57 protein-coding genes (2 of these 57 running past the window's edge) are annotated in these 55,483 nt (G+C 57.9%); 33 read left to right on the top strand and 24 right to left on the bottom strand.

Going from position 1 to position 55,483, the window contains the following annotated elements; translation table 11 throughout:
• Together ACR0DU_RS15665 and ACR0DU_RS15660 are read left to right on the top strand one after the other, a co-directional pair.
• A protein-coding gene (locus ACR0DU_RS15665; RefSeq protein ID WP_480875806.1) for an SMP-30/gluconolactonase/LRE family protein crosses the window boundary here: on the top strand, positions 1-125 show its final stretch. 946 nt of this gene lie to the left of the window's left edge; 125 of the gene's 1,071 nt are visible here — the last part of the coding sequence; the start codon falls outside the window, past its left edge; the stop codon is at positions 123-125.
• 67 nt (positions 126-192) lie between these two features.
• Positions 193-975 carry a crotonase/enoyl-CoA hydratase family protein gene (locus tag ACR0DU_RS15660; RefSeq protein ID WP_170772721.1) on the top strand — a complete coding sequence of 261 codons (783 nt, stop codon included), beginning with the start codon at positions 193-195 and terminating at the stop codon, positions 973-975.
• Here ACR0DU_RS15660 and ACR0DU_RS15655 read toward each other — a convergent pair whose 3' ends face one another.
• The 4 genes from ACR0DU_RS15655 to ACR0DU_RS15640 all read right to left on the bottom strand — a co-directional run bounded on the left by ACR0DU_RS15655 (position 976) and on the right by ACR0DU_RS15640 (position 6,805).
• Entirely contained in the window at positions 976-1,308 is a 333-nt protein-coding gene (locus ACR0DU_RS15655) for a DnaJ family domain-containing protein (RefSeq protein ID WP_170772719.1), read from the bottom strand.
• A gap of 39 nt (positions 1,309-1,347) precedes the next feature.
• A complete protein-coding gene (locus tag ACR0DU_RS15650; protein ID WP_480875803.1) occupies positions 1,348-2,511 on the bottom strand; it encodes a benzoate/H(+) symporter BenE family transporter in 1,164 nt (387 codons plus the stop codon).
• Between the two features lie 139 nt (positions 2,512-2,650).
• Entirely contained in the window at positions 2,651-5,812 is a 3,162-nt protein-coding gene (locus ACR0DU_RS15645) for a valine--tRNA ligase (RefSeq protein ID WP_480875801.1), read from the bottom strand.
• Between the two features lie 93 nt (positions 5,813-5,905).
• Complete coding sequence (locus tag ACR0DU_RS15640; protein WP_480457849.1) at positions 5,906-6,805, bottom strand: phytanoyl-CoA dioxygenase family protein; 900 nt, start codon at positions 6,803-6,805, stop codon at positions 5,906-5,908.
• A 177-nt stretch (positions 6,806-6,982) separates the two neighbouring features.
• Here ACR0DU_RS15640 and ACR0DU_RS15635 point away from each other — a divergent pair, with 177 nt between their 5' ends.
• The 3 genes from ACR0DU_RS15635 to ACR0DU_RS15625 all read left to right on the top strand — a co-directional run bounded on the left by ACR0DU_RS15635 (position 6,983) and on the right by ACR0DU_RS15625 (position 10,874).
• Positions 6,983-9,274: a xanthine dehydrogenase family protein molybdopterin-binding subunit gene (locus ACR0DU_RS15635; RefSeq protein ID WP_480875798.1), complete on the top strand. Its 2,292-nt coding sequence runs from the start codon at positions 6,983-6,985 to the stop codon at positions 9,272-9,274.
• A complete protein-coding gene (locus ACR0DU_RS15630; RefSeq protein WP_480875796.1) occupies positions 9,252-10,328 on the top strand; it encodes a DUF2235 domain-containing protein in 1,077 nt (358 codons plus the stop codon). The genes ACR0DU_RS15635 and ACR0DU_RS15630 overlap by 23 nt, the downstream gene beginning before the upstream one ends.
• 141 nt (positions 10,329-10,469) lie before the next feature.
• The gene (locus ACR0DU_RS15625) at positions 10,470-10,874 is read left to right on the top strand and encodes a hypothetical protein (RefSeq protein ID WP_480875794.1); all 405 of its coding nucleotides are present in this window, start codon (positions 10,470-10,472) and stop codon (positions 10,872-10,874) included.
• A 243-nt stretch (positions 10,875-11,117) separates the two neighbouring features.
• On the opposite strand, the gene ACR0DU_RS15620 is transcribed toward ACR0DU_RS15625, so the two are convergent.
• The gene (locus ACR0DU_RS15620) at positions 11,118-11,687 is read right to left on the bottom strand and encodes a GcrA family cell cycle regulator (RefSeq protein WP_170635441.1); all 570 of its coding nucleotides are present in this window, start codon (positions 11,685-11,687) and stop codon (positions 11,118-11,120) included.
• A gap of 125 nt (positions 11,688-11,812) precedes the next feature.
• Here ACR0DU_RS15620 and ACR0DU_RS15615 point away from each other — a divergent pair, with 125 nt between their 5' ends.
• Positions 11,813-12,616 (top strand): ABC transporter permease, encoded by an 804-nt coding sequence (locus ACR0DU_RS15615; protein ID WP_480875791.1) that lies wholly within the window; start codon positions 11,813-11,815, stop codon positions 12,614-12,616.
• Here ACR0DU_RS15615 and ACR0DU_RS15610 read toward each other — a convergent pair.
• On the bottom strand, positions 12,598-13,488 hold the full coding sequence (locus ACR0DU_RS15610; RefSeq protein WP_480875788.1) for a DMT family transporter: 891 nt from the start codon (positions 13,486-13,488) through the stop codon (positions 12,598-12,600). The two genes, ACR0DU_RS15615 and ACR0DU_RS15610, sit on opposite strands and share 19 nt — an antisense overlap.
• A gap of 294 nt (positions 13,489-13,782) precedes the next feature.
• Between ACR0DU_RS15610 and ACR0DU_RS15605 the strand changes: the two genes are divergently transcribed.
• The 3 genes from ACR0DU_RS15605 to ACR0DU_RS15595 are packed head-to-tail and all read left to right on the top strand — an operon-like array spanning position 13,783 to position 16,326.
• Positions 13,783-14,970 (top strand): acetylornithine transaminase, encoded by a 1,188-nt coding sequence (locus ACR0DU_RS15605; protein WP_480875888.1) that lies wholly within the window; start codon positions 13,783-13,785, stop codon positions 14,968-14,970.
• Positions 14,971-14,997: 27 nt separating this feature from the next.
• Positions 14,998-15,924 (top strand): ornithine carbamoyltransferase, encoded by a 927-nt coding sequence (argF, locus tag ACR0DU_RS15600; protein ID WP_480875785.1) that lies wholly within the window; start codon positions 14,998-15,000, stop codon positions 15,922-15,924.
• A gap of 57 nt (positions 15,925-15,981) precedes the next feature.
• The gene (locus ACR0DU_RS15595) at positions 15,982-16,326 is read left to right on the top strand and encodes a 5-carboxymethyl-2-hydroxymuconate Delta-isomerase (protein WP_480875783.1); all 345 of its coding nucleotides are present in this window, start codon (positions 15,982-15,984) and stop codon (positions 16,324-16,326) included.
• 27 nt (positions 16,327-16,353) lie between these two features.
• Here ACR0DU_RS15595 and ACR0DU_RS15590 read toward each other — a convergent pair whose 3' ends face one another.
• A complete protein-coding gene (locus tag ACR0DU_RS15590) occupies positions 16,354-16,953 on the bottom strand; it encodes a ferric reductase-like transmembrane domain-containing protein (RefSeq protein WP_480875781.1) in 600 nt (199 codons plus the stop codon).
• 3 nt (positions 16,954-16,956) lie between these two features.
• Positions 16,957-17,445, bottom strand: coding sequence for a peptidase associated/transthyretin-like domain-containing protein (locus tag ACR0DU_RS15585; protein WP_010441717.1), 489 nt, complete (start codon positions 17,443-17,445; stop codon positions 16,957-16,959).
• A 275-nt stretch (positions 17,446-17,720) separates the two neighbouring features.
• Between ACR0DU_RS15585 and ACR0DU_RS15580 the strand changes: the two genes are divergently transcribed.
• Positions 17,721-18,686 carry a pirin family protein gene (locus tag ACR0DU_RS15580; protein ID WP_480875779.1) on the top strand — a complete coding sequence of 322 codons (966 nt, stop codon included), beginning with the start codon at positions 17,721-17,723 and terminating at the stop codon, positions 18,684-18,686.
• Between the two features lie 64 nt (positions 18,687-18,750).
• Positions 18,751-19,758 carry a 2-dehydropantoate 2-reductase gene (locus ACR0DU_RS15575; protein WP_480875777.1) on the top strand — a complete coding sequence of 336 codons (1,008 nt, stop codon included), beginning with the start codon at positions 18,751-18,753 and terminating at the stop codon, positions 19,756-19,758.
• On the opposite strand, the gene ACR0DU_RS15570 is transcribed toward ACR0DU_RS15575, so the two are convergent.
• The 3 genes from ACR0DU_RS15570 to hrpB form a co-directional block, all read right to left on the bottom strand.
• Positions 19,727-21,205 carry an inorganic phosphate transporter gene (locus ACR0DU_RS15570; protein WP_480875775.1) on the bottom strand — a complete coding sequence of 493 codons (1,479 nt, stop codon included), beginning with the start codon at positions 21,203-21,205 and terminating at the stop codon, positions 19,727-19,729. The two genes, ACR0DU_RS15575 and ACR0DU_RS15570, sit on opposite strands and share 32 nt — an antisense overlap.
• An 89-nt stretch (positions 21,206-21,294) precedes the next feature.
• Positions 21,295-21,753 carry an NUDIX hydrolase gene (locus ACR0DU_RS15565; protein ID WP_480875774.1) on the bottom strand — a complete coding sequence of 153 codons (459 nt, stop codon included), beginning with the start codon at positions 21,751-21,753 and terminating at the stop codon, positions 21,295-21,297.
• A gap of 203 nt (positions 21,754-21,956) precedes the next feature.
• Entirely contained in the window at positions 21,957-24,395 is a 2,439-nt protein-coding gene (gene hrpB / locus ACR0DU_RS15560) for an ATP-dependent helicase HrpB (RefSeq protein ID WP_480875773.1), read from the bottom strand.
• Positions 24,396-24,515: 120 nt separating this feature from the next.
• Between hrpB and meaB the strand changes: the two genes are divergently transcribed.
• The 5 genes from meaB (at position 24,516) to ACR0DU_RS15535 (ending at position 28,508) form a co-directional block, all read left to right on the top strand.
• On the top strand, positions 24,516-25,493 hold the full coding sequence (gene meaB / locus ACR0DU_RS15555; protein WP_480875770.1) for a methylmalonyl Co-A mutase-associated GTPase MeaB: 978 nt from the start codon (positions 24,516-24,518) through the stop codon (positions 25,491-25,493).
• 170 nt (positions 25,494-25,663) lie between these two features.
• The gene (locus tag ACR0DU_RS15550; RefSeq protein ID WP_480875768.1) at positions 25,664-26,857 is read left to right on the top strand and encodes a Hint domain-containing protein; all 1,194 of its coding nucleotides are present in this window, start codon (positions 25,664-25,666) and stop codon (positions 26,855-26,857) included.
• A gap of 119 nt (positions 26,858-26,976) precedes the next feature.
• Positions 26,977-27,264: a 50S ribosomal protein L28 gene (gene rpmB, locus ACR0DU_RS15545; RefSeq protein WP_008756960.1), complete on the top strand. Its 288-nt coding sequence runs from the start codon at positions 26,977-26,979 to the stop codon at positions 27,262-27,264.
• Positions 27,265-27,671: 407 nt separating this feature from the next.
• Positions 27,672-28,022 (top strand): hypothetical protein, encoded by a 351-nt coding sequence (locus tag ACR0DU_RS15540; protein ID WP_170779438.1) that lies wholly within the window; start codon positions 27,672-27,674, stop codon positions 28,020-28,022.
• 45 nt (positions 28,023-28,067) lie between these two features.
• The gene (locus ACR0DU_RS15535) at positions 28,068-28,508 is read left to right on the top strand and encodes a copper chaperone PCu(A)C (protein ID WP_170779440.1); all 441 of its coding nucleotides are present in this window, start codon (positions 28,068-28,070) and stop codon (positions 28,506-28,508) included.
• A gap of 104 nt (positions 28,509-28,612) precedes the next feature.
• Here the strand turns inward: ACR0DU_RS15535 and ACR0DU_RS15530 are convergent, their stop codons facing one another.
• Together ACR0DU_RS15530 and ACR0DU_RS15525 are read right to left on the bottom strand one after the other, a co-directional pair.
• Entirely contained in the window at positions 28,613-29,221 is a 609-nt protein-coding gene (locus ACR0DU_RS15530) for an HdeD family acid-resistance protein (RefSeq protein ID WP_050806461.1), read from the bottom strand.
• Positions 29,222-29,282: 61 nt separating this feature from the next.
• A complete protein-coding gene (locus ACR0DU_RS15525) occupies positions 29,283-29,987 on the bottom strand; it encodes an NAD-dependent deacylase (protein ID WP_480875885.1) in 705 nt (234 codons plus the stop codon).
• Between the two features lie 28 nt (positions 29,988-30,015).
• Here ACR0DU_RS15525 and ACR0DU_RS15520 point away from each other — a divergent pair, with 28 nt between their 5' ends.
• Entirely contained in the window at positions 30,016-30,465 is a 450-nt protein-coding gene (locus tag ACR0DU_RS15520) for a low molecular weight protein-tyrosine-phosphatase (RefSeq protein ID WP_170779972.1), read from the top strand.
• A 337-nt stretch (positions 30,466-30,802) separates the two neighbouring features.
• On the opposite strand, the gene ACR0DU_RS15515 is transcribed toward ACR0DU_RS15520, so the two are convergent.
• Genes ACR0DU_RS15515 through ACR0DU_RS15500 form a run of 4 tightly spaced genes read right to left on the bottom strand, consistent with a single transcriptional unit; the run spans position 30,803 to position 34,084 of the window.
• Positions 30,803-31,183 (bottom strand): carboxymuconolactone decarboxylase family protein, encoded by a 381-nt coding sequence (locus tag ACR0DU_RS15515; RefSeq protein WP_010441730.1) that lies wholly within the window; start codon positions 31,181-31,183, stop codon positions 30,803-30,805.
• Positions 31,170-32,096 (bottom strand): aldehyde dehydrogenase family protein, encoded by a 927-nt coding sequence (locus tag ACR0DU_RS15510; protein ID WP_480875762.1) that lies wholly within the window; start codon positions 32,094-32,096, stop codon positions 31,170-31,172. The genes ACR0DU_RS15515 and ACR0DU_RS15510 overlap by 14 nt, the downstream gene beginning before the upstream one ends.
• A gap of 6 nt (positions 32,097-32,102) precedes the next feature.
• On the bottom strand, positions 32,103-33,200 hold the full coding sequence (locus tag ACR0DU_RS15505; protein WP_480875760.1) for an aromatic ring-hydroxylating oxygenase subunit alpha: 1,098 nt from the start codon (positions 33,198-33,200) through the stop codon (positions 32,103-32,105).
• Complete coding sequence (locus ACR0DU_RS15500; protein WP_010441733.1) at positions 33,197-34,084, bottom strand: MurR/RpiR family transcriptional regulator; 888 nt, start codon at positions 34,082-34,084, stop codon at positions 33,197-33,199. Before ACR0DU_RS15500 ends, ACR0DU_RS15505 begins: the two co-directional genes overlap by 4 nt.
• Before the next feature lie 66 nt (positions 34,085-34,150).
• On the opposite strand from ACR0DU_RS15500, the gene ACR0DU_RS15495 reads away from it, so the two are divergent.
• Genes ACR0DU_RS15495 through ACR0DU_RS15480 form a run of 4 tightly spaced genes read left to right on the top strand, consistent with a single transcriptional unit; the run spans position 34,151 to position 39,572 of the window.
• Complete coding sequence (locus ACR0DU_RS15495) at positions 34,151-36,595, top strand: FAD-dependent oxidoreductase (RefSeq protein WP_480875757.1); 2,445 nt, start codon at positions 34,151-34,153, stop codon at positions 36,593-36,595.
• Positions 36,592-37,194, top strand: a complete 603-nt coding sequence (locus tag ACR0DU_RS15490) for a dimethylsulfonioproprionate lyase family protein (RefSeq protein ID WP_480875756.1) — start codon at positions 36,592-36,594, stop codon at positions 37,192-37,194. Before ACR0DU_RS15495 ends, ACR0DU_RS15490 begins: the two co-directional genes overlap by 4 nt.
• Positions 37,191-38,294 (top strand): mandelate racemase/muconate lactonizing enzyme family protein, encoded by a 1,104-nt coding sequence (locus ACR0DU_RS15485; RefSeq protein WP_480875753.1) that lies wholly within the window; start codon positions 37,191-37,193, stop codon positions 38,292-38,294. Before ACR0DU_RS15490 ends, ACR0DU_RS15485 begins: the two co-directional genes overlap by 4 nt.
• A 3-nt stretch (positions 38,295-38,297) precedes the next feature.
• Entirely contained in the window at positions 38,298-39,572 is a 1,275-nt protein-coding gene (locus tag ACR0DU_RS15480) for an aspartate aminotransferase family protein (protein ID WP_480875750.1), read from the top strand.
• On the opposite strand, the gene ACR0DU_RS15475 is transcribed toward ACR0DU_RS15480, so the two are convergent.
• On the bottom strand, positions 39,573-40,514 hold the full coding sequence (locus tag ACR0DU_RS15475) for a LysR family transcriptional regulator (protein WP_170772641.1): 942 nt from the start codon (positions 40,512-40,514) through the stop codon (positions 39,573-39,575). It abuts the gene before it with no gap.
• Between the two features lie 66 nt (positions 40,515-40,580).
• Positions 40,581-40,889 (bottom strand): hypothetical protein, encoded by a 309-nt coding sequence (locus ACR0DU_RS15470; protein WP_170473067.1) that lies wholly within the window; start codon positions 40,887-40,889, stop codon positions 40,581-40,583.
• A 175-nt stretch (positions 40,890-41,064) separates the two neighbouring features.
• Between ACR0DU_RS15470 and ACR0DU_RS15465 the strand changes: the two genes are divergently transcribed.
• The gene (locus ACR0DU_RS15465; RefSeq protein ID WP_480875747.1) at positions 41,065-41,688 is read left to right on the top strand and encodes an RNA ligase family protein; all 624 of its coding nucleotides are present in this window, start codon (positions 41,065-41,067) and stop codon (positions 41,686-41,688) included.
• A gap of 87 nt (positions 41,689-41,775) precedes the next feature.
• Complete coding sequence (gene lepA, locus ACR0DU_RS15460) at positions 41,776-43,575, top strand: translation elongation factor 4 (protein ID WP_170397199.1); 1,800 nt, start codon at positions 41,776-41,778, stop codon at positions 43,573-43,575.
• Between the two features lie 54 nt (positions 43,576-43,629).
• Here lepA and ACR0DU_RS15455 read toward each other — a convergent pair whose 3' ends face one another.
• On the bottom strand, positions 43,630-44,727 hold the full coding sequence (locus ACR0DU_RS15455; RefSeq protein WP_480875744.1) for a manganese-dependent inorganic pyrophosphatase: 1,098 nt from the start codon (positions 44,725-44,727) through the stop codon (positions 43,630-43,632).
• A 280-nt stretch (positions 44,728-45,007) separates the two neighbouring features.
• Between ACR0DU_RS15455 and ACR0DU_RS15450 the strand changes: the two genes are divergently transcribed.
• Together ACR0DU_RS15450 and ACR0DU_RS15445 are read left to right on the top strand one after the other, a co-directional pair.
• Positions 45,008-45,328 carry a hypothetical protein gene (locus tag ACR0DU_RS15450; protein WP_480875741.1) on the top strand — a complete coding sequence of 107 codons (321 nt, stop codon included), beginning with the start codon at positions 45,008-45,010 and terminating at the stop codon, positions 45,326-45,328.
• A 130-nt stretch (positions 45,329-45,458) separates the two neighbouring features.
• Positions 45,459-45,908 (top strand): hypothetical protein, encoded by a 450-nt coding sequence (locus tag ACR0DU_RS15445; protein ID WP_319545092.1) that lies wholly within the window; start codon positions 45,459-45,461, stop codon positions 45,906-45,908.
• 495 nt (positions 45,909-46,403) lie between these two features.
• Here the strand turns inward: ACR0DU_RS15445 and ACR0DU_RS15440 are convergent, their stop codons facing one another.
• The 3 genes from ACR0DU_RS15440 to ACR0DU_RS15430 all read right to left on the bottom strand — a co-directional run bounded on the left by ACR0DU_RS15440 (position 46,404) and on the right by ACR0DU_RS15430 (position 47,271).
• Positions 46,404-46,592 carry a hypothetical protein gene (locus ACR0DU_RS15440; RefSeq protein WP_480875739.1) on the bottom strand — a complete coding sequence of 63 codons (189 nt, stop codon included), beginning with the start codon at positions 46,590-46,592 and terminating at the stop codon, positions 46,404-46,406.
• A gap of 113 nt (positions 46,593-46,705) precedes the next feature.
• On the bottom strand, positions 46,706-46,969 hold the full coding sequence (locus tag ACR0DU_RS15435) for a hypothetical protein (RefSeq protein ID WP_480875736.1): 264 nt from the start codon (positions 46,967-46,969) through the stop codon (positions 46,706-46,708).
• A 167-nt stretch (positions 46,970-47,136) separates the two neighbouring features.
• Positions 47,137-47,271 carry a hypothetical protein gene (locus tag ACR0DU_RS15430; RefSeq protein ID WP_480875733.1) on the bottom strand — a complete coding sequence of 45 codons (135 nt, stop codon included), beginning with the start codon at positions 47,269-47,271 and terminating at the stop codon, positions 47,137-47,139.
• Between the two features lie 976 nt (positions 47,272-48,247).
• On the opposite strand from ACR0DU_RS15430, the gene ACR0DU_RS15425 reads away from it, so the two are divergent.
• The 5 genes from ACR0DU_RS15425 to ACR0DU_RS15405 all read left to right on the top strand — a co-directional run bounded on the left by ACR0DU_RS15425 (position 48,248) and on the right by ACR0DU_RS15405 (position 52,574).
• The gene (locus ACR0DU_RS15425) at positions 48,248-48,625 is read left to right on the top strand and encodes a hypothetical protein (RefSeq protein WP_480875732.1); all 378 of its coding nucleotides are present in this window, start codon (positions 48,248-48,250) and stop codon (positions 48,623-48,625) included.
• Between the two features lie 212 nt (positions 48,626-48,837).
• Entirely contained in the window at positions 48,838-49,458 is a 621-nt protein-coding gene (gene rpsD, locus ACR0DU_RS15420) for a 30S ribosomal protein S4 (protein WP_170473046.1), read from the top strand.
• A gap of 295 nt (positions 49,459-49,753) precedes the next feature.
• Positions 49,754-50,839, top strand: a complete 1,086-nt coding sequence (gene hisC / locus ACR0DU_RS15415) for a histidinol-phosphate transaminase (protein ID WP_480875729.1) — start codon at positions 49,754-49,756, stop codon at positions 50,837-50,839.
• Positions 50,836-51,756: a prephenate/arogenate dehydrogenase family protein gene (locus ACR0DU_RS15410; RefSeq protein ID WP_480875727.1), complete on the top strand. Its 921-nt coding sequence runs from the start codon at positions 50,836-50,838 to the stop codon at positions 51,754-51,756. Before hisC ends, ACR0DU_RS15410 begins: the two co-directional genes overlap by 4 nt.
• Positions 51,753-52,574, top strand: coding sequence for an extensin-like domain-containing protein (locus ACR0DU_RS15405; RefSeq protein ID WP_480875724.1), 822 nt, complete (start codon positions 51,753-51,755; stop codon positions 52,572-52,574). Before ACR0DU_RS15410 ends, ACR0DU_RS15405 begins: the two co-directional genes overlap by 4 nt.
• On the opposite strand, the gene ACR0DU_RS15400 is transcribed toward ACR0DU_RS15405, so the two are convergent.
• Positions 52,571-53,572: a DUF2125 domain-containing protein gene (locus ACR0DU_RS15400; RefSeq protein WP_480875722.1), complete on the bottom strand. Its 1,002-nt coding sequence runs from the start codon at positions 53,570-53,572 to the stop codon at positions 52,571-52,573. The genes ACR0DU_RS15405 and ACR0DU_RS15400 overlap by 4 nt on opposite strands.
• 67 nt (positions 53,573-53,639) lie before the next feature.
• Here ACR0DU_RS15400 and ACR0DU_RS15395 point away from each other — a divergent pair, with 67 nt between their 5' ends.
• The 3 genes from ACR0DU_RS15395 to ACR0DU_RS15385 form a co-directional block, all read left to right on the top strand.
• Complete coding sequence (locus tag ACR0DU_RS15395) at positions 53,640-54,170, top strand: gamma-glutamylcyclotransferase (RefSeq protein WP_480875719.1); 531 nt, start codon at positions 53,640-53,642, stop codon at positions 54,168-54,170.
• A 68-nt stretch (positions 54,171-54,238) separates the two neighbouring features.
• Positions 54,239-55,417, top strand: a complete 1,179-nt coding sequence (locus ACR0DU_RS15390) for a biopolymer transporter ExbB (RefSeq protein ID WP_170473032.1) — start codon at positions 54,239-54,241, stop codon at positions 55,415-55,417.
• A gap of 3 nt (positions 55,418-55,420) precedes the next feature.
• Positions 55,421-55,483, top strand: partial view of a peptidoglycan -binding protein gene (locus ACR0DU_RS15385; RefSeq protein ID WP_480875717.1) — the beginning only. 1,617 nt of this gene lie beyond the right edge of the window; only the first 63 of its 1,680 coding nucleotides appear in the window; it begins with the start codon at positions 55,421-55,423; the stop codon falls past the right edge of the window.

The raw sequence follows: 55,483 nt of genomic DNA, 5'->3' as shown, positions 1-55,483 counted from the left end.
CGCTGCAAGACCCCCAAGGGCGGCTGGGCATCACCACTGCGGGCCAGGCGGCTGGCGACCAGTTCTATGTAATGACTCTGGACTCTCCCTGGTTTGGTCGGATGCCGATCGCCGATTTGCCCTGACGTCGTTGTAGCACTGCTTGCCTCTTACTGGCATGCTTGACGCAACAAAGAACGCACCGGAGGTCCCATGTCCCGCGTATCCGTCGAATACAAAGATCACATCGCCCATGTCACGTTGACTCGCGGCGACAAGATGAACGCTTTGGACGATGCGATGATCAAGGCTATCCTCTCGGCGGGGCAAGAGGTCGCCGCCGCCGATATCCGGGCGGTGGTGCTGTCGGGAGAGGGCAAAAGCTTCTGCGCCGGGCTCGATATGGCTAGCTTTGCCAGCATGGCCCAAACAGACCCGACCGAATGGCTGATGACCCGCAGCCACGAAGATGCCAATGAGTTGCAGGAGATTGCCCTGATCTGGCGGCGTGTCCCGGTCCCGGTAATCTGCGCCATTCAGGGCGTGGCCTATGGCGGTGGCCTGCAGATCGCATTGGGTGCGGATATCCGCATCGCGCACCCCGAGGCCAAGCTGTCGGTGATGGAGATGAAATGGGGCCTCATTCCCGACATGGGCGGGATGGTGTTGCTGCCTGAGCTTGTTCGTTCGGACGTTCTGCGCCTTCTGACCTATACCGCCCGTCCGATCGGTGCGCCGCAGGCCGCAGATTGGGGGCTGGTGACGAAACTCTCGGATGACCCGCTGACCGAGGCACTTGCGCTGGCCGAGGATATCACGGGCAAAAGCCCCTCGGCCATCCGTGCCGCCAAGCGTCTGATCGATGTGGCCGAAACCCGAGACCGCGCACATGTGTTGATGGCCGAATCCTCAGAGCAGGTCGACCTGATTGGAAAGCCAGATCAGATGGAGGTTGTCATGGCGCAGATGCAGGGCCGCAAGCCCGAGTTCAAGTAGTCACCGCATAAAACTGCGCCGCGCATCGCGGGCCATATTGTATCGCATCTCCAGATCGGCGATGCGGGACATCGCCGACTTGCGCTCTTCGGGATCCGTCAGAACAGCGTAATCCTTGCGTGCCGCGTCGAGCTGTTTCTTGATGTTGAACTCTTCTGGCAGAACCCCGGCCTGCGCCATGATCCGGTGACCAGCGGCAATGGCAGGATCACCTTGCGCCTCACTTGAACGGTCAGGAAGCGGCGCACCTTCGCCTTCAAGCCCCTGTAACTGGCCCTCGGCCTGTGCCTTCTTAATCTGGCGTTCCACCAGTTTTCCAAGCGATCCGAACATGTCTGTATTCTACTGCCTGTGACGGTCGGGCGAAAGGGATTACCGCACTTTGTTTGTCACGACATACGCAATTCCGCCGGCCAAAAGCCCCCAGACCGCCGCACCCAATCCAAAGACCGTGATACCAGAGGCGGTGATGACCAAGGTCAGAATGGCCGCCTCGCGCTCGGCAGGGATATCCAACGCTGCATGCATGGCGTTGGCCATGACCCCGATTAGTGCAACCCCTGCCAGCGTACCCATCAGCAATGGGTCGGCATGGGCAGCAAAGCTTGTGATTGCCACCGCAAAGATGCCAAACAAGCAGTAAAACACACCACCCATTACAGCAGACCAGTACCGCTGCGCCGGGTCGGGATGGCTGTCCTCATTGGAACACATCGCGGCGGTGATTGCTGCCAGACAGGTCGCCGGCGCTCCAAAGGGGGCCGAGAGCATGCTTGCGCCACCGACGGATGAAAACAACCGGCCGGGAACTGGATCGAAGCCAAAGCTGCGCATCACAGCGACGCCGGGAATGTTCTGTGTCGCCATCGTGACGATAAACAGCGGTACGCCGATTCCGATGGCAGACGCGACCGAGAACGTGGGCATGGTCCAGACCGGAGCAGCGATCAGTCGGTCCGGCATTAATTGTGCATCTCCGGCGTTCAGCGACACAATGATAGCCGCCGCGACCACAGCTGCCGGAACCGCGATCAACCGATTGAAACGGCCCGCAATAAACCATGTTAGGATCACCGGCAACGCCTGCCATGGGATCTCGACCGCCGCTTTGAATGGTACAAGGCAAAGCGGCAAGAGCACGCCTGCCAGCATCGCTTGCGCCAGCGTAATTGGGATTGCTGCAGCCAACCGACCAAGCGGTTTCCACAGCCCTGCCAGAACGGTCAGGGCTCCGGCGCAAAGGAATGCGCCGATTGCGCCTGAAAACCCTTCGGTCGGTGTAGCAGACACAGCCAGCAGCGCGACACCTGGCGTGGACCAGGCAACGCTGATTGGTAGCTTGTGAAACAGGCTCAACACAATGGCGGCCAGCCCCATAGCGATGGCTGCACTCATCAGGCCCGAGGCGGCTTCGTGCGAAGAGGCTCCCATCGCGTTCAGCCCCTGCAACACAATTGGGAATGAGCTGAAGAACCCGACGATGGCCACGACCAGCCCGGTCGAAACGGTCTGCATTGGGGGAAATGCGCGTGTCATCCTGTCCTCGGCTATAACCACCCGCACTTGCTAACAATCTCAAGCTGCCGCGAACAAGGTGAAATACGTCATTGCACAGTAAAAACCCGCCGGGAGAACGGCGGGCTTTTGAACTTTGAGTGCTTATGAAAGTAGAGGATCAGGCGATCTCGGCCAAACGTGCAAGCGCCTCGTTCAGCTTGGCTTCTTCTTCCTCACGAGCTGCAAGATTCGCTTTGGCTTCAGCAACAACCTCTTCCGGGGCCGAAGCCACGAATTTGGGGTTGTTCAGTCGCCCGCGCAGACCACCAAGCTCTTTTGCGAGCTTGCCCATGGCTTTCTCCAGCCGTTCCTTTTCAGCGCCGATATCGATGATGTCTGCCAGCGGCAGGCCAAAACTCGCACCTGGGGCGGCAATCGAGATGGTCCCCTTGGGCAATTCATCGGCCTTGGTCAGGCTGTCGATCCGCGCAAGACGCTTGATCAGCGCTTCATTGCGGTCCCATGCAGCCTGCCCGTGGGCGTCGATCTCGGTCACCAGCATAGGGACATAAAGGCCGGCAGGAACACGCATCTGCGCGCGGGCTGAGCGGGTGTTTTCGATCACCGAGATCACCCAGTTCATCTCACGATCCGCATCGGCATCCACCAAGTCAGCGGCGGAATAGCTCGGCCAGTCGGCGTGAACGACCATCTTGGCGCGGCTGCCTGTCAGGCCCCACAGCTCTTCGGTGATGAAGGGCATGATCGGATGGAGCAGGACCATGCACTGATCCAGAACCCAACGCATGGTGGCGCGGGTTTCGGCCTGCGCTTCTGCATCGTCGCCTTGCAGCAGCGGCTTGGACAACTCCACATACCAGTCGCAGACCTTACCCCAGACAAAGGCATAAAGCGCGTTCGCCGCGTCGTTGAAGCGATAGCTTTCCAGCGCCGCGTCGACCTCTTCCCGTACGCGTGCGGTTTCGCCAATGATCCAGCGGTTTACGGCGGCTTTGGGTTTCAGATCAGCCACATCCAGTTGCGGGACGCTGTCGGAGAAGACCTCGTTCATCTCGGCAAAGCGGACGGCATTCCAAAGCTTGGTGCCGAAGTTGCGATAGCCGGTGATGCGCTCTTTGGAGAGTTTCAGCACTCCGCCGATGGCCGCCATCGAGGCATTGGTAAAGCGCAGCGCGTCGGCGCCAAATTCGTCCACGATCTCCAGCGGGTCGATGACGTTGCCGGTGGTCTTGGACATCTTCTTGCCCTTCTCGTCGCGGACGAGTTGGTGCAGGTAAACGGTGTGGAACGGGATTTGGTCGACCACGGCCAGTTGCATCATCATCATCCGGGCGACCCAGAAGAACAGGATGTCGAAGCCGGTGATCAGAACATCCGTGGGGAAGTAGCGCTCCAGCTCTTCGGTCTTCTCGGGCCAGCCCAGCGTGCCGATGGGCCAGAGGCCGGAGGAGAACCAGGTGTCAAGGACATCGGGATCGCGCCAGACCGGATACACCAGCTTGGTCGGGTCCTGTTCGACTGCGTACTGAGCAAGGCTTTCAGCGAATTGATGGATGGCCGCATGCTTGTCGGCGACCTCAATAACGGTCGCATGGCTCAGCGGGCTGGGGATATTGGCATTGTCGTCCAGGAATTTATCGACAACAGCATCAAAGTTGGGCGCACATTCCATGACGTTGCCACGGTGGAGCATGCCGCCTTCGTTCAGCAGACGTCCCAATTCGACTAGATCAAGGTCGCCGTCGTTTTCGTCGTCCTTGAAGTTCTCAGCCGATAGATCAAGGCCATACCAAACCGGAATCTGGTGCCCCCACCAGAGCTGGCGAGAGATGCACCACGGTTCGATATTTTCCAACCAATGGTAATACGTCTTTTCACCGGACTCGGGGATGATCTTGACGGTGCCGTCCTTGACCGCATCCAGTGCAGGGCCAACGACCTTTTCAGCATCGACGAACCACTGATCGGTCAGCATCGGCTCGATCACGACTTTTGAGCGGTCGCCGAATGGCTGCATGATTGGTTTGGATTCGACCAGCGGAACGGTTTTGTCCGCGCCTTCGTGGTCCGGCTTTAGCGCGGTCGATCCCAGACGCGGGTCATCAGCACGGGTCATGACAGCCAGACCTTCGCTGGTGATCTCGTCGATCACTTTGGCGCGCGCCTCGAACCGGTCCAATCCGCGCAGGTGGTCGGGAACTAGGTTGATCGCGTCGATCTCACCTTCGGTAAAGGACTGACCGCGTGCGTATTGACCGGCTTTGTACGCCTCGTTCGCGTAAGGTGCGCCATCGGCCCGCATGTGTCCGCTTGTATCCATCAGGCGATACAGCGGTATGCCACCACGTTTGGCGACCTGATAGTCGTTGAAGTCGTGCGCCCCAGTGATCTTCACCGCACCCGAACCGAAATCGGGATCGGGGTACTCATCGGTGATGATCGGGATCTGACGGCGGTGCTCTTTCGGACCAACCGGGATTTCGCAAAGCTTGCCGACGATGGGGGCGTACCGTTCGTCCGAGGGATGAACCGCAACCGCGCCATCACCCAGCATGGTTTCGGGGCGCGTCGTGGCGATCGAGATGTAATCGCGCTCTTCCTCAAGGACTACGTTCCCGTCTTCGTCCTTCTCGACGTAAGTGTATGTCGCGCCCCCGGCCAGCGGGTATTTGAAGTGCCACATGTGGCCGGCAACTTCGATATTCTCGACTTCCAAGTCCGAAATGGCAGTTTCGAAATGCGGATCCCAGTTGACCAGCCGCTTACCGCGATAGATCAGGCCCTTTTCGTACATGTCGACAAAGACCTTGATGACCGCGTCGTGAAAATTCGCAGAATTTTCGTGTCCGGTACGCGGATCGCGCGGCGCGCCAGCCATGGTGAAAGCATTGCGCGACCAATCACAGGACGACCCCAGTCGTTTCAACTGTTCGATGATCGTGCCGCCGTATTCGCCTTTCCATTCCCAGACCTTGTCCAGAAATGCCTCACGCCCCAGTTCGCGCCGACCAGGTTGCTGAGTGGCCGCCAGCATCTTTTCGACCTGCATCTGCGTGGCGATACCAGCGTGGTCCTGACCGGGCTGCCACAGAGTGTCGAAGCCGCGCATCCGGTGCCAACGGGTAAGAATATCCTGCAACGTGTTATTGAACGCATGGCCTACATGCAAGGCCCCCGTCACGTTGGGCGGCGGGATCATGATGGTAAAGCTCTCGTCGCGCGATTTGTTCGCGCCTGCCTTGAAGGCTCCGGCCTGTTCCCAGGCCTGATAGATGCGGGCCTCGGCCTCGGCCGCGTTGAATGTCTTTTCCATCGCCATGGGATGCGTCCTGCGTCAACAAATTCGGGTCAGCGCCTGCAATAGCGAATGGACGCGGGAAGGGGAAGGCCCTGCGCGGCAGTCGGGCCAGTCTCAGCCGGGATTCGACGGGGCCTGATCGTAAAGCTGCAGTTTCTCGCTGGCCCCCTGAGCCATCGCCTTGGCCTGATCGGCGCGAATGCGCGCATGAAGGTCCAGAGCGTCTTGTGCAAACAATTCCTTCGGCGCCGGGATGTGAATGAAATTCCCCACCCGGTCTTCGCCGCGCGCCACAATGGCGTAGTCACGGTCGGCGACCTTTTGCTGCGCGTTGGGGTTGAGATAGCGGATGGCCAGACCGATCCGACGATCATCCGACGCGTTTGGACCTGATCCGTGGATCGTCAGCCCGTGATGCAGTGACATCTGACCGGGCTGTAGCTCGATATGCGTCTTGTCCTCATCTGCAACGTCCACTGCAACTTCCTGCCCACGCGACAGCAGGTTGTTGTCGGAAAACGTATCATTATGCGGCAGGATCGGATTCTTGTGGCTGGCTTTCACAAAATCCATGCAACCGCTTTCGACTGTTGCCGGGGACAGGGCGATCCATGCGGTCAACTGGTCCGAGGTTTCACCCATCCCCCAATAGGTCAGGTCCTGATGCATGCCCACCACCTGCGTCGTACGCGGTTCCTTGATGAACAGTTCAGCCGACCACAGCAGCAGATCGGGACCCAGCACACCTTCGACCACGTCCAGAACGCGCGGGTCCAGAGCAATGCGCGTGGCCAGTGGCATCACCACATGCGCGTTGATGCGTTTGTACATGTTCAATGGCAGTGGCAGGTCCGCCTTGCGCCAATTGGCTTCGACATCTTCCAACTCGGCACGGAACCCAGCGGCTTCTGCGGCAGAGAACACAGGGATCGGATAGATAAACCCATCTTCCCAATAGGCCTCGGCGCTTTGGCTGCCCAATCGGCCATTCGTCAGCTTGATTTCTTTGGGCATGGAAACCTCCACTCGACTGAATTTGGGGTCAGCCTAGACGCGGCCAAGATCGGCGCACAACGCTGTTTCCAGACATGAATGTCGCTTTCAGACTGTGCGGAGTTAATTTTTTCAGCTACTGGACAAGGTCCTCCTTCACGCTAGGGTCGCGCATTCAGGCAGCCAGAGGATCATCCCATGGAAAAATTCGGCAAAAGCCAGCCCGTCAAACGAACCGAAGATCAGCGGTTTCTGACCGGGCAGGGGCGGTACATGGATGATGCGGTGCCCGAGAATGCCCTGTTTGCTGCTTTCTTTCGAAGCTCTGTGGCGCATGCCACGATAACTGCGCTGGACCTTGAAGAGGCGCGTGCGGCTGATGGGGTGCGTCTAGTCATGGCACTCGAGGATCTGACCGATGCCGGGATCGATACAGTGATGAACGCGACTACAGTCGCCAACCGCGACGGCACTCAAGGCGCTGCTTCCGAGCGGAACATGTTGGCCGAGGATCGCGTGCGTTTCGTCGGGGAACCCGTTGCGGTCGTCATTGCCGACTCATTGTTGCAGGCGCGTGATGCAGTCGAATTGATCTGGATGGAAACCGAAGACCTGCCGGTCAAGATGGATGTCGCTGCGGGTGGGGAACCTTTGCATCCACAATCCCCCGACAACCGCGCCTTTGACTGGGGCTTGGGTGATGAGAAGGCGACCAATGCGGCCTTTCAGTCTGCAGCGCGCACCGTCGCGCTGAACGTGCATGACAACCGGGTCATCGTGAGCTCGATCGAACCGCGTGGCTGTCAGGCCGATTGGTCGGGTAGCCGTTTGCATTTCTCCTATGGCGGGCAGGGCGTCTGGGGGATGAAAGCGCAACTGGCACATAAGCTGAAAATGGATCCCGAGGCGATCCGAGTTACTACGCCCGATGTCGGTGGCGGATTCGGTATGAAGGCGATGCCTTATCCCGAATATTTCACCGTTGCTGTTGCTGCTATGAAACTGGGCCAGCCCGTGCACTGGATGTCGGACCGGTCCGAAGCGATGTTGTCGGATCAACATGGCCGTGACCTGACCTCGCTGGCGGAACTCGCATTTGATGCGGATCACAAAATCACCGCTTACCGGGTCCACAGCAAGATCAACCTTGGTGCCTATAACAGCCACTTCGCGCAGGCCATCCAAACCCAATTGTTCAGCCGCGTTCTGATGGGCGTCTACGATGTGCAAACCACCTATTTGCGGGTCGAGGGCTTCTACACCAATACCACTCAGGTTGATGCCTACCGCGGCGCAGGTCGACCCGAGGCGATCTATGTGCTGGAACGCGCCATGGACCGTGCTGCGCGTGAGTTGGGCGTCGACCCGTGGGAACTGCGGCGCAAGAATTTCATCCGACCCGAAGCTTTCCCCTACAAGACCGCAACCGGTGAAACCTATGATGTGGGTGAGTTCGACATGGTCCTCAGCCGCGCCGCCGAGCAGACCACCGGCTTTGAGGCCCGCAAGGCGGCGGATGCCGAAAACGGCCTGATCCGGGGGCAGGGGCTTTGTTACTATATCGAAAGTATTTTGGGGGATCCTTCCGAGGGGGCAAAGGTCGAGTTTTGCGAGGATGGAACGGTGAACCTCTATGTCGGCACGCAGTCCAACGGGCAGGGGCATGAAACAGTCTATGCCGAGTTCCTGTCAGATCGGACGGGCATTCCGGCGCACCTGATCAATGTTGTGCAAGGCGATACGGACAGGCTGGCGCAAGGTGGCGGGACTGGCGGGTCACGCTCGGTCACGACCCAAAGCAACGCGACACTGGTGACGGTGGATACGATGATTGCCGCATTCACGCCCTATCTTGCGGATAAGATGGGGGTTGAGGAAAGCGATGTGACCTTCGACCATGAAACCTTCCGCGCGCCGGGGTCCAACCTGACCCCCACGCTGACCGAGGCGGCTGAGATGGCGCGCGCAGACGGGCGCACCGATCTGTTGCAACACGAGGCGCGCGCCAAGTTAGAGGCGCGCAGCTATCCTAACGGCGCACATGTTGCTGAAGTTGTTATTGATTCTTTCACTGGTGAAACATGGGTCGATCGCTACACGGTCGTGGATGATTTCGGTAACCTTATCAATCCGATGCTCGCCGAAGGGCAAGTGCATGGAGGAGTGGTGCAGGGCATCGGTCAGGCGCTGAATGAACATGTTGTGCATGATGCCGAGGGGCAACTGCTCACGGCATCGTTCATGGACTACGCCTTGCCCCGTGCGGCGGGGATACCCATGATAGAGTTTACCTCGGTGCCAATTCCATCAACCGCCAACCCGATGGGGATGAAAGGCTGTGGCGAGGCCGGCACCGTGGGCGCATTGGCCGCTGTGGCAAACGCGGTTCAGGATGCGCTCTGGGATCACGGGGTGCGGCAGGCGGATATGCCTTTCACACCTCATAGAGTTTGGGAATTGTTGACGCATGGTTCTGTCGCGGCTGAGTAGAAAGGTACTAGGATGGCTCGGACGGCCCTTGCGGTCCGAGCACTCGGCCGAAACTCGCCATCGCGAACCGATCAGCCATGTCATCATCCTTGATGGCACCATGTCGACACTTGAACCGGGCTATGAGACTCACGCCGGCCAGACCCTGCGTCTGTGCTGCGAGATGGGCAGCCAGGTTTCGGTTTTCTACGAATCCGGCGTGCAGTGGGAAAGCTGGAAGTCGACTATGGACGTGATGATGGGGCGGGGTATCAACCGTCAGATTCGTCGGGCCTATGGTTATTTGGCTTCGCGTTACAAACCCGGTGATAAGATCTTTTTCATCGGCTATTCACGCGGCGCATATGGGGTCCGCAGCCTTGCGGGCGTGATCGATGCTATCGGGTTGCTCAAGGCCGAACACGCCACTGTCCGCAATATCAAACAGGCCTATCGACACTATGAATGTAACGCCAATGGCGAAGCGGCGGCGGTCTTTCGTCGGGAGTTCTGTCACGAGGATGTCGCCATCGAGATGGTCGGCGTCTGGGACACGGTCAAGGCGCTGGGCCTGCGCCTTCCGCTGCTCTGGCGCTGGGCCGAGGAACGCCATGCCTTCCACAACCACCAGCTTGGCCCTGCCACCCGCCACGGCTATCACGCCATGGCGCTGGACGAGACCCGCGAGGTGTTCGAGCCGGTGCTGTGGAAATGCACGCCTGACTTCAAAGGCCATATCGAGCAGGTTTGGTTCCGCGGCACCCACGGCGATGTTGGCGGCCAGCTAAACGGGTTCGAAGAGGCCCGCCCCCTCAGCAACATCTCCCTGATCTGGATGCTGGACAAAGCCGAGCTACACGGCCTGCCCCTGCCCGAAGGCTGGCGCGACCGTTTCCCCACCGACCCGCACGCTCGCTCGGTTGGCACATGGCGCGGCTGGGGGAAGATCTTCCTGCTGCGCAAGCATCGGAAGGTGGGGCGCGACCGGTCAGAAAAGCTGCATGTCTCGGTCTCACCCGATGAACTGCCCGGCTGGGTGCCGATGCCGGATTTGCCGTCGCATCCGGCGCAGTGAAAGGCTAATCATATACCAGCGGTTCCAAGATCACCGACACTTCAATGTCAGGTTCGAGCCCTTCGCCACAAATGCTGCGAACGGAACGAATGGCTGCTATGAAGAGTTGGCTAGGATGCAGTATGAGGTTTACTAAAATCAATGTTCGAAAAGGTTCTGTGTCTTTGGGCGTGGGGATCACCTGAAACACCTATGCAGCGATTAGGTGCATTCTTGATGATGTTGGTGTCTGTTTTTGCCGCCGCAATCACTTTGGGTGCTGTTTCTCAGGCTTTCGACAAAACTTGGACCGTCTCAGGAGTAGCCGTAAGTGTATTTGGTGCCGGAGTGATGTCGCTCTTACTCCCTACCGGGCTGGCTCACGGTCTTGCGGCGGCTTTTCCTCTGATTTTTGATCGTTGGAAGCATAAGCGAAACATGCGATTGGGAGACTATGTGATGCTAAAGCTCGATGGTCTTAAGTTCTTTTATTCGCTTTTAGGTTGGACTAGCTCAATTGGATTGGTCGCACTTATTGCGTATCAGCTAATGTCCTGGGTCGCATAGCCCGTCGCGTTTCGTCAAACACTGCAGCCATTTGAGGGTTTGTCCCAAACGACCGCAAAGTCCGCACAGCCGACGCTCCAGTCTAAAACACCCTTGCAGTTTTCAGCGAGGGTGTTTTCTTTGTAAGAGCTCGTTACGTCTTGTGTCGTTCCCGACTATGCAGCGCTTCCGGTAAGAGGCGTGGCGAAACACCTGCGCCCTTTTCACGTTCCCTAGTAATGGTTTAGGTTCTTGTGTTCGCAATTACCGCCGACGGTCGCGACGCGAGCTCATTGGCTGGAACGCCACGCCCACATGCGCTTCGCAATAGGGTTTGCCCGCCTCAACCGGCAGGCCGCAGAACCAGAAATCCTCGGTCGCGGGGTCGCCGACGGGCCATTTGCAGGTTTTCTCGGTCAGCTCCATCAAGGTCAGCTTTTTGGCTTTCTTCTCAACCTCGTTGACCTTGGCCAGCGCCTCGGGACTGATTTCGTTGGCCGAGGGCTGCGGTGGCAGCGGCTGACCGGCAGGAATGATCTGGCGGCGGGCCGGGACGGCGGGTTTCGCTTCCGGGGCAGGCGCCGGGCGGGCCGGTTCTGTTTTGGGCGCGGGTTTGGGCTTGGCCTCGGCCTTTGGCGCGGGGGCCGGTTTTTCCTTGGGCTCGGCCTTGGCTGGGCTCGCACCGGTGGCGCGGTTCGACAGACCCAGACGGTGCACCTTGCCGATCACCGCGTTACGGGTCACGCCGCCCAGTTCCTTGGCGATCTGGCTGGCCGACTGGCCCTCGCCCCACATCTTTTTCAGCAGCTCTACACGCTCGTCAGTCCAGGACATCATTTGCCTTTCAAAAGCGGAAAGCGGCCCCGGATTCGGGCCGCCTTGGGAATTCGTCTCAGCCCCCTATTCTAAACACTGCGGCCCGAGTTACAAGCGGTCTTCGAATCAGGTATGGGGCAGACATGCAGAATCTCATGGATCAGGACGCGCACCGCTTTGGAGCGGTGAATTGGATGGGCCTCTATACGCTGGCGCAGCGCGAAACCCTGCGGTTTTTAGCGGTGTGGACGCAGACCTTACTGGCCCCGCTGGTGACTGCCGGTTTATTCCTGCTGATCTTCAACATAGCCATCGGCCCCAGCCGGTCGGACGTGATGGGGGTGCCGTTCCTGACCTTTCTAGCTCCCGGCATCATGATGATGACGGTGATCCAGAACGCCTTTGCCAATACTTCGTCCTCGATGGTGATCGCCAAGGTGCAGGGCAATATCGTGGATACGCTGATGCCACCGCTGTCGCCGCTGGAAATCCTGCTGGGTTATCTGGCTGGCGGCATCGTTCGCGGTATCCTGATCGCCCTTGTCGTTGCAACTGCAATGGCGCTGGTTCTGGGTATCGTGCCGAAAAACGCGTTGATCGCACTGACCTTCGTGGTACTGGGCGGGGCTTTCATGGGCGCTCTGGGCCTTTTTGCCGGCATATTTGCCAATAAGTTCGATCAGATGGCTGCGATTACTAACTTTATCGTCACGCCACTGGCCTTCCTGTCGGGCACTTTCTATTCGGTCGAGGCCCTGCCACCGGTGCTGAACCGGCTCAGCCATGTGAACCCGATCTTCTACCTGATCGACGGGTTGCGATATGGCATGATTGGTGTCTCTGACAGTTCGCCTTGGCTGGGGATGTCGATTTGCACGAGCGCGACCGTGCTGGTTGGCGCGTTGACCTGGCAGATGTTGCGTACAGGCTATCGGCTCAAGGCCTGACGCTGTCGCGCCTCACGCCAGACCAGGATTAGGCCACCAGTTAGGATGATGGCCGATCCGATCATGCTGACGCTGTCCGGGACAACCTGAAACACAGCGAAATCATAAAGCGCGGCGAATATCAGCGTGGCATAGCTGATCGGCGCCACAAAGGACGCATCCGCCCGCGCCATTCCGTTGACGAAACAGGCCTGAGCGCAGGCCATCAACACGCCGATCGCCGCCAAGGCCGCCCATTGCTGCGGGGTCGGCATTTCGAACACAAAGCTGACCGCGACCGTTGCAATGGTCAGCCCCATCGCATTGTTGACCAGCAAGATCTGAATTGGAAATTCGCGACCAGAGAGTTTCTTGATGAAAATCAGCTCCATCCCAATCACGGCTGCTGCGGTTAGGGCTAGCAAGGCGGCGGGTTGAAAACTTGCGGGTGTTGGGCGCAACAGTACCAGTGCACCGATCAGCGCTACAATGGCTGCCATCCAGCGCCACGGACCGACGCCTTCTTTAAGCAGCGGGATCGCCAGCACCATTGCAAAGACCGGGTTCAGGAAGGATATTGCCGTCGCATCCGCAATCGGGATGAACGCAACCGAGGCGAACATCAACGTAATCCCAAGCCAGCCAAAACTCGTCCGCCCGACATGCAGGCCCCAATGGACACGCCCGAGGCGCGGACGCAGGATTCCAACGGTCGTGACGATCACCAGAAATGCAAACAAGAACCGCCCGTGGCTGATCTGCATTGGATTCAGCGCAGGCCCAAGAACATCTGTGCCCAGCGCCTTGGCTAGTAATGTGGTGCCTGCCAGTATGGCGCTGGCCACAAGAATCAACAGGGCCGCAAGGGCAGGATTCTGACGTATCTGTGTCATAGCCCACCCGTGCGTTAGCGCAGGGCAAATGGCAAGCAGCAAATCCCAGTCTCAGAATGATTTTTTGCTTCATTCGCAAAAACGGGGTTTTCAGACTAAACGCACACCGCTATACGGCCCGCATGATCAAAACCGCACATATCCTGCGCCTCCGACGCCGACGCCAAACCGCGTAACCGGCCCGTTTGATCTAATTGCGCTGTGCAAATCCGCGCAAACTCCACCAAATCAGTTGACGACCATGGCCCCGGTGTATCACTCACAGGGCTCAAGCTATTCGAAAAGGATGATCCGATGATCCCGTCCGTTCTGCCGACCTATAATCGCGCGCCCCTGACTTTCGTGAAGGGCGATGGCGCCTGGCTGACCGAGGCGGATGGCCGACGTTTCCTGGACCTTGGCGCCGGTATCGCCGTGAACGCGCTGGGCCATGCCCATCCGGCGCTGGTGGCCGCGCTCACCGATCAGGCGCATGCGCTGTGGCATGTCTCGAACCTGTACAACATCCCGCAGCAACAGGCGCTGGCCGACAAGCTGGTCGAACATACCTTTGCCGACACGGTGTTCTTTACGAATTCCGGCACGGAATCCTGCGAACTGGCCGTGAAAATGGCGCGCAAGTATTTCTTTGACAAAGGTCAGCCCGAGAAGGTCGAGATCATCACTTTCGATGGCTCCTTCCATGGCCGTTCCTCGGCAGGTATCGCTGCCGCAGGGTCCGAGAAGATGACCAAAGGCTTTGGCCCGCTACTGCCCGGCTTCGTGCACCTGACATTCGGAGATCTCGATGGCGTCACCAATGCGATCAACGAGAATACTGCCGCGATCATGATCGAGCCGGTTCAGGGTGAAGGCGGCATTCGCCCAGTCCCCGACGCCGAGCTTAAGGCCCTGCGCCAGATTTGCGATGACAACGGCCTCTTGCTAATCCTCGACGAAGTTCAGTGTGGCGTGGGCCGCACCGGCAAGCTTTTCGCCCATGAATGGGCCGGTATCACACCGGATATCATGATGGTCGCCAAGGGTATCGGCGGTGGCTTCCCTCTGGGTGCTGTTCTCGCTACTGAAGAGGCTGCCAGCGGTATGACCGCAGGCACCCACGGCTCGACCTATGGCGGTAACCCGCTCGGCTGCGCCGTGGGCTGCGCGGTGATCGATCAGGTCGCGACACCCGCTTTCCTCGAAGGTGTCAACCGCAAGGCAGGCCTTCTGCGTCAGAAACTTGAAGGCCTGATCGCGGATCACCCCGAGGTGTTCGAAGAGGTGCGTGGATCAGGACTGATGCTTGGCCTCAAATGCAAGTCGACCAATATCGACGTGGTCAACGCAGGTTATGACAACGAAGTCATCACCGTTCCTGCTGCCGACAATGTGATCCGCCTGCTGCCCCCGCTAACCCTGACTGAGGATGATATCGCCCAGGCCATGATCCGCCTCGACAAGGCTGCGGCGCAAGTTGAAAACGCAATGGCTTCGGCCTGAATGTGCCTGATTGAAAAGTGAAATAAAATGAACCACTTCCTTGATATCCACAAAACCGACGCAACCGCCTTGCGGGGTATGATCAATCAGGCCGGTGCCATGAAACAGGCCCGCCTTGGCCGTTCCAAAGCCGCGCCGGATGATGAGCAGCCGCTGAAGGATCGCATGGTGGCTCTGATCTTCGAAAAGCCCTCAACCCGCACCCGCGTATCCTTTGATGTGGGCGTGCGCCAGATGGGCGGGCAGACCATGGTGCTGTCGGGCAAGGACATGCAGCTGGGTCACGGCGAAACCATCGCCGATACGGCCCGCGTGTTGTCGCGCTATGTCGACATGATCATGATCCGGACCTTCGATGAAACCATCCTGACCGAGATGGCGGAATATTCGGACGTGCCCGTCATCAACGGCCTGACCGACCGCACCCATCCGTGCCAGATCATGGCTGACGTACTGACGTTCGAGGAACATCGCGGTCCGATCAAAGGCAAAAAGGTCGTCTGGACCGGTGATGGCAACAATGTCTGCGCCTCTTTCCTGCATGCTGCCGGTCAATTCGGGTTTGATTTCACCTTCACCGGCCCGGCCCAGCTAGACCCGGAAGAAGAGTTCATGGGGCTCGCCCGCCAGCAGGGCTCGAAGGTCGTGATCGAACGGGACCCGCACAAAGCGGTTGAGGGCGCCGATCTGGTGGTCGCCGATACCTGGGTGTCGATGCACGACAGCCAGTCCGCCAAGGAGCGCCGCCACAACATGCTACGCCCTTATCAGGTCAACGCCGAGCTGATGGCGCATGCCAAACCCGACGCGCTGTTTATGCACTGTCTGCCCGCCCACCGCGAGGAAGAGGCCACGTCCGAGGTCATGGACGGCCCAAACTCGGTGATCTTCGATGAGGCCGAGAACCGTCTGCATGCGCAAAAGGCGGTCATGCGCTGGTGCCTGGGCGTCTGAGGTTCGCAAGCAAGTACCGAGAGAGCCACATGGCTCTCTTAATTCTCGGAGCTTCTCATGCCACACGTCACACTTGAATTCTCTGCTGGTCTTGAACAGTCTCATGATTTTCAAGCCATCTGCGAGCAGCTTTACTCGGTTCTCGCCGGGCATGAAGAGTTTGACCCGCCAACGCTCAAAATCCGCGCCACTCCGGTTCCGTTTTCTCGCATCGGAACCGAACCGCAGACTTTCGTCCATGCCACGCTTTTGCTGATGCAAGGCCGGGATGAGGCGACGCGAGCCGAGTTGAATGCCATCATCATGAATGTTCTGGCCGAGGCTGCGCCCACGGTCGGCAGCATCACCGTGCAGGATGTCGAATTGAACCGCGCCACATATGCCAAGCGCCTATCAGTCTGACGCATCCCCGGAACGCGCATGCGGCGTCTAGCCGCGCTGTTTCACATCCCAAACCCGCAATCTGACAAGCGTTGTGAGGCACGCCAGAACCACCAGAACGCACAATGCGAACTTGGTCATGATCTCCATCGTGCCCTCAATCAGCAGTGCGTGAATGACGCTACCCAGAATGGTCACTATGGCCAACCCTGCATGGCCCAGGCGCCAGACCCGAAACCGCAAGCTTAGGCGTTGCCGTAAAACCCCCATTGCCGCTGCCGCAAAACCCGCCCACATGGCGGTGACTCCCCATGTCGAAAAAGGTGTTGCAGACACAAAAAGCAATGCGTCCACGACGTCAGGCGGGCTTGTGATCCACAAGCCGATCACATGGATCACAATGCTTACGACAAGGGCCAAGCCACACCGCCTGTGCCAATGGCGACTGTTAACCGGAGAAAGCCCGGGCAACCAACGCCCGGCCAACAAGGGTTGCAGGAGAAGAAGGCACATCCCGATGATGCCCGCAAAACCGGCGAGGATGTAAATCGGCTCACGCCACGCCAGATACGGGCTGAAAGCCGCTGCTATGACCGGTATAAGAAGTGTGGCAACCAATGCCGCCCAGATCGCAGCTTGCCTTAACACCCGTCAGACAGGCTGCAAGACAAAATGTGCGGCAAGGGTCTTGTCCTTCGCGCTCGACATCACTGGGCGCAGGAATACCGTCTCAAATTCACCGCTGTCATAGGCCAAATGCCCGTGTGGTTGACCAAAGGCGGGCACAATCTGAGGCATTTCCAACCGGAACTCTCCGTTCGCATCGGTGAGTGTCGCCCCATGGCTGCGCTGATCGCGTTCATGCCCTTCGGTTGTATGGGCCCAGATCTGGATGCGTTGACCGGGCAGGGGGGCTCCGTCACCCGCACGCCGCACGGTGCCGGTCATCCAAAACCCGCCACCGCCGATGCGCTCCACGATCGGCGCGCCGGGTCGATAGTTGTTCGACCCGCCCCGCATCGACGGTGTCGGCGCAAGACCAGAGGCGTGCGCAGGTGTGATGACGCCGGTCAAACCGGCTACAATTGTGCCAACCCCTGTCGCAATAAACTTGCGGCGATTGATTTCGAGTCGGGTCATTGCATCCACTCCTGTCGGCTGAACCTCATCTTGGACCGGCTTCCCTGATCCGGCGACACCCGATTTCTAAGGATAGCACGATTGTTCATGATTCCGAGAGTCGGCGAAGGTGAGTATCAGGTGCTCCGTTCCACGCCTTGGTGAGTATCCGCAAGTCGTTCCAAGGACTTCACGATCATTGTGCGAAAATGCACTTTTCTTGCGATGTTTTCCCAATACATTCAGATTGGCAAACATGAACGCGTCTTATGGAACTGAAAAAATGGAGATCTGGAATGAGTTGGAACCCCACCCATAATCCCGAATGCGCCTCCGAAAAAGATGCTCTCGAAACCTTGATCATCCCACGTGCGCGAGATCTGGGCGGGTTCGAGGTGCGTCGCGCGCTGCCCTCGGTCAAGCGTCAGCTCGTTGGCCCATTCATCTTCTTTGATCAGATTGGCCCTGCCGAATTCATTACCGACAGTGGCATTGATGTGCGGCCGCATCCTCATATCGGGCTGGGCACCGTAACCTATCTGTATCAGGGAGAGTTCGAACATCGTGACAGCCTCGGTACTCACCAGATGATTCACCCCGGTGAGGTCAACTGGATGGTCGCGGGCCGTGGTGTAACACATTCCGAACGCACGAGCGCAGAAACGCGCGGCAAACGTCACAACCTGTTCGGCATCCAGACCTGGCTCGCGCTGCCAGAAGCCTATGAGGACATGGCCCCTGACTTCGAGCATCACAAGCAGGGCGCGCTGCCCCATATCGAAGACAAGGGTGTCAGCGCCCGCCTGATCCTTGGCGCCGCCTTTGGTGAAACCAGCCCGGTGACCATGTTGTCCGAGACCTTCTATGTCGACGTGCAACTGGACCCCGGCGCATCTTTTCCATTGCCTGACGATCACGAGGATCGGGGTGTTTATGTCACGCAAGGCTCGGTCGAGGTAGCCGGTGATACCTTTGACGAAGGGCGTATGATGGTGTTTCGGCCCGGTGACAAGCTCTCGATCAGGGCGGGGCCTTTGGGTGCGCGATTGATGCTGCTGGGCGGCGCAACCCTGAGCGAGGATCGCTACATCTGGTGGAATTTCGTCTCGTCCTCAAAGGAAAAGATCGAAACCGCTACGCGCGAATGGAACACCGCCGACTGGGCCAACGGTGCGTTCCATCTTCCGCCCGGGGACGATCAGGAATTCATTACCATCCCAGACGAGCTTGAACGTACCCGGCCACGGTTGGCGCGTGTATGACTTGACGTCACTCTGGCGCAGCTGAACCATCCCGGTGATCATTGGGCCACAGCGGAGGAGTTCAATGAGAATCGTCATCGCGGGCGCAGGCAGCATAGGCTGTTATTGCGGTGCATTGTTGGCAGATGCGGGCCACGCGGTCACGCTGCTGGGCCGCGCCCGCGTGCTGCAACCGATCCGCGAACAGGGACTGACCGTCACCGATTTCGCAGATCTGGACTGCCATGTGCCCACCGCGAAATTGACGCTCAGCGAAGATCCCGCCTGCTTAGAGGGCGCTGAATTGGTCATCGTCACGGTTAAATCTGGCGCAACAGCCGAGATGGCAGCGTTGATTGCGGCGCACGCGCCGGCGAATGCCCCGATTGTGTCCTGGCAAAACGGCCTGGAAAACACCCGCGCACTACGCGCGGTCCTTGACGGCCGCGACGTGCGGGCCGGAATGGTGCCCTTCAATGTGGTGCCAACCAATACTGCGTCCTATCATCGCGCCACTTCAGGCGACATCGTCATCGAACAAGGTCCGGGTGATCTCGCGCTGCATCTCAGTACCCCGGATTTGCCCGTCACCGAAAGCGACCGGATCGAGGCGGTGCAATGGGGCAAACTGGTGATCAATCTCAACAATGCACTGAACGCGTTATCAGGTCTGACCCTGCAAAACCAACTGCTTGATCGAAGCTGGCGTTGCTTGATGGCCGATCAAATGGCCGAGGCTTTGCGCGTTTTGAAAGCCGCGGGAATCGAAGTCGCCTCAACGACGCCACTGCCAGCATGGACGACCCCGCATCTACTGCGGTTGCCAACACCAATCTTTTCGCGGATTGCAGCAAAGATGCTTACCATCGACCCTAACGCGCGTACCTCGATGGCCTACGATCTGATGGAGGGTCGCCCGACCGAAATCGACAGTCTGCAAGGCGAAATCATCAAGCTCGGGCAAATTCACGCGATCCCAACTCCGATCAACAGCCACATCTGCGGCCTTATTCATCAAGCACCGCGCGGGCCACTTGCGGTCGATCAGGTAATACCCCCGATCAACCAAATGCGGTCAGCAGCCAGAAGATAACTGCCGACAGGGCTGCGGCTGCGGGAACTGTGATTACCCACGCTGCTACGATCGTCATAAAATGGGATCGCCGTACCAACTTGCGCCGCCGACGCTCTTCCCGTGCAAGACGCAGTTCAGCGGGTCGTTGAAGGTTCGAATATTTCCAGCGCCGTTCTGCATGCCATTCTCGATAGAACCCCACGCCAAACACGGCCCCAACTGCGATATGGGTTGAGCTGACGGGTAAGCCCAGCCAACTGGCTACGATAACTGTAATCGCTGCTGAAAGCGCAACACAGAACGCGCGCATGGGGTTCAATTTGGTGATCTGGCTGCCTACCATGCGGATCAGCTTGGGCCCAAACAGGAACAAACCGAAAGAGATGCCAAAGGCTCCGATTACCATGACCCATGTCGGGATTGACACTTTTGATGCAAAATCTCCGAATTCGGCAGTATGGACGATCGCGGCCAGCGGACCCACCGCATTGGCCACATCGTTTGCGCCATGGGCGAAGCTCAAAAACCCTGCGGAAATCACCAGTGGCAAACCAAACAGCGTTTTCAGCGACCGGGTTCTGTTCTCAAGGCCTTCGGATTTCCGTCGCACCCAAGGCACGGTCGCGGCCCAGATCAATCCGCCCGAGGCCAGCCCGATCAGCAGGGCGAACTCAATATCGATTTTGACGATGCGTTTCAGGCCCTTGACCGAAAGGTAGGTGGCAAAAGCCCCGGCCATCAAGGCGACCAGAATGGGAACCCAGCGACGTGCGGCTGCGATTTTATCGTCCTGGTACTGAATCTTGTGTTTGATCAGCGCCAGAAATCCCGCAGCGATCACGCCACCCAACACGGGTGAGATAACCCAGCTCGCGGCAATTGCGCTCATCGTGCCCCAGCTTACGGCACCAAGCCCGGCAGCAGCGATGCCGGCGCCCATAACGCCCCCTACGACCGAATGCGTGGTTGAAACAGGCGCGCCCACCCAGGTGGCTAAGTTTACCCACAACGCGGAAGATATCAGTGCAGCCATCATCGCCCAAATGAAGACATCACTGTTTTGCACCGACATTGGATCGATGATCCCTTTGGAGATGGTCGAAACCACGTCTCCACCCGCGAGCAGTGCGCCAGCACTTTCGGCAATTGCGGCGATCAGAATCGCGCCACCCATTGTCAGTGCATTTGCACCAACCGCCGGTCCCATATTGTTGGCGACGTCGTTGGCACCGATGTTGATCGCCATATAGGCCCCGAAGGCTGCAGCGGCGACAACGATTAATCCGCCATCGGCGCGACCAAACATAACTGCGGCGGCCAAACCTGCCAGAGCGATAAAGACGAGCGCGATACCGGGCGCCAGCAGCGGGCGCGCCACATGTGCATTGGCATACTCAAGACGAGAAATGCGGTGGAGGTCGCTGTCGAGCGCGTGCCAGCGAGCTTTGGGTGGTAGATCAGACATCGGTTTTCACAGGCCGTTCGATTTGACGCCCGCCGCTACCCTGTTCCGTCGATAGCGGCAACCTTTGTCATGAGAAATATACGTAATTGTTACATTTGCAGCAGCAGTTCGCGCAATTCAGGCTCCTGCACCCGTCCAGCCGCCACTTTGGGCGAAACCCAGCAGCGTTCGCGCTGATTGGCCTCAGGATAGTCGTCGGCCAGATTCGTCACCTGAACACGATATACGCTGGTGACCACATGCTGCGCCGTGCCGTCGTTCAATGTCTTGTCATAAGAGTATTGGCCGATCGGTTCCTTCGGTACATCCGTCGCCTGAACCCCAGCTTCCTCCCATGCTTCCTGCAACGCAGTCTCGGGGCCGTTAAGGCCATCAATGGGCCAGCCTTTTGGAATAATCCAACGTCCGGTTCCGCGGCTGGTGATCAGTAATACATCATCGCCAGACTCTGTGCCCCGCGTGCATAGCGCCGCAACCTGCACCCGGTTCGGGCGCCGGAATAACGGTCGCGCGACCTCTTCCCAGATGTTGCGTATCCATTTCGTCATGCTCGGCCTTCTTGGACGTTTAAATGGGCGTCACTCAATGTTGTCAGAGAAGATTACATAATTATGTACCGCAGATTAAACAATACGCCCCTACCTTGTTGAGCAATTTTGGCCGAATTGCAGTTCATTATGTGTGTTTTTTGCCGTTTTAAGGGGCGAATTCAGCATGGATTTTTGATTTCACATGAATTCCGAGTTCGACCTCAGGTCTTTCGGCGTTTCGCACGCAGAGTCGGGTCGGCCTGTGTTGGATCTTCAGGCCAGGGATGTTTGGGATATTGCGCCCGCATATCCTTGCGCACGTCCGCATAAGACCCAGCCCAGAACCCTGGTAGATCGCGGGTGATCTGTATCGGTCTCTGCGCCGGTGACAGTAGTGTGATCTTTAAGGGTTCACCACCGATCACCGGGTGTTGGGTCACACCGAACACCTCTTGCAATCGCACCGAAATCTCGGGCACCGCACCGCCATAGTCGATTGGCAGCTTGCGTCCCAGCGGAGTTACAAACGATCCTGGCGCGCGGCGGTCCAGCTCTTGCGTCTGTGCCCAATCCAGCCGGGCGCGCAGTGCTGGTAACAGGTCAAAACGCTTCCAGTCTTCGGCGCTGCGTACGCCCGAGAGCGTAGGCAGCAGCCAGTCCTCCAGCGCGTCCATAAGACCCCCTTCCGAACAATCGGGTAGGTCAACACCTGCAGCTCGAACCAACTCGACCCGCGCTGCCAACCTTGCCGAGGCCCCCTGAAGCCGTATTCCCAGATCACGCACCCCGACCAGCATTGCCTGAGCCACAGCGTCCTCGGGTACGTCTTTCCAAATTCGGTCATCCAGGGTGATCGCCCCGAAGCGTTCCTGCCGTCGGGCCACGACACGGCGTTCGCGCTTGGACCATTCGCAACTATCGAGCCATTCAATCTGATCGCCGAATAAATCGCGGATTTCGCCCTCGGAAATCTGCGCGGCCATGCGTACGCGGGCCTCGCGCGGGTTGCCGTCTGTGTCGGTGACCACCAGATAAGGAGCTGTTGCCAAGGTGTCGTCAGCCTCCAGCACCACGCCCTTACCGCCCGAGAGGACATAGCGGGGGGTATCGCCCCTGCGCCGCTGTGCGATGCGGTCCGGATAGGCCAGGGCTGCCGTCGCCGCAGGGCTCAGATCGCCAGAGCCCTGCGCTTGCGCACGCAATCGTTTTCCCTCGGTATTGATCCGGTCCAGCGCGCCCTCGTTGACTTGCCAGACGCGATTGTGCCGAAACTTGCGGATATCCCGCAACGCCTCGAGCCGCAACGACAGATCAACCGGCGCGCCACGCAGCGGATCTCGATCTGCCATCAGCGCCGCTAAGGGGGCGGCCTCGCGGCCCGCACGCACCAACATATGCGCGAGACGTGGATGCAGCGGCAACGCAGCCAACGCGCGCCCGTGTTCCGTAATCCGGCCCTTGCTGTCCAAGGCGTCGAGCATGGTTAGCAAGGATCGTGCCTCGGTCAATGCGCCCTCAGGTGGCGAAGTCAGGAACGCAAGATCACCCGGCTCCGCGCCCCAGAGCGCGAGCTCCAGCGCCATTCCGGTCAAGTCGGCGGCTTCGATTTCAGCAGGTGGGTATGCGAGCAGTGCGCCTTCTTCGCCCTTAGACCACAGCCGGTAGCACACGCCTTCGGCTACCCGGCCTGCACGGCCCGCACGTTGAGTGGCCTCGGCCCGTGTTACCCGCTCGGTCACCAGCCGCGACATGCCAGAACCTGGATCGAACCGTGCGCGCCGCGCTTGGCCCATATCCACCACCACGCGGATATCGGGTATGGTCAACGAGGTCTCAGCAATCGATGTCGTCAGCACGACCTTGCGGCCTGTCGTCACGGGTGCAATTGCTGCGCGTTGGGTGGCAAATGGCAGGGCACCAAAAAGAGGGTGTACCGTGCAGTCGTTGGGCAGTCGGCGTGTCAAAGCGACCTCGGCGCGCCTGATTTCCCGTTCGCCGGGCAGGAAAACCAGCACTCCACCTGTAGTTTCCCGCTCGGCCTGCACAACCAGATCAATAAGCGCATCCAAGCGTCGAGCCTGTGCACCCAGAGGTCGGTCAAGCCAACGGGTTTCAACCGGATAGCTGCGCCCCTCGGAAGTGATGAGCGGCGCATCCATCAACCGCCCCACCGGTTCGGCATCCAGTGTCGCAGACATTGCAAGCAGGATAAGATCGCCCCGAAGCGCTCCTGCCACCTCAAGGCATAAGGCCAGCCCCAGATCGGCGTTCAACGAACGCTCGTGGAATTCATCGAAAATTACTGCCCCCACGCCTGGTAAATCCGGTTCGGATTGCAGCATACGGGTCAAAATGCCCTCGGTCACAACCTCAATGCGCGTCGCCTTTGAAATTTTCACGTCCCCACGTACGCGGTAGCCGACGGTCTGACCCACAGGTTCACCCAAAGTCTCAGCCATGCGCTCTGCAGCGGCCCGCGCGGCCAGTCGACGTGGCTCAAGCATCACGATTCGACCATCGCCAAGGCCTGCATGCAGCATCTCAAGCGGCACGCGGGTCGTTTTACCCGCACCCGGAGGCGCCTGCAGCACCGCGCGCCCATGCGTTCGCAAGGCGTTCAGAAGATCGGGAATGGCGTCATCAATGGGCAACCGGGTCATATCGCCTTATCGCCAAAGCCTCGGCCAAGGTCCAGCATCGCCGCTCCGGGCCCGAGTTGGGGCTGGACAAACCGGGTCATCACCTCTCATCTATGGCAAATTCCAACCGGGGACCGACCGATGAACATTGCCGAGCTTGGCGACAGGATCTTGAACGGAGAGCGCAGGGCACTGGCCCGAGCGATCACGCTGGTCGAAAGCGGGCGTGATGACCACCGAGCGCAAGCCACGGCCTTGCTCGATCGGTTGGCTGGTGTCGGGCGGCAGGCGCTGCGAATTGGACTGTCTGGCACGCCAGGTGTCGGCAAATCGACCTTTATCGAAAGCTTCGGAATGATGCTGACGGGGCAGGGGCTACGTGTTGCGGTTCTGGCAGTTGATCCCAGTTCGGCCCGTTCGGGCGGCTCGATTCTGGGCGACAAGACCCGCATGGAGCGGCTGAGCCGCGAGAAAAACGCCTTTATCCGCCCGTCCCCCAGCCAGAGCCACCTTGGCGGCGTGGCGCGCCGCACGCGCGAAGCGATCGCACTCTGCGAGGCGGCGGGTTTTGACGTCGTGCTGATTGAAACTGTGGGTGTGGGCCAATCGGAAATCGTGGTGGCCGAGATGTCTGACCTGTTCCTGCTGCTGCTGGCCCCGGCGGGCGGTGATGAGTTGCAGGGCGTCAAGCGCGGCATCATGGAAATGGCCGACATGATTCTGATCAACAAGGCTGATGGCGACCTGAAAGCGACTGCCACCCGCACCTGCGCTGATTATGCGGGCGCGCTGCGTCTGCTGCGCAAACGCCCGCAAGACCCCGAAGGGTTCCCCAAGGCCATGACCGTTTCAGCTGTTGAAGAGCACGGGTTGGAACAGGCCTGGGACGAGATGCAGACCCTGACCACATGGCGGCGCGACGCCGGGCATTGGGCGTCGAACCGCGCCACACAGGCGCAATACTGGTTCAAACAAGAGGTGCGCCACGCCTTGCTGGCGCGACTCGAGACGCCACAGATGCGCGACCGGATGAGCGATCTGGGCACGCAGGTCAGTGCGGGCCGTCTCAGCCCGTCGGCGGCGGCCGAACAAATCCTCGCCGGGCTGTCCGACACGTAACACTCGGGCGATATGATGCTTGCGCGGCTGGTGCGCTGACCGCTAATTGTGTATTATCGTTGCATATATTGCTGTGTTAGAGTGTGAGTAGCTGCGTTTGAACCGGGTTGAGAAAGGGCTTAGTCAGCTCGGATCATGCCCGGATTCTCCGAGGAACGGGACACGTCAGAATGCCCAATATCAATGGCACCAACGGCGACGACAATATCGATGTCACAAATGACAACGGTACGTTGAATGGCACGCCGCAGGGGACCCCGATTGATAATATCCGGGGCCGTGGCGGCGATGACGATATCACCATCACCGATAGTACCATTGCCAACAACGTCCTGGGCAACGCAGGTATCGACACGATCACTGTCACCAACAGCACGGTCGGCGGGCGCATCGCCAGCGGGTCCGATGCGGACACGGTTGATGTCAGCGGGTCAACCGTGGGCAATATCCGGCTCGGCGGCGGCGATGACACGATAAATTTCATCAGCACCACGGTGACAGGCGACATTCGAGGCGGCAGCGGAACCGATACGCTGAACCTGCCCGAGGGCACTGTTATCACGGACGATACCTTCGGGGTGATTACGGTTGAAGATGGGGTCGGATACTCGATCTCAAGCGGCACATTCACCCTGCCATCCGGAATAACTGTCACCTATTCGGCGTTTGAGAACGGATCAGGCATGCCCTGTTTCACGCGCGATACATTGGTAACGACGCAGCACGGCCAGACTACGATCCAGTCGCTGCGCACCGGTGACCTGATCCCCACGCTGGGGCAGGGCCTGCACCCGATCCGCTGGATCGGACGGCGCGAATTTGACCGCCCCCAGCTTGAGGCCAACCCCAGACTCTGGCCTGTGCGCATTCTTGCAGGTGCATTGGGAGAGGGGCTGCCTCATCGTGATCTGCTGGTCTCGCGCCAGCACCGGATGCTGGTGCACTCAAAGATCGCCCAACGTATGTTCGGCACGAACGAGGTTTTGATTCCGGCCATCAAGCTCACTGCGATGCCGGATATCTACGTTGATCAAAGCGTCGAAAACGTTGAGTATTTTCACCTGCTGTTTGATCGCCATCAAGTGATTTTTGCTGAAAACACCCCGACCGAAAGCCTTTATACCGGCCGCGAAGCGTTAAAATCTCTTAGTGTTGCGGCGAGACGTGAAGTATTCGAAATCTTCCCGGAGTTGGCCGAACTAGATTATCGCACCGATCCGGCCCGCCTGATCCCGCGTGGGCGTTTGCAGACACAGTTGATCTCGCGCCATCTGAAGAACAACAAACCTCTATTGCAGCGGTCGGAAGCTGGCGCCACAATGGAAAACGACTTCGGGATAAAGATTTCGTCGCACCCGTCTTGACCCTTCGCGTGATTCCCACTACACGCATCCAACCAGTTTTCGGGCGCGACTTCGGGTTGCGCCCCTTGTGATTTGGCCGCGGGTCTTGTACCCGGCCTCCAGAAACAAAGGAAGAAACCATGTCGCGCCGTTGCGAACTGACCGGAAAAGGCCCGATGACTGGCAACAATGTCAGCCACGCCAAAAACAGAACTCGTCGTCGTTTTCTGCCCAACCTGAACGACGTTACCCTGCAGTCGGAAACCTTGGGCCGCGGCGTAAAGCTGCGCATCTCGGCGGCAGCCCTGCGCTCGGTAGACCACCGCGGTGGTCTGGATGCATTTCTGGCGAAAGCCAAGGATGACGAACTGTCGGCGAACGCCTTGAAAGTGAAGAAGGAAATCGCCAAAGCGCAAGCTTCGGCGTAAGTCTTACCGACACACAAATATTCAGCCCTGCATCCTTGGATGCGGGGCTTTTTTGTCGGTGATGATTGCAGTGGACCTGTCTTTTGTTTTCAAAAAGCCAACAAAGTGAGCCTCTCCGTGACTTTGTTCACAGAAGCCTTGATGAGATCAATATATGTTTATGCATATTGTTGATTCTGGGGGGTCATCATGCAGTTTCGAGTAACAAATTTATTGTCTTTTTTGCCAGCTTCACTTGCGGCGGCAGTGGTTCGATGCACGCGGATGCAACGTCGGGTGAATCGTCTACATACGAGTATGAACGCCGACCCGGCAAAACCACCCAAATCTTGAACCGGGCCATTCTGTCTCAGCCTGGCCTTCTCGCTTGAAGCGTATAGAAACTCAGGCGTATATCTCGGGCTAGGATGAAAGACATTTTCCGCCAGATACTGCCTTATGCGCTGTCCCTGCTCGTAATTGTCACGGGGCAGGGCCTTGCGGCATCGCGCGGCATTGATCGCGCGGTGGGGCAGATGGTTCTGTGCACCGGGACCGGGCCTGTGGTTGTGTATATGGATGACGAAGGTCAACCGACACGTGCGCCGCATTACTGTCCGGACTATGCGCTTAGCCTGCTGGGTGCTGTACACGACGCGCGCGCTGCCCTGCCTTTGGCTCCGTCCAGGGCGTTGCCCGCTCCACCACTACGCTCGGCGGATTTGATTTCGGCCCCCTTGCCACGGCATCCTGCCCGCGCTCCTCCGATCTCTGTCTGAATTAGACATCTAACAAAATCAGACATTTACGTAAGGAGAGTCGCAATGACCCTCAAATCCACTTTGCTCGCAACTTTGGCTGCGCTTTCATTCACCTCAGGCGCCATGGCTGCCGATGCTATCGTTGTTGACGATGCCTACGCGCGGTCCTCAGGTAAATCTGCCAAGGCCGGTGCCGCCTTCATGGTAATCGAAAACCACAGCGATACCAATGACCGCCTGATCGGCGTCAAATCGGATGTGGCAGGACGTGTTGAGCTTCACACCCACAAAGTTGATGAAAACGGCGTTGCCCAGATGATCCATGTCGAAGAAGGATTTGCCATACCGGCAGGTGAAACCCACCTGCTGAAACGTGGCGGTGACCATGTCATGTTCATGGGACTCAATGCGCCATTTGAACAGGGATCTTCTGTGGCGGTGACGCTGATTTTTGAACAGGCCGGAGAGGTTGTTGTAGAAATCCCGGTAGATTTGGAGCGGTAGGATCAGGGCGGGCACGGCTCACGCGACCACTCGCATTCGAACTAATCCGCCGTTTCATCAGCCATCATCAAGGCATTAGGCCGGACAATGCCCGGCCTATATTGCTAGCGGTTGACAGTTTTCATTCCCAACCGATCACCCGCATTTTTGAACCGTGCGGCCAGAAAGAACATCACGATGGCTGAGGTCAACGCAAAGAAAGCAATTGCCCAACCCAAAGCCACCATTCCGCTGCCGGGCCAGAATATAAGCACCAGCCCGATGATGAGGGCAAAGATACCTGAATTTCGCACCGTTGCACGCTCGGGATCCTGTGGGTGCATCTGAGGCAGGGCCATGAAGGAGCCTATGGCCACGAATAACGCCATCGCCCCCATCAGCGTAAAGGCCAGCCACGCCACTCCCTGCGGCCAGATCAATAGTATCAATCCGATCAGAGCAGCCCCGATGCCAAAGCCTCCAACCAGCCCACGTCGCCCAAACCCAAGCCAGGTGAGCGCACCATCCAAAATAAGCAGCGCCCCCACCAGCCGCAGCAATACTGAGATACTGCTGGTGGGCCAGAACAGCGCCGCAATCCCGATCAGACCGGCCAGAATTCCGCGCAGCAAGAAGGTCCACCACAGGTTGGCAAGATTCTCGCTTAAGGTGTCACGCGCGTTGATGCTGCTATCGTCAAGGATTTCTCCGTCTTTGGGTGGTAGATCTGTCATGAACTCACTCAGCATTATTGTTTTCAGCACCATAGACGCGAAAGCGCTGTTCTGTCTGCCCCTATCGCGTGCTGCCCCGTACCAACATTTCATTGACCCAACGCGGGATCACCTCGGTAGCAGGCCCGAGGTGTGTCTCATCAAAGACGGACGCCCCAGCGGAAGGTTCAAGGTTCAATTCTATCGTTCGCGCACCTCCGGCCCGTGCCTCTTGCGCAAAACCCGCCGCTGGATAAACCTGACCCGAAGTGCCGATAGAGGCGAACAGTGCGGCTTCAGCCAGGTGATCGTAAATTTCATCCATAAAATAGGGCATCTCACCAAACCACACCACATCGGGTCGGGCCGTCGGTTGAAAGCAGGCTGGGCAAGGCTCGTGTACCTCCATCTCGGGTGGCGAGGTCCAGCGGTGCCCGCAAACTCCACATAGGGCACCGGCCAGCGTGCCATGCATATGGAGCACCTGTGCAGCCCCGCCTGCCTCATGCAGGCTGTCGACATTCTGCGTGACGATGACCACTTCGCCGGGCCATCGCTTCTGCAGCCGGGCAAGCGCCCGATGTGCGGCATTGGGCTGTGCCTTGGCGGCCTGCACCCGGCGGGTATTGTAAAACCCATGCACCAGTGCCGGATTGCGGGCGAAGCCTTCGGGCGTTGCGACATCCTCGATCCGGTGCTGCGCCCACAGACCGCCTTCTTCGCGGAACGTGCCCAGCCCGCTTTCGGCGGAAATTCCGGCTCCAGTCAGAATGACGATCTTTTCCATGGCCGCCTCACGCGCTACACCCATTCCCATGACACACCGTATCCTTTTCGTCTGCCTGGGCAATATCTGCCGCTCTCCGGCAGCCGAGGGCGTTTTTCGCGCCCGCGCGGGCCATCACCAAACCGACAGCGCCGGAACATCGGGTTGGCATATCGGTGATCCGCCCTATGGCCCAATGCAAAAAGCCGCCCGCGCCCGCGATATTAACCTCAGCGACCTGCGCGCCCGCCAGTTCGTGGCCGAGGATTTCCACCGCTTCGATCTGATCATCGGTATGGATGCGGACAATATCGCCAATATCGAAGACCTGCGCCCCGATGGCAGCGATACTCCTGTCCGCCTGCTAACCGATTTCGCGCCACATTCCGGTGCCGATCACGTGCCCGATCCGTACTATACCCGCGATTTCGATGGAGCGCTGGACCTGATCGAGATTGCTGTTGATGGCTTGCAGGCGTACCTGAGCGCTGAGCTATAGAAGCTGACGTACGCCCTGCATTCAGGGCACTAAACGCCCCGATGCCTGCTCAGAGCTCATCTAGATCGATGCTGTACTGCGCACCAATGTCCGAACCGAGGTGAGCAACAAATATGGAGGGGCATGTACCCCTCCTTTTGAATCTTGGTTCTATTCGTCCGTGTGAAAGTGTACGTCCATTAGACCTTCCGCTTGAACCAACTGAATTGTTGGTTCGTCGGATATCAATCCCGGAGCAAAGAGGGGCCACACACCGGTATAGAATAGGACCACTATGTTTGAGTGATGCGGCGTTGTGGTGCGAGACCGCCAGTGTAAGGTTGAGCGCTCGCGCCTTCTAACTCTCCTCCAGCACCTTCTTGGCCACACGGAAGCACTCCAACGCCTGCGGCACGCCGCAATAAATTCCAATCACGTGAACAATTGCGCGGATTTCTTCTTTGGTGACGCCATTATTGATGGCCCCGCGGCAGTGGGTCTCCCATTCAGTCATTTTGCCTAGTGCGCCAATCATCGAGAGGTTCATCATCGACCGGGTCTTTGCGTCGATCACGTCATCCCCCCAGCCAAAGCCCCAACACCACGCGGTCATGGCCTCCTGAAACGGGCGAGTGAAATCATCTGCTGTAGCCAAGTTCTTTTCGACATATTCAGCCCCCAGCGTAGTTTTGCGCTGTTCGAGCCCTTTCAGAAACAGATCTTCGTCAAATACGCTCATGGTCTAGTCCTTCAGTTTGATGGCGACGTTTTTGGTTTGTACATAGTTCCACAAGGCTTCGCGCATCTTGGGGGGCGTCATTCGCGAACGCATTCAGGTCAGCATCATCATGCGCTATCGCAGCGGATTTCCGGCCAAGTTTCAGCACACTGGGGACGACGTTCTTGGCGGTGATGGTCGCAATGGCAATGCCCGTGGGGACGGGCCCTGTGAAGACGATCTGGTTCACCTGCGTGTGGGTCGACAAGGCACTACCGGACTCGTGGCCCAGCCCGTAAAGGATGTTCACCGCGCGCTCAGGCAGGCCTGCGGTCTCTGCAGCGGAGGCAAACCACGAGTTGCTGAACGGTGTCAGCTCTGGCGTTTTGATCACGCCGGCGTTGCTCGAGGCAAGTGCTGCTGACAGCGAACACGTCGTCATTTCGATCGGATTGCTCCAAGAGATTATCTGCGCCGAAACTCTGTAGGGTTCGTAGGTCGTGAAATTGAAATGGCCTTTCCCTATCGGGATCGAGCGGCCCTCGAAGGTTTCAGCCTGAGCGCTATAGTATTCGAAATACAGCGCGGCGTCCTCGACCTCGATCCGGGCTTCCCACAGCGGGTTGCCCTGTTCCAGCGTCAGGATCCCGGCGATTTCGTCAATTTGGGTCGGCATATAGTGACCCATGGCCTGTACCATGTGACCATGTTCGACTGGGCGCAGATCGGACAAGGCACCTGATAGATGCGCGCGTTTTGCAGCCGTATCGGCGCGGTCAACGTCGTCCGCATCCGTAAGCGCAGGCTCGGCCAGCTTTTCGTCACTGCCAGGGTTCAACGCATCGAACTGGCTGGCTCTGCCCTTGACTAACGCGCCATCAATGTAGCTTAGCCAATAGGCCTTCATCACAGATCGATCAATATGTTGGTGCATTGTGCGTTAATGTTCTTGACCATCTACAGCCTCGCGCATCCAGCGCTGCAATGCAGCGATGGAATGCTCTGAACTGACCCCGCAGTTGGGGTCCAGCACAAGGGGACCGGGGCGATAACCACGAGATTTCAGCCCTCGCTGCACGCTTTCCACGAGGTGGATGTCCTCTTTTACTGTTGTCTCGCGATCTTGAGCGGCAAGGCCCCGGATTACCTCACTTTCAGCACCTTCCGGCGTAAACCAGCCGCGCCAGACGGTGCAGTTTTCATGGCCGTGGGCACGCCAGTGGTAGGTGTTTAGAGCATTGCCCGGATAGCATTGGAATGAGAACATGGGCCACAGGAACCAGCTCTGATAATCCCCGGCATGGGGCACCGACATGTCCACGGGATAGGTCATCTTTTCCATTTGCTGACATTCGGTCGTATGGCGCAGAACATATCCGCCGTCCGCATCTGGTTGGATGTCATAGGTTTCCGGCTTGATTACACCCTCGGCGAAAGTCGCGTGGTTAATGGGACAGTGGTAGCACTCTGAGTAATTCTCGACCGAGACCTTCCAGTTGCAGTTCTCAGGCACCTCGACCCATTCCAGAGGGGCAAGCCTGACGACATTGGGAACGAATTCGGCGATCTCTTCACGGACACCGGGGAACCAATCGTCCATCGGCGCCGCATCGTCATCGAGGTTGACGAAAAGAAAGCCATGGAAATCTTCGGTCCGGACTTCGGTCAGGCAGATCTCAGAGCGGTCAAAGCCCGGAACAGATTTGATGTTCGGACCCGCGCGCAAATGTCCAGTCAGTTCGTAGGTCCAGGCGTGATAGGGGCAGACCACCACACGAGTGTTACCAGTCCCGGTGACCATTTCGTGGGCGCGGTGTTGGCAGACGTTATAGAAGGTGCGGATCACTTCGTCCCGGCCACGGATCGAGAATAGGCTTTGGCCCGCAATTTCAAAAGTGAAATAGTCACCGACATTGGGAAGCTGGCTGACATGGCCCGCGAATTGCCATGTCCGGGCAAGCAGGCCGGACATTTCTTGCGCATAAATATCGGGATCGGTGTAATAACGCGCGGCCAAAGACCTGATGGGTTCGGTCATGTCTTCTCCTCGTGATACAGTCCCAGCTGGTGGCGACGGTTGTGGAATTTCTCGACCCGTTCGACGATCTCGTCGCTGGCAACGGCGATGACGAATGACAAAAGCGTCTCAAGCAGCGCGATGATGCTGACCGAGGACGGGAAGAATTGCGGTGTATCGACCGATACCACGAAGTCATGATCGGCCAGACGCAGGATCGGGCTGGCGGGACTGTCGGACAGAGCGACGATGACCATGCCCTGTTCGCGCGCTATCTCGACGGCTTTGACCACCTCGGACCGGTAGGGTTTGCAGGTGATCGCGATCAGCACGTCACTTTCATCTGCCCACGCCAGATCATCGACAGGGGTCGAGCCCGGACGCGGGATGGCGTGAAACTCCTTCATACCGGTCGAGGCCAGATAGGTGAAATTGCGCGCGATCGAGTTGTTGACGCCCACGCCAAGGGTAAACACATTGCGCGAGGCCCAGATCGCCTCGGCCGCCGTCTTCAGGTCGTCGGTCAAGATACCCGCAAAGGTCTCTTCGACGTTGCGCAGCACGTCCTGCACTATGTCGGCATATAGCCCGCCCAGATCGTCCGATTTGCGAATGTCCTGAAGCCAGCGCGCGCGGTCCGGGAAGTCGGCGGCGCCGCGTCGGATGGCATCGCGGAAGGGCGCGCGGAAATCTTCGTAGCCTTCGAACCCGACCTGACGGGCCATACGCACGACGGTGTTGGGTTTGACATTCGCGGCCTCTGCGATTTCGCGCACCGTCGACACCCCCACATCACGGGGGTTTTCCAAGACATAAGTTGCCGCCTTGCGTGCCTCGGGCGTCAGCTCGGAAAGCTCATCGGCCAGACGCTCGAGAATCGTATTTGATACATTTGTCCCATTCATGATTGACGATGGTATTTTTGTTTGCTTAGCCTGTCGAGAGGAAAACGACTCGAAAAGGATGTTGTCGTGGCAAGTGAGTTTCCATCCCACGCGCGCGTGGTCATCGTCGGCGGCGGCATCATGGGCGTCGGGCTGGCCTATCATCTTGGGCATGAAGGCTGGGGTGAGGAAACGGTGCTGCTTGAAAAGGCCGAGCTGACCTCGGGCAGCACATGGCACGCCGCCGGACAGATCACACATTCGACCTCGTCCTTTGGGTTGGGGAAATGCGTAGACTATAATATCGGTCTCTATTCCGGTGGATTGGAAGCGGAAACAGGCCAGCCGGTGACATGGCACGGCTGCGGGTCGTTTCGCCTGGCCTATACGGAAGACGAAATGGACTGGTTGCGCCATACGCTATCGGTGGGTCGCTCGCTGGGTTTCAACATCGAACTGGTTGGGCCGGAAAAGGTGGCCGAGTTGCACCCGTTCTATAACCTCAGTGGTGTTCTGGGCGCACTTCACACGCCGGATGACGGTCACGTGGACCCGACGAATGTCACGATGGCGATGGCCGCTGGGGCCCGTCAAAAGGGCGTGCGGATCATCCGCCAATGCCGTGCTTCCAACATCAAGCAAGCTGACAATGGCGAATGGGTGGTTGAGACTGGGAAGGGCACAATCACCTGCGAGCATGTCGTCAATGCCGGCGGCACATATGCGCGGCAGATGGGCGAATGGTCGGGGCTGCAATTGCCCATGACCTCGATGACGCACCATTACTTCGTGACCGACGAGGTGCCCGAATTCCAGGGTCTCGACGTAGAACTGCCCGTCATTCGTGACGACAAGAAAGTTTCGGGCTATATCCGGATGGAGCAAAAGAAGGGCCTGATCGGGATTTACGAGAAAGAAAACCCGAACTCGGTCTGGCACGATGAATGCCCATGGCATTACGAGAATTGGCTGTTTGACGCGGATTATGACCGTGTCATGCCGTATTTGGAAGAAAGCTTGAACCGGATGCCGATCTTTGCCGATCTGGGCATTCAACGCGTCGTGCACGGCGCGATCAGCCATCCGCCAGACGGCAACCCGCTGATCGGCCCGGCACCCGCTGTGCGCAATTACTGGTGCTGCTGCGGCACTCAGATCGGCATTGGATGGGGGCCCGGCCTGACCCGCGAGCTGGCGCGCTGGATGGTGCATGGGGCGGCTGACATCTCGATGCGCGAATTCGACCCGCGCCGGTTTGGCAGTTATGCCACGAAGAACTGGCAGGTAGTGAAGGCCGAAGAGGATTACTGTCTGCGCCACGAAATCCCGTTCCCACATTTCAACCGTCTGGTCGGACGCCCGATCAAGCCGTCCCCCTTGCATGATCTGCTGAAAAGCAAAGGTGCCGTGCATGAAGAGGTCTATGGCTTTGAACGCCCACGCTTTTTCGCCAAGGGGATCGAACAGTGCGACCACTATTCCTTCAACCGTTCCCCCGTCGACGATATGGTAGCGGCCGAGGTGAAAGCGGTGCGCACCGGCGTCGGCATCATGGATGTTACCGCCTTCGCAAAGGTGCTGGTCGAAGGGCCGGATGCATACGCATTGCTGGACCGGCTGACCGCCAACCGAATGCCGCAGAAGATAGGCTCGATCACCCTGACCCACATGCTGAACCGCGCTGGCCGGATCGAGCTGGAAACGACGATTGTGCGGATGGCTGAAGACCGCTTCTATCTGGTCTGCGCCGCTTTCTTCGAACAACGCCTGCTGGACCACTTGAACCATCAACGCGCGGAGGAAGATGTGACGATAACGGCCCTGTCGTCCGAGTGGAGTGCCCTGTCCCTGAACGGTCCCAAGTCGCGGGACGTGTTGGCCGCCTGCACTGACGCCGACTTGTCCAACGCCGGGTTCCGCTGGCTGTCTGCGCGGGAAATCACGGTTGCAGGTCACAATGTCTGGACATTCCGTATGTCCTACGCGGGCGAGCTCGGCTGGGAATTCCACATGCCCAATGACGCCAGCCTTGATGTCTACACTACGCTGTGGGCTGCGGGTGAGATACACGGCATTGCCGATTACGGCAGCTTCGCGATGAATGCGATGCGTATGGAGAAGGGCTTCAAGGGGGCTGGCGAATTAACCAACGAGGTCACACTGGCCGAGGCTAATGTTTTGCGTTTTGCTCGGACGGACAAGGAGTATCTGGGCCGCGACAAAACTCTAAATACTGACCTGCCGTGGGTCTGCGCCTATCTGGAAATCGAGCCCGACGGAAAAGCGGACGGCCACGGCGGTGAGGCGGTGGTTTTGAACGGGCAGGTGGTCGGATCCACAGCGTCCGTGGCCTTTGGCCCAACAGTCGGGAAGATTTTGGCCTTTGCCTATGTCAAACCTCACGCCGCCACTCCCGGCACGGCGCTTGAAGTGGTGATCCACGGCATCCGCCGTGCAGCCCGTGTGCTGGGCGATCCCGCCTACGACCCCAAATCCAAAAAGCCCAGAACCGACGCAAGGGAGATCGCGTGACACAAGCACAGGTCTGGACGCACGCAGCAGCCGAGCTTGCCCGCTGCTTTCGTACCTACCCCACTCTTGCGGAGTTCAGTTCATTTCCGAATGATCTTGTGCCACAAAAGGTCACGACGCGGGCCTTGCCCCCGCTTGATTTGCTGGCAACTGACCAAGCCTTGCGGTCTGGGACAGTCTCGACTTTGCGTGACGCTGTGCTTGCGCTTGCCTGCGACGCGCACTGGCTCGAGCATTATCGAGATAGCGGGATAGGCGATGATTTCATGGGTCGGTTTGGCTGCTTCTGTCTGGTCGGCGATCAGGGCGGCTTTGCATCAGACCAACTCCGTGTCTGGCTGGTTTATATGCCGCCACATCTGCACTATCCGTGGCATCATCACCCAGCGGAAGAGCTTTATTTAGTGCTTGCCGGGCAGGCAGAGTTCCTACGTGCCGGACAAGCTAAGCGCTGGCTGAGCTCTGGCGACACTGCGTTCCACGCCTCTAACCAGCCTCACGCGATGACGACGGGCGCAGACTCGGTTCTATGTCTGGTATTCTGGCGCAATCAGTTCGAGTCCGGGCCGCAACTGACTGATGGAAATGACATATCATGAAAATCTCTCGCATTTCGTTATGGTCTGTCGATCTGACCAGCCATGAGACCTACTACATGGCCGAGGGCAAGACCTGCGACACGGTCAAAAGCCATGTCCTGTGTCTGGAGGCCGATAACGGAAAGAAAGGCTGGGGCGAGGTCTGCCCGATCCCGCATTACCTGCCCGCCTTCGCCAATGGTGTCCCCGGTGCGATCGAGGAAATGGCACCCGAAATCCTTGGAGTCGAACCGTTCGGCATTGATGCCCCAATGCGTAAACTGGATTCGTTCCTGCAAGGACATCTCTATGCGAAATCTATAGTCGACATGGCGTTGTGGGATCTGTTCGGCAAAGCGAGTGGGCAGCCCCTTTACGCGCTGCTTGGCGGCCGCACCCAAGCTGACATGCCGCTCTATCACTCGATCACCTGCATCGCGCCCGACGACATGGCGCGGATTGCCCGCGAAGCTTATGCGACGGGTATCCGACAGTTTCAGGTCAAGCTTGGGGCCGACGCCGACTGGCAAGCAGATGCCGAACGGTTGGCCAAGGTGCGCGAGGCCGTGGGCGACGGCCCACTGGTCTATGGCGACTGGAACTGCGGGGCGACAAAACTTCAGGCCACGCGGACGGGACGCGCTGTGGCACATCTGGATGTTATGCTGGAGCAGCCCTGCAAAACGCTGGAAGATTGTGCAGCTGTCAGACAGGCAACTGGCCTGCCTATGAAAATCGACGAAAATGCCTATGATCTGGCGTCGCTCATGCACGCGCATGAACTTGGCGTGCTGGACGCAGTCGCCTTGAAACTGTCGAAATTCGGAGGGCTGTCCGCGATGCGCCGCGCCCGTGATCTGACTGTGCATCTGGGGGCCGAGATCTGCGCGGAATGCACTTGGGGATCAGACATCGTCACCGCCGCATCGCTGCATTTCGCCGCCTCGACACCGCGAGATGCCCTACTGAACACCTGCGATCTGTCGTCCTATGTAGGGCCACGCATTGCGCCGGATTGTCCGTCCCGCAAGGATGGGCGTATTGCACCACCAGAAGGCCCCGGGCTTGGGGTGAGGCCCGATCCGGACATCCTTGGTACCCCAATTCTTGAACTGGACTGACCTATGCATAAACAGACCTCTCAAGCCGATTGGATCGCCCGTGCCCGCACCGTGTTGCCTGCCGGAGGCTTCGGCAATTTCGATCCCGGCATAGTCATCGCGCGCGGTGAAGGCAGCCGTGTCTGGGACGAGGATGGGAACGAATATGTCGACTATCTGATCGGCTCTGGCCCGATGCTTCTGGGGCATGGCCATCCTGAAGTCATAGAGGCCGTTCTTGAGCAACTCCCCAAGGGCATGACCTTCTTTGCTAACAATGCCAAGGGCATCGAACTGGCCGAGGCGATTGTTGAGGCGGTGCCGTGCTGCGAACAGGTCCGGTTTGTGGCCTCGGGTGGCGAGGCTGACATGTACGCCATCCGTCTTGCCCGCGCCTATACCGGTCGCGACAAGGTCCTGAAGTTCGAAGGCGGATACCACGGGATGAGCGCCGAAGCACAGATGAGCCTTGCGCCCGAAGTCCGCATCAAATTCCCCCAAGCTATTCCCGACAGCGCGGGCATCCCGCAAGGGGTCGCTGATCAGGTGTTGATCGCCCCGTTTAACGATCTGACCGCGGTCGAGGCGCTGCTGGCCGAAAACAAGGACGTTGCCGCGATTATCGTAGAGCCACTGCAGCGGATAATTCCCGCCTTGCCCGGCTATTTGCAAGGGCTGCGCGACCTGTGCGACAAATACAGTGTCCTCTTGATCTTTGACGAAATCGTTACGGGCTTCCGGCTGGCCTATGGCGGCGCGCAGGAACGCTATGGAGTAACTCCAGACATCTGCACCTTGGGTAAGATCATCGGCGGCGGTTTTCCTCTGGCCGCCATTGGGGCCAATACCGAGATCATGCAGCATTTCGACAAATCTATTGTCGGCGCGAACAAATGGCTAATGCAGCTTGGCACACTGTCAGGCAATCCGATCGCTGCCGCAGCCGGCCTTAAGACGATGGACATCCTACGCCGCGAGGGCAGCTATGAGCGCTTGCGCGCTATCGGAAAAAAGCTGCAAGACATGCAAAGTGAGGAGTTGAGCAAGGCTGATATTCCGCATCAAATCTGTGGTGATGAGACCTTGTTTGACATCTTTTTTACAGCCAGTGTTTGCAGAGACTATCGGACCGCCAAGCATGACGACCCAAAGCGTAACGAAGCCTATAATACGACGCTGCGACACCACGGCATCTTCAAGTCGGCCGGCAAACTCTATCCTTCACTGGCGATTTCCGAGATGGACCTTGAGCTGACAAAAAATGCAGTTCAGGCAGCGGTGCGATCCATTCGCGCTTGACTAACTTATCACCTTCAGCTGCCCGTCCAGCCACGGCAACTGCGCCAAAGCAGGGTCAACAATCTGACTCTGCATCAGTCGCTTAATCATATCCGCCACTTCCTGCGGCACCTGATCCGACCAGTCGGAGCGAGTAATCAGTGAGATTCTGCGCGCGAACTCGCCAAACGGGGCAGGGTGCGCCTCCAGCCCGTCATGAAACCGCGCGGCGCGCATATAGCCCAGCGGCGTGGTGATCGCCCAGCCCAAGCCCCGCGCCACCATCGCCATCAATGCCAGATGCGAGCCGATTTCGAACCGTTCTTCGAACTCCATTTGCTGCCGGGCCAGATGACCTTCGATCTGGCGGCTGATCAACTGTTCACGGGCGTAGCGCAGGAAGGGCAGATCTTGCATCGGCTGCTCTGCGCCCTTGGGCGCGACCAAAATGAAGGGGTCTTGGACCAGAGGGTATTCGATGACACCTTCCAATACTTCACCAGAATGGGCCGAGACAGCCATGTGTAACCGCTGTGCCTCCAGTGCTTCGAACAGATCTAGGCTCGACAGCGTGATCAGCTTGAATTTCGACCGAGTCAGACTATCGGCTAGCAGGGTGGCCAGCCTGGGCGTCAGATCATTGTCGAAATCGTCGATCAATCCGATGGACAGAGTGGTCAGATGCCCCAGATCCATGACCGCCAGTTCGCTCTGCGCCACTTGCAGCTCACCCAGCACCGCTTGAGTGCGCGCCAGGAAACTGCGCCCGGCCTGCGTCAGCCGCATCGGTCGCCGCCCGTGATCGACCAGATCGGTGCCCAAGGCCTTTTCCAGATTGCGCAATTGCTGAGACACCGACGGCTGGCTGAGCCCCGTGATCTCGGCCGCCTGCGCCACCGATCCGGTCCGTGCCAGCGCCTCGAACACCTCAAGGCCCCGCAGGGTCAGCCCTTTCATCACCATCGCACATACCTTTCGCTGCGCCTTTTCTGAGGCGCAGCGGGCATCAGGTCAAGGATTGCCTCTGGCTCAGCTGCAGATCGCCTGCGCCATCTGGCCAAAGTTCTGATACCGATCCCACAGCGCATCATCGCGCGCGGTCTGCGACATCTTCAACTCCTGCGCCTGATGGGGGTCCTCGAACCATTTGGCTACGGTCTTCTGATCGCCACGCGTCAACGCCTGATCTGCTACGCGCTGGATGCACGTACACCGCGCCCGCGTCGCCGCCTCACGGTCCGACGCCAAACACGCCCGTTTGATTTGGGCCGCGTCCACTGTGTGGGCCACCGCCGTCACCGATGCCGCACAGAATGCGATTAGGAGGAACTGTTTCATGCTCATGCCTCGTTTTTGCCTGCCCGGACGGGTCTTGTGCCCCTCTCGGTCTGCGGCGGAGTATGAATCAAACTGGATTTGGGATCAATCGTGTGGTGCGAAAAAGTGATTGCGTGCATGGTTGATGTCGCGTTTGCTGGCCTGACTTTGCCTAGAGTTCATTCGTGAGATCAATATGCTTAAGAAATACGGGCGTACATTCCACTTACCGCAATCTCCCGGTGCCACAAGCGATGACAAGATCATGTCCAGCGTTGAAGAGTTGGCCCTGGCTGACGAGGTCGTCTTTACTGAAAAGATGGACGGTGAAAATACGACAATTCACAGCCAAGGCTGTCATCCTCGCAGTATCGATGCACGCTATCACCCATCGCGAGATTGGATGAAAGCCTTCGCAGCCGGTATCGCGCCACAACTAGCCGAGGATGAACGCATTGTAGGTGAGTATCTGTTCGCGCGTCATTCCATCGAATATTCAGCTTTGCCGACCTATTTCCTTGGCTTTGCTTGGGTCAAGGCAGACCGCGTGCAGTCGTGGGACGCGACGCTTTCACGCTTTGTCGAGCTTGGGATTACCGCTGTTCCCGAACTTTATCGCGGGCGGTTCTCTGCGAAGGTTGTGGCGGATGTGATCGCAGACCTGAGCCTTGATACGCAAGAGGGGTTTGTCGTTCGCACAACAGCTGCCTTCAAGGAAGAAGACATGCCCACTCACCTCGCGAAATATGTGCGCGAGGGCCACGTGCAAAGTGAGACGCATTGGATGAACGCGGAGCTGGTCAAAAACAGGTTGCTCTGAACGGTCAGAGGCCTCGCAATCAAAGGGTTTCGTTGGGGTCTCGTCCCACCTTGACCACAGCCCAATTCCGACGCATATCCCCAACCCATGACAGACCTCGCTCATATCCGCAATTTCTCCATCGTCGCGCATATCGACCATGGCAAATCCACCCTTGCTGACCGGCTCATCCAAGAGACCGGAACGGTCAAGGATCGCGACATGAAGGAACAGCTGCTCGACAGCATGGATATCGAGCGGGAACGCGGCATCACCATCAAGGCCAACACGGTTCGCATCGACTATACCGCCGACAATGGCGAGGCATACGTGCTGAACCTGATCGACACGCCCGGCCACGTGGACTTTGCCTATGAGGTCAGCCGGTCGATGCGCGCGGTCGAAGGCTCGCTGCTGGTGGTGGACTCGACCCAAGGGGTCGAGGCGCAGACGCTCGCCAACGTGTACCAAGCCATCGACGCCGATCATGAGATTGTGCCGGTGCTGAACAAGATCGACCTGCCTGCGTCCGACTGTGATCGTGTGGCCGAGCAGATCGAGGATGTGATCGGCATCGACGCGACCGACGCGATTCAGGTTTCGGCCAAGACGGGGCAGGGCATCCACGAGACGCTTGAGGCCATCGTGCAGCAGCTGCCCGCGCCGCAGGGCAATCTGGACGCGCCGCTCAAGGCGATGCTGGTGGATTCGTGGTACGACGCCTATCTCGGCGTTATCGTTCTGGTCCGCATCATGGACGGCACGCTGAAAAAGGGCATGCGGGTCAAGTTCATGTCGAACAACACCCTGCACCATGTCGACCGCGTCGGTGTCTTCCGGCCTGAGATGGAGATGGTCGACAGCCTCGGCCCCGGTGAGATCGGCTTTCTCACCGCCTCGATCAAACAGGTCCGTGACACCCGCGTTGGCGACACGATCACCAATGACCGCAACGGCACCGAAGAGGCGCTGACAGGATTCAAACCCGCGCAGCCGGTGGTGTTCTGTGGCCTCTTCCCCGTCGACAGTTCCGAATTCGAAGACCTGCGCGACGCCATCGACAAACTGGCGCTGAACGACGCCAGCTTCAGCTTTGAAATGGAAACCTCGGCAGCACTTGGCTTTGGCTTCCGCTGCGGCTTCCTCGGGCTCTTGCACCTTGAGGTCATCCGCGACCGCATCGAACGCGAATATGATATCGAACTTATCACAACCGCCCCGTCGGTGATCTATCACGTCTACATGAAAGACGGTGAGATGATCGAGCTGCACAACCCCGCCGACATGCCCGACCCATCCAAAGTCGACCATATCGAAGAGCCGCGCATCAAGGCGACCATTCTGGTGCCGGATGAATACCTCGGCGACGTGCTGAAACTCTGCCAGGACCGCCGCGGCATCCAGCTGGACCTGACCTATGCGGGCACCCGCGCCATGGTCGTCTATGACCTGCCGTTGAACGAGGTCGTCTTTGACTTCTACGACCGCCTGAAATCGGTGACTAAGGGTTATGCCTCGTTCGACTATCAGATGACCGGTTATACCGAGGACAATCTGGTCAAGATGTCTGTGCTGGTGAATGACGAACCGGTTGATGCGCTGTCGACCATGGTTCACCGCGACCGGGCCGAGATGCGGGGCCGGGCGATGTGCGAAAAGCTCAAGGACCTGATCCCGCGCCACATGTTCAAAATCCCGATCCAGGCCGCCATCGGAGGCAAGGTCATCGCCCGCGAAACCCTCTCAGCCCTGCGCAAGGACGTGACCGCCAAATGCTACGGAGGCGACGCCACGCGGAAACGCAAACTGCTGGACAAGCAGAAGGCCGGTAAGAAGAAGATGCGCCAGTTCGGGAAGGTTGATATCCCGCAGGAGGCGTTTATTTCAGCGTTGAAGATGGACAGCTAAGGCTCTCCATCTTCAAGAGATTTGCTACGAAATCAAATGTCACTCGTGACCTGATTAGTTCTCGACCGCGCGTTGTATTGCCGGACCAATCTGACGTTTGCGGGAGATTACGTCCTCTGCTTCCAACATGTCATTCGCGATCTCTCCGCCGAATGCGGCAAGAACCAGGTCCTTGTCGGTGTCATCCCCCCACAGCATGTAGGATTTCTGATCGCGGGTATCGACAATCGCAAAGACCAGATGGTCCAGACCGCTCGCATTCTTTTGCGTTTCGATTGCGGCTTTTAACTCGTGCCGACGGTCGATCAGCTGCTGCGCTGTCAATGTCTCGGCAACCCCGATGCCGACATTCTTGCCGCCATACACGAAGTCCTTGTAGTCCAGCAGAACGATATCTTTAGCCGACAGCGCGCTTAGGTCGGATTTCGCCAGCAGCATGTTTTCCGCAAACGTATCGACATCCTCAATGCCGGCCTGCCGCGCCAGTTCCTGCACATAGTGGCGGTCGTAATCCGTGGTGGTTGGCAACGTCAGGTTGACGGTGTCGGACAGGATCGCAGCCATCCCGATGCAGGACAGAGGTGCAGGCAGTTCAACGCCAAGCATCTGCGCCTGATCGGCCAGTATTGTTGCTGTTGATCCCCATGGCCGCATCTCGATGCTGATGGCTTCAGACAGGTTGACCGGCGATCCCCCAAGCGCGTGATGGTCGATCAAGGCGACGATGTTTTCAGAGTCAATGCTGGGCGGAAGTTGTGTGCTTTGATTGAAGTCGACTAGCCCAACAGTCATTCCCGAGAAATCATCGATAGCCTTCGGTTCAACCGCGTTGCACTGTTCAATTGCGAACCGGGATTCTGGGTTGATCGAACCGGGAACTCCGGGCTGTCCGCCATAGATATGAGCTGCCAGCAAACTGGCACCAACCGAGTCGGTGTCTGGGTTGAGGTGTCCGGTCCAAACCAGCCCTTGTACGTTTGCCAGATCTTTTTGCAGATAGTCCAAAGCAGCCCCCTGCCGCTCGTTTGATTGCGCCCACGTCGCAGTTGCAACAAAACAGGTTGCCGCGATTGCGGTCACACGAATCCGATTGATGAGTGCCAATTTCGAGCGTGGGTCGGAATGGGTTTGTTTCGATGACATAAACTGCATCAGAGACCTCCGTCTGTTCGCTGATTGCCCGGCCTGTCGGTGCCAGAGACGGGCTTTGTGGTCGGCAAGTTTGGTCAGTGTTCAAGAGTTAGGTAAGAATTGACTCATAAGGCTCACATTAAACCAGCATGAACAATCCTTTAGGAATTTTTGGGTGCTTCAGTCGAAAACCAATGAGCCCTTATCGGACATACTGATTGGCGACTGTGAACCACCTCACAGCCTCGACTGTACCATCCTGCTACACTTGATCTCACGGCAATTCCGGCAGGAGGCGCAGATGTCCACATCCATGATCCCTATCATCGCCCTCGGGTCGGCGGGTCTCTATTCTGTGGCCATGATCGCGATGAAGTTCTGGTGGAAGCTCCCCGGCGTGGGTCTTGGCCTGCTGATCGTCGCGACCCTGCTGGCCGGGGCCACGCTGGAGCTTGCCGCTCTGCGCGAGGAGCGGCTGGGCATCATCTATACCGGCATTCTGGGGGCCGAGGTTGTTCTGATCGCCATCGCCTCGTTTTTCCTGTTCGGCGAGAATTTCTCGTATCGCGAGGCGGCAGGCATCGGCCTTGTCATCCTCGGCATCGCGCTGGCCTGGGCCTGACGCAAACATTACCGCTTTATGAAGTTTCCCTTAGGTAAGTTGTAACCGGCGCACCTCCGCCCAATCTGTAGGCCACAGCAAGGATGTTCGCATTTGAACTCCAAAGGGTCGCTTTCAGGAGGAGATCCCCATGACCAGATACATGACTGCCGGAGCAGCCGCTCTGGCCACCAGCCTCGCACTCGGAACCGCAGCACTGGCCGACACCACGCCGGACCTACGCGGCACTTGGGTCGGGTCTTATACGACCGTGCAGCCCAGCCATTATTACAAGGGCGATCAGCCCCGCTTTAATCAGGCCGAATGGATGCTCGACGTCCAGATGCAGGAAGACAATGTCTTCTGGGGGCCCAGCAAGTGGCGTCGCGAGGGCGATACCGAATGGAACGAATACGAAGCCACAGGGACCATCAGCCTCGATGGTACTGGCTCGATCGGCATCGTTGAAACCTCGCCTCTGGTGATTGGCGCGAATGCGTTGATCGATGCGCGGTACGAGGACGGCAAGATCTTTGCCGATTTCCGTAGCCTGCGGAACGGAACGACCTACAGCACCGTTCTGGAACGTCAGGTGAACTGAAGCGTTTCCGGCCCGATCGGATGTTAAAGGGGGTTAGTGCCGCTGAGATTTGTGACTGCGGCATGGAGTAATAGGTTCCCCGTTCAGGTCGGAGCGCTTCGCATCAACAATCGTCTCCACAGGGAGGAGACAGGCCGGGCGGCGATCTCGCCGCCCGCGACAGGGTCCAGACCCCGCGTTCGAGAATGCGGCGTTCCTCGACACGGGTCATCTGGATCTCGCGGACCTTCAGCGCGGCGTCGCACGCGGTGAGGTACCTGCCGTCCGGCCTTGAGAGTACCGCTTGATAGGAAGTGAAATTATCCACTGCAGGGTATCTGGGTAGCTGTCCCACTCCACTGGATCGCATTTTGGATGGGGCACATTGCCCGCCCTTTGGATTCTCAAGGTTGATAGCATGAGGCGCAAACTTAACAGGGGCAGCACTGTACAGCAAAAAATCATGGACCGCACCCCCGGAAGTGGCGTGGTCCATGATTTCCGCGATCAGCTGTTTTAGTGTCGTTTCAGCATTCGCCTTGCTGCGGCATCCATCCGCAGTGTATGCGTGCCGGGTTCCATCTCGACATTGGCTTCAAAGGTCTGTTCGGGCTGTATGCCAAGGAAGTTGTAAGTGTAGCAAAGCTTCTTGTTTTTGACCACGAGCGCATGACCGCCAAAGCGCGAACCACGTACAAAGATCATCCCTCCTGCATCGGTATCCTCGATCTCGACATTTGCAAGGATATTATAGGTGCAACCACGCTTCGGTCATCCAAAGGCAGGACCTTGTTCTTGGCGTCCTCTTCAAACCAGACCTAAATCAGCTCTTTTGGCTTTTCAGGTTCCTGTTCTACCAGCTTGTTGGCTTCTGAGCTATCAGCATCGACGTGAAACGGTTCCCAGACATCACTGTCGAAATTGCTGGTTCCGGTCAGTGTGGCATGGACAGCGACGGCTTCCCAGCCATCTTTCCAGATGCCTCGGTACCCAACGCGGTGTAATAATGCACCTCTTTCTGGGTGGGCTCTTCTGGCTTGGCTGTCAGTATATTCCGAATAACCGGCATAAACCTCGACCATTTGGGCAAACAACTTTTTTCGTCGTCATTCAGACTGTCCCATGGGCGAACCATATCGGCGGGATTGGCTACATTTTCAGGTGGGAAGGACAGCGCAGTGTTCACTGTCCCTTTGGGCACGTTACCCTTGTCGATCATGGCTTGAGAGATCTCTTCACGGTGGACGCCTTAGCCTTCGTCAGACACACCTTTGTACTTATCGGCCCATTCTGGTTCCGGGTGATGTGGTGTGTGGTTGGCACCGGGGTTGAACCACATATACCAAGTCTGGGACGGGTTGGTTGCGTTCTGATCCCGCAACATCTGGATTGCCTGATCAGCCAGATATTTGGACGGCAATACGTGGACCAGGCACCCAGGCCGGTATCATCGTATAGCACAATGAGGATATTCGGGGCACCTTCTGCGGCAGCCTTTGACGCGAACCGAGCCCAATAGGATCGAGCCCAATAGGATTAAGAATCCCTGACATTCAGTTCGATCGTGCCATTGAACCCGGGGGTAGCCCAAGGGCCTCTTCATTTCTGGCACGTCCTGCGCCAGCAACGGATAGTGCTCCGACGACTAAAATACGACTGATCATCAACAGAAGTTCCCTTGAAATGGATTATTCGTGAAGCCAAGAGTTCTTTCTGAAAAATATGGTACCAAATTGAACGTCTAAACCAACCTGTGCGTGTATGCCGGTGAAAGCCTTTGGCCTTATAGTCAACGATGTACCTCAGCCGGTTGTCGCTGCGCAAAATGCATGCTTTCGTCAAGGGAATGTTCCAGTAAGACCTGTCGCGCTTGCTTTTCGAATTCAGGTCTCGTCTATGCTACTTCTACGCACTAGGGGCGATTTCACAGCAATGACAATTCATTGATAGTGCTTTCGCTGAGGCCTTAGGACCGGATACCCTTGCCAATTGCTTCAACGCGCCCATCGGGAATTTCAATCACAAGATCGGCTGGCTGCGGTACTCGAGTTATTTGATATTTGCAGGGCTGCAGTCATGTAGCCTGGCGGCGAAACGGGTTAAGTCTCAAAGTGACTTTGTTCTTTGGCAACATTTTTGTGAATGCTGCATTTCGGTCTCTTTTCCGCCCATTTTTTCACTGATACATATGCAACATAAAAAGTTGGGCGAGTAAATGTACGGGCGGGTATATGGGAACCGGGTTTAACGGTCAGGTAGCGATATCTTGGTCGCAGACAGAGATTGACGGGCTTGAGGCGGCGCCTCTTGCACATATGGTTGTTGGTGCAGCTTGGTCTTGGCGGGGCCGCAGGATCGAATTGTCGGCAGATGCTGATGTTTATGTTCAGAACCATGCATACTCAAATGTTGTATCAGCGCTGGCGGCACGAGCAGATGTTGCTTTTAACCCGATTGCTGTAGCTCAGGGCTCGCTCGTCGAGCTGACAAACGGAGCGCAGAAATTTACTGCCGAGCTTGTCCAATTTGTCGGTGGTTCTTCTCTGATGTTGATTTTCAAGGACGGATGCCCCGAAGCGGATCAGGAGTTTTGGGTCAGTGAGGCGGCTGAAAATGTGGAGCCCGCCGATATTGGATTTATCGATGACAGTAAGGTGATTGCCTTCCCCGGTTCTGCGGCAGGAGTGATTGTAAATCCCGTAGATATGCCAAACATCGTAGGTGTTGCCGCTGAATAGCAGACCGCACCGCTGAAAATTGTATGAATAATACGGAAAACGGCCCGACTGTTCGGTTCGGCATGTTGACTCTGGTAAAACTGCAGATATAAGCGCGGCTTCATTGGTGTTGGTGGCCCCCGCAAGGGGATGCCTGTCATGGGGGAAACCTCAAGAGGACAACGCCCTTCATAGTGGCCAATGTGGCCTCGACCAAACGAAGGAGATCAGCCGTGACCAAACGCACGTCTGCCAAGTACAAAATCGACCGCCGGATGGGCGAAAACATCTGGGGTCGTCCGAAATCCCCGGTCAACCGTCGTGAATACGGCCCCGGCCAGCACGGTCAGCGCCGCAAGGGCAAACTGTCGGACTTCGGTCTGCAGCTGCGTGCCAAGCAGAAGCTGAAAGGCTATTATGGCGACCTGACCGAGAAGCAGTTCCGCCGCATCTACGCCGAAGCTGTTCGTGTGAACGGTGACACCGGTGAAAACCTGATCGGTCTGCTGGAACGTCGTCTGGACGCTGTTGTCTACCGTGCCAAGTTTGTTGCAACCGTGTTTGCCGCGCGTCAATTCGTGAACCACGGCCACGTCAAAGTGAACGGCAAGCGGGTCAACATCCCCAGCTACCGTGTCAAGGAAGGTGACGTGATCGAAGTGCGCGACAAGTCCAAGCAATTGGCCGTTGTTCTGGAAGCGGCTGCTCTGGCAGAGCGTGATGTCCCAGACTACATCGACGCGGATCACTCAAAAATGACCGCGACATTCGTGCGTGCGCCAGGCCTGAGCGATGTGCCTTACCCGGTAGTGATGGAACCGAACCTGGTCGTCGAATTCTACGCGAAGAACTAATCTTCGCCGACCTGTAGAGTTTAGGGGCCGCGCTTACAGCGCGGTCTTTTTTATTTTGGGGGTTCTGCCCCCGTCGCTTTGCGACTCCCCCGAGATATTTTGAGCCAGATGAAGAGGCGGATCCGAGGAGGCACCCATCGATGAGCGTCGCGATGGCGCAAAGGCGGGGCCGAGGATATCCGGGCATTTTATTCTGCTGAACCGGCGATGACCTGCTTCGAGGCGGTCCGAAGGAATTGCCGCTTTTCTCAATGCGATGAGAAGGGTAAGAGGGGCCACGTTATTGGAGCCCCTCATGAACCAGATCACCCCACAACCCGGCATTATGGACATCGCACTGTATCAGGGCGGGCAGTCACATGTTGAGGGCGTGGCGGAAGTCATCAAGCTAAGTTCCAATGAAAACCCTTTCGGACCAAGCCCCAGGGCAATCGAGGCCGTGCGCGATAGCGCAGCTTCGCTGCATCGTTATCCCAGCACCGATCACGCCGGCCTACGCAACTCGATTGCTGAAAAGCATGGGTTGAACCCGGACCGTATTATATGCGGCGTCGGTAGTGACGAGGTGCTGCAATTCGTGGCGCAGGCCTATGCCGGGCCGGGTGATGAGGTGATTTATACCGAGCATGGGTTTTCCATGTACCCAATCATCGCGCGCATGGCTGGGGCGACCCCAGTCATGGTTTCCGAGCGGGATCGTCGAGTGGACGTGGATAACATCCTCGCTGCGGTCACAGGCCGGACGCGGATTGTCTTTGTAACCAACCCAGGAAACCCGACTTCAACAATGGTTTCTGACGCAGAGTTGGAACGGTTGGCGCAGGGGTTGCCCACCGATTGCCTAATGGTGCTGGATGGCGCCTATGCAGAATTTGTCGACGGCTTCGATGGTGGGGCTTGGCTGGTTGACAAGTTTAGAAACGTCATCATGACCCGAACATTCTCCAAGGTGTACGGTCTTGGGGGCATGCGCGTTGGCTGGGGCTATGCAGCGAAAGAGATAATCGACGTGCTGAACCGCGTCCGGCAGCCCTTCAATCTGTCTTTGACCGCACTGGCAGCCGCAGAAGCCGCTGTAGGCGACGAAGAATATCTGCGGTTTTGCCAGTCAGAGAATGCGCGCCTTCGCATTTGGTTGTCCGAGGAACTGGCCAAGGTTGGAGTGGCTTCAGATTCCTCCTGCACCAATTTCGTCCTCGCCCGCTTTGCTGATCGGAACGAGGCTGAGGCTTGTGACGATTTCCTAAAAACTCAGGGTTTGATCGTTCGGCGGGTTGCGGGCTACAACCTGCCAAACGCTCTGCGGATTACCGTAGGTGACGAAAACGCCTGCCGCCGCGTGGTTGCAGCCATTACCGCGTTCAAAGGGGGCGCTGCATGACCCAGATATACGACCGTGTGGCGCTGATTGGGCTGGGCCTGATCGCTTCCTCCATGTTCTGGGCGATCAAACGCGCCGGGCTTGCAGGCGAAGTGACGGGTTATGCCCGATCTGAGGCGACACGTGAGACTGCGCGTCGTATCGGGCTTTGCGACCGGGTATGCGATACCGCGCAAGAGGCAGTCGAAGATGCTGACCTGGTGGTCCTTTGTGTTCCTGTTGGGGCGATGGGAGCCGTGGCAGAAGATATCGCACCAATTCTGAAGCCGGGTGCAACAGTTTCGGATGTCGGGTCGGTCAAGCGTCATGTGATCAAGGCTGTCTCGCCGCACATCCCCGATGGAGTCCATTTTATTCCTGCCCACCCTCTAGCCGGAACCGAACATTCCGGCCCCGAAGCTGGTTTCGCCGAGCTGTTTGACAACCGCTGGTGTCTGCTGGTGCCGGTAGAAGGTTCAGATATAGGCGCAATCGCGCAACTGCGCGCTTTCTGGGAAGGCATGGGTTCGAATGTCGATGAGATGGACGCTGATCACCATGATTTGGTTCTTGCCGTTACCTCGCATGCTCCGCACCTGATCGCCTACACGATGGTAGGTGTCGCAGATGATCTTCGGCGGGTTACAGACACGGAAGTCATCAAATACTCGGCCGCCGGTTTCCGCGACTTTACGCGAATCGCAGCCTCAGATCCGACCATGTGGCGCGATGTTTTTCTGACCAACAAGGACGCGACGCTGGAGATTCTAGGGCGTTTCACAGAAGAACTCTTTGCACTTCAACGGGCTATCCGCACAGGTGACGGAGAGCAATTGTTCGACTACTTTACGCGCACACGGGCGATCCGCCGAGGCATTATCGATGCTGGGCAGGACACGGATGCACCAGATTTTGGGCGGGGAAAGACATCGACATGAGAGGCTTGAGCAGCGGCTTATTGATAGGTTTTGCCGTATTGACGGCAACGACTTCACATTCCGCTGCGCCTGAAGCCTCTCTTGTGCCGCTGACACGCCCAGGGAACTCCGAGGTGGTTAAAACCGGTGTCACTTCCAACATCCGCCCCATCCTAAGGCCTGCTTCACCTCAGGTAACAGCCGCGGCGGCCCGACCGGTTGATCTCCCATTTTTGGGGCCAGAGAATTCGATCCGGCCATTTGTTCGACCAGAACAATTGGAACAGAAAGTTCTCTTCAAGAAACGCAAGCTGCGCAAAACCTCGGTGTGCGGTGACATCGACATACAGGGCAAGGCGGTCGGGCGCGTTAATGGCAAGATCAAAGCCTGTGGGATCAAGGACGCGGTTCAGATCAGGTCGGTTTCAGGGGTCAAATTAAGCCGCCCTTCAACGATGGATTGCGGAACAGCGCAGGCACTGAACAAATGGGTCGACAAAGCCGTTATACCCACGTTCAAACGGCGTGGTCCGGTGGTCGAACTGCAGGTCGCCGCGCACTATGCTTGTCGAACGCGGAACAACCGCAAAGGGGCGCGAATATCCGAACACGGCAAGGGGCGCGCCATCGACATATCGGGTTTCAAGATGGCGGATGGTGAGGTGGTGACAGTCCTGGATGGTTGGCGCAAGAATCCGTCCAAGAAACAACTAACCAAAGTCTGGCGCGGCGCTTGTGGGCCGTTTGGCACGGTTCTGGGGCCAAACTCGGATCGCTATCATCGGGATCATTTCCACCTTGATACTGCGCGGTATCGCAGCGGTACTTATTGCCGTTAACGGAGAACCAGCCGGGGTGCAGGGCCAAGCGGCAGCGGCCCCAAGGCGACAAATCCGTCACGGAAATTCAGTTGTAAATCCAGCGCATTCGGATTGCCGCCCAAACCGGCCATGAACCCCAAAGCGCGGGTCACCGCATCAACTGCCTGATCAGGAAGTGCGCCTGCAGCATTTGCCATCGCGATCATATCGCGCCAGTTTTCCGCCTTCATCGCAATTTCACCGGTCGGGATGCCTTGTTCGTCTACATACAATTCTCCGGTGGCGAACAGGCGCAACTCTCCCCATTTCACCTCTGCCAAACGCAGGTCGATCTCGACGGGTTGAGGGCGACGCTGCTCAAGCGCCGAGCGATCCCAAGGTTTGTCGAAAGTGACAAACATATCCAGCTCAAGTGTTTCGAACGATTGCGGTAGGGTCGAGGCTGAACGCATCAGACGCCTCAGATCATCACCAGGTGTAAATCCGTCGACATTTGCCGTAATCCCATAGCTTTCGGGTGCTCCGGATTGTTCCATCACAAGACCCAGCGTTTGACCACCAGCCTGCGGATCACCTTCGGTGGTCAGCAACCAGCGTTCAGAAGTCAGCGCCATTTTCTCGAGTACCAGTGCGACGCCAGGTTGGAGGTGCAGTTCGGCTTGTAGCTCCTCAGCCTGAACGGTTGTGGTCTGGTCGAAATAGGACAGGCGCTGTGGCGTGCTGGCAAAGCGCAGCATCTGACGGCCAGGCCAGATTGCTGGGCTTTGGAACTCGATCCAATCCGCGCTCCATGCCGTTCCGTTAACTGGATCGGCCAAAGCGGGGTTATCTAGGCGTGTGATGTGTTGAAACGGATATCCGGCTGTTGTCACGTCTGAGAAGTCAGCCTGCCAGCCCAATTCCTGCTGCCTGTCAAACCAACCAGTCAGTGCGTTGCGCAGCCCGTAACCGGCCACAAACCAATACGCGCTCCACGCAAGGGCGATAAATACAAAAACGCGTATCAGACGACGCATGATGAATGGCCCTTTTTCCTGCCTCGGATTTGATGTTTATAGGGCCAAACAGGCAAGGACCAGTGCAATGACGATGTGGGTATTCGGATATGGATCGCTGCTGTGGAATCCGGGTTTCCCGGTAGCCCGCAGTGAACGTGCCACTTTGCATGGCTATGCCCGGTCTTTCTGTATGCGTTCGATCCACCATCGCGGCACCGAAGAGGACCCCGGTCTGGTTCTGGCGCTAGACGAGCAGCCCGACGCGCTCTGCACTGGATTGGCTCTGGCCGTCGAAGCAGGACATGAAGATCGCACCTTGGCGGAGCTGCGCCAGCGCGAGCTGATCTCGTCAGCATATCTTGAACGAATGCTTGATGTGCATCTGGACTGCGGGACGATCGTGAACGCAGTGACTTACGTAATCGACGCGCATCATGTTCAGTATTGCGGTGGCCTGCCATTGGAAGAGCAGGCCCAGATCATCGCCCATGCGGTTGGCGGGCGCGGACCGAATACCGAGTATCTCTATAATACCGCGTCGCATCTGACCGATATAGGGCTGCACGACCCGGACCTTGAGTGGTTGTCGCAACGGGTGCGGACAATCAGTGCATAAACTCTTGGCGTCGCGGGACGAACTTCGTTAGGTTCAGCCCAGAGCAGACAATACCAGGAGCCACGCGCATGGCGCAGGCACATCAGGGCGTGAGACCGCATTTCTCACAACCGATCCGTCAAATCTTGATGATGCTGATTGCAATCGGGCTGTCGGGGCTAGGCGTGTTCATGGCGCTGCCCTATGTGCTGCCCGTCGTTCAAGCCAATCTGTATCTTAACGGATTCATCCTGCTGGTATTTGTCATCGGTGTTGCCGCCTGTTTTCTGCAAGTTACGCAGTTGATTGGCTCGGTTCGCTGGATCGAAGCTTTCATCGGCGGGGTCGAGCGGGACGATGTGCGCCCGCCGCAATTGTTGGCTCCACTGGCGTCGCTTCTACGTGAACGGGGTGCGCGGTCTCAGATCAGTTCCAGCTCAACCCGGTCAATCCTCGATTCCGTCGCCGAACGGGTGGAGGAGGAGCGTGAGATCACGCGTTATATCACCAACGTGCTGATCTACCTTGGTCTTTTGGGTACTTTCTTTGGACTGGCTACAACGGTTCCGGCCATCGTCGACACAATCCGCAGCCTGAACCCTCAGGAAGGCGAGGAGGGCTTGGCCGTCTTCAATCGTCTGATGACGGGACTGGAATCACAGCTGCAGGGAATGGGTGTTGCCTTTGGCTCGTCTCTGCTGGGCTTGGCTGGATCACTGATCGTCGGCTTGCTGGAATTATTTGCAGGTCATGGCCAGAACCGCTTTTACCGTGAGTTGGAGGAATGGCTGTCATCAATTACCCGCGTCGGATTTGCGGCGGGTGATGAAGGGGGCGCCGAACTGGCCGTACTGACACCGGTTCTTGATGCGATGTCCGAGCAGATGGATGCCCTGCAGGATATGTTCTCGGCGCAAGAAGTTGACCGGATCAATGTCTCAACCAAACTGGGTCAATTGGTAGATGTGATCGGGGAAATGAACCAACGGCAAGCCCAGACCGAAGGTGTTACGGCGGCATTGGAACGTGTGGCGCTGGGGCAAGATGCGCTGCTGGATCATATGCGCGAACACGGCGCGGGTGAGGGGATCGATGCCGAAAGCCGGATGCGCCTGCGATCGATGGATGTACAGCTACTGCGTATTCTCGAAGAGATTTCGGCCGGTCGTCAGGACAGCATGAACGAGCTGCGCAAGGATTTCGAGCTACTGGTCAAAGCGCTCACTCTTCCACGCGGCGCGGTGCGTAGCTCTCCGGAAGGAGAGTAACGGATGGCGCTGTCCCGCCGCACAGGTCAACGGTTCTCGGGTTCGGTCTGGCCCGGTTTCGTGGAC

This window comes from Ruegeria sp. G2 (assembly GCF_056533505.1).
This window is presented reverse-complemented; position numbering and strand designations above follow the sequence as displayed.

Excerpts from the sequence above, each read along its gene's own strand:
- ACR0DU_RS15660 (WP_170772721.1), top strand. The coding sequence starts at position 193 with ATGTCCCGCGTATCCGTCGAATACAAAGATCACATCGCCCATGTCACG.
- ACR0DU_RS15655 (WP_170772719.1), bottom strand. The coding sequence starts at position 1,308 with ATGTTCGGATCGCTTGGAAAACTGGTGGAACGCCAGATTAAGAAGGCA.
- ACR0DU_RS15650 (WP_480875803.1), bottom strand. The coding sequence starts at position 2,511 with ATGACACGCGCATTTCCCCCAATGCAGACCGTTTCGACCGGGCTGGTC.
- ACR0DU_RS15645 (WP_480875801.1), bottom strand. The coding sequence starts at position 5,812 with ATGGCGATGGAAAAGACATTCAACGCGGCCGAGGCCGAGGCCCGCATC.
- ACR0DU_RS15640 (WP_480457849.1), bottom strand. The coding sequence starts at position 6,805 with ATGCCCAAAGAAATCAAGCTGACGAATGGCCGATTGGGCAGCCAAAGC.
- ACR0DU_RS15635 (WP_480875798.1), top strand. The coding sequence starts at position 6,983 with ATGGAAAAATTCGGCAAAAGCCAGCCCGTCAAACGAACCGAAGATCAG.
- ACR0DU_RS15630 (WP_480875796.1), top strand. The coding sequence starts at position 9,252 with ATGGTTCTGTCGCGGCTGAGTAGAAAGGTACTAGGATGGCTCGGACGG.
- ACR0DU_RS15625 (WP_480875794.1), top strand. The coding sequence starts at position 10,470 with ATGTTCGAAAAGGTTCTGTGTCTTTGGGCGTGGGGATCACCTGAAACA.
- ACR0DU_RS15620 (WP_170635441.1), bottom strand. The coding sequence starts at position 11,687 with ATGTCCTGGACTGACGAGCGTGTAGAGCTGCTGAAAAAGATGTGGGGC.
- ACR0DU_RS15615 (WP_480875791.1), top strand. The coding sequence starts at position 11,813 with ATGCAGAATCTCATGGATCAGGACGCGCACCGCTTTGGAGCGGTGAAT.
- ACR0DU_RS15610 (WP_480875788.1), bottom strand. The coding sequence starts at position 13,488 with ATGACACAGATACGTCAGAATCCTGCCCTTGCGGCCCTGTTGATTCTT.
- ACR0DU_RS15605 (WP_480875888.1), top strand. The coding sequence starts at position 13,783 with ATGATCCCGTCCGTTCTGCCGACCTATAATCGCGCGCCCCTGACTTTC.
- argF (WP_480875785.1), top strand. The coding sequence starts at position 14,998 with ATGAACCACTTCCTTGATATCCACAAAACCGACGCAACCGCCTTGCGG.
- ACR0DU_RS15595 (WP_480875783.1), top strand. The coding sequence starts at position 15,982 with ATGCCACACGTCACACTTGAATTCTCTGCTGGTCTTGAACAGTCTCAT.
- ACR0DU_RS15585 (WP_010441717.1), bottom strand. The coding sequence starts at position 17,445 with ATGACCCGACTCGAAATCAATCGCCGCAAGTTTATTGCGACAGGGGTT.
- ACR0DU_RS15580 (WP_480875779.1), top strand. The coding sequence starts at position 17,721 with ATGAGTTGGAACCCCACCCATAATCCCGAATGCGCCTCCGAAAAAGAT.
- ACR0DU_RS15575 (WP_480875777.1), top strand. The coding sequence starts at position 18,751 with ATGAGAATCGTCATCGCGGGCGCAGGCAGCATAGGCTGTTATTGCGGT.
- ACR0DU_RS15570 (WP_480875775.1), bottom strand. The coding sequence starts at position 21,205 with ATGTCTGATCTACCACCCAAAGCTCGCTGGCACGCGCTCGACAGCGAC.
- ACR0DU_RS15565 (WP_480875774.1), bottom strand. The coding sequence starts at position 21,753 with ATGACGAAATGGATACGCAACATCTGGGAAGAGGTCGCGCGACCGTTA.
- hrpB (WP_480875773.1), bottom strand. The coding sequence starts at position 24,395 with ATGACCCGGTTGCCCATTGATGACGCCATTCCCGATCTTCTGAACGCC.
- meaB (WP_480875770.1), top strand. The coding sequence starts at position 24,516 with ATGAACATTGCCGAGCTTGGCGACAGGATCTTGAACGGAGAGCGCAGG.
- ACR0DU_RS15550 (WP_480875768.1), top strand. The coding sequence starts at position 25,664 with ATGCCCAATATCAATGGCACCAACGGCGACGACAATATCGATGTCACA.
- rpmB (WP_008756960.1), top strand. The coding sequence starts at position 26,977 with ATGTCGCGCCGTTGCGAACTGACCGGAAAAGGCCCGATGACTGGCAAC.
- ACR0DU_RS15540 (WP_170779438.1), top strand. The coding sequence starts at position 27,672 with ATGAAAGACATTTTCCGCCAGATACTGCCTTATGCGCTGTCCCTGCTC.
- ACR0DU_RS15535 (WP_170779440.1), top strand. The coding sequence starts at position 28,068 with ATGACCCTCAAATCCACTTTGCTCGCAACTTTGGCTGCGCTTTCATTC.
- ACR0DU_RS15530 (WP_050806461.1), bottom strand. The coding sequence starts at position 29,221 with ATGACAGATCTACCACCCAAAGACGGAGAAATCCTTGACGATAGCAGC.
- ACR0DU_RS15525 (WP_480875885.1), bottom strand. The coding sequence starts at position 29,987 with ATGGAAAAGATCGTCATTCTGACTGGAGCCGGAATTTCCGCCGAAAGC.
- ACR0DU_RS15520 (WP_170779972.1), top strand. The coding sequence starts at position 30,016 with ATGACACACCGTATCCTTTTCGTCTGCCTGGGCAATATCTGCCGCTCT.
- ACR0DU_RS15515 (WP_010441730.1), bottom strand. The coding sequence starts at position 31,183 with ATGAGCGTATTTGACGAAGATCTGTTTCTGAAAGGGCTCGAACAGCGC.
- ACR0DU_RS15510 (WP_480875762.1), bottom strand. The coding sequence starts at position 32,096 with ATGCACCAACATATTGATCGATCTGTGATGAAGGCCTATTGGCTAAGC.
- ACR0DU_RS15505 (WP_480875760.1), bottom strand. The coding sequence starts at position 33,200 with ATGACCGAACCCATCAGGTCTTTGGCCGCGCGTTATTACACCGATCCC.
- ACR0DU_RS15500 (WP_010441733.1), bottom strand. The coding sequence starts at position 34,084 with ATGAATGGGACAAATGTATCAAATACGATTCTCGAGCGTCTGGCCGAT.
- ACR0DU_RS15485 (WP_480875753.1), top strand. The coding sequence starts at position 37,191 with ATGAAAATCTCTCGCATTTCGTTATGGTCTGTCGATCTGACCAGCCAT.
- ACR0DU_RS15480 (WP_480875750.1), top strand. The coding sequence starts at position 38,298 with ATGCATAAACAGACCTCTCAAGCCGATTGGATCGCCCGTGCCCGCACC.
- ACR0DU_RS15475 (WP_170772641.1), bottom strand. The coding sequence starts at position 40,514 with ATGGTGATGAAAGGGCTGACCCTGCGGGGCCTTGAGGTGTTCGAGGCG.
- ACR0DU_RS15470 (WP_170473067.1), bottom strand. The coding sequence starts at position 40,889 with ATGAAACAGTTCCTCCTAATCGCATTCTGTGCGGCATCGGTGACGGCG.
- ACR0DU_RS15465 (WP_480875747.1), top strand. The coding sequence starts at position 41,065 with ATGCTTAAGAAATACGGGCGTACATTCCACTTACCGCAATCTCCCGGT.
- lepA (WP_170397199.1), top strand. The coding sequence starts at position 41,776 with ATGACAGACCTCGCTCATATCCGCAATTTCTCCATCGTCGCGCATATC.
- ACR0DU_RS15455 (WP_480875744.1), bottom strand. The coding sequence starts at position 44,727 with ATGCAGTTTATGTCATCGAAACAAACCCATTCCGACCCACGCTCGAAA.
- ACR0DU_RS15450 (WP_480875741.1), top strand. The coding sequence starts at position 45,008 with ATGTCCACATCCATGATCCCTATCATCGCCCTCGGGTCGGCGGGTCTC.
- ACR0DU_RS15445 (WP_319545092.1), top strand. The coding sequence starts at position 45,459 with ATGACCAGATACATGACTGCCGGAGCAGCCGCTCTGGCCACCAGCCTC.
- ACR0DU_RS15440 (WP_480875739.1), bottom strand. The coding sequence starts at position 46,592 with ATGATCTTTGTACGTGGTTCGCGCTTTGGCGGTCATGCGCTCGTGGTC.
- ACR0DU_RS15435 (WP_480875736.1), bottom strand. The coding sequence starts at position 46,969 with ATGGTCGAGGTTTATGCCGGTTATTCGGAATATACTGACAGCCAAGCC.
- ACR0DU_RS15430 (WP_480875733.1), bottom strand. The coding sequence starts at position 47,271 with ATGTTGCGGGATCAGAACGCAACCAACCCGTCCCAGACTTGGTATATG.
- hisC (WP_480875729.1), top strand. The coding sequence starts at position 49,754 with ATGAACCAGATCACCCCACAACCCGGCATTATGGACATCGCACTGTAT.
- ACR0DU_RS15410 (WP_480875727.1), top strand. The coding sequence starts at position 50,836 with ATGACCCAGATATACGACCGTGTGGCGCTGATTGGGCTGGGCCTGATC.
- ACR0DU_RS15405 (WP_480875724.1), top strand. The coding sequence starts at position 51,753 with ATGAGAGGCTTGAGCAGCGGCTTATTGATAGGTTTTGCCGTATTGACG.
- ACR0DU_RS15400 (WP_480875722.1), bottom strand. The coding sequence starts at position 53,572 with ATGCGTCGTCTGATACGCGTTTTTGTATTTATCGCCCTTGCGTGGAGC.
- ACR0DU_RS15395 (WP_480875719.1), top strand. The coding sequence starts at position 53,640 with ATGACGATGTGGGTATTCGGATATGGATCGCTGCTGTGGAATCCGGGT.
- ACR0DU_RS15390 (WP_170473032.1), top strand. The coding sequence starts at position 54,239 with ATGGCGCAGGCACATCAGGGCGTGAGACCGCATTTCTCACAACCGATC.